Source organism: Neobacillus sp. FW104-15D2, assembly GCF_058790155.1.
In genome coordinates this window covers 115344-173014 of sequence record NZ_JBYTCJ010000002.1, presented here as the reverse complement: position 1 = coordinate 173014, position 57671 = coordinate 115344, and the positions used below count along the sequence as shown (strand labels likewise).

Sequence of the window (57671 nt, the reverse complement as noted above, 5' to 3'; positions counted from 1 at the left end):
GAACTTCTATTACGCACACATACATCTCCTGTCCAGGCGCGCACAATGGAGAAGCATCAGGGAAAAGGCCCTGTAAAGATTATCTGTCCAGGAAAAGTTTACCGCAGAGATAATGATGATGCGACCCATTCCCATCAATTTATGCAAATTGAAGGTTTGGTTATTGATGAGAATATCCGGATGAGTGACCTGAAAGGGACACTCGAAGTATTTGCAAAAAAAATCTTTGGTGAAGACAGAGAAATCCGCTTAAGACCAAGCTTTTTTCCTTTCACTGAACCATCTGTAGAGATGGATATTTCCTGTAAAATTTGCGGCGGAAAAGGCTGCAGTGTCTGTAAAGGAACAGGCTGGATTGAAATTTTGGGAGCAGGTATGGTTCATCCTAATGTACTTGAAATGGCTGGATTCGATTCGAAAAAGTATACCGGTTTTGCATTTGGAATGGGACCTGAGCGAATTGCCATGCTGAAATATGGCATTGACGATATCCGCCATTTTTACACTAATGATGTCCGGTTCTTAACACAGTTTTCAAGGCATGAGTAATAACCCAATAATCCGGTTGATATAGGAGGAACAAAAATGTTCGTATCATATAAATGGCTGCAGGACTATGTTGATCTATCCGGCATAACACCTGAAGAGCTGGCTGAAAAAATTACTAAGAGCGGAATTGAAGTTGAAGGTGTCGAAACCCTGAATGAAGGAATTAAGGGTGTTGTTATCGGTTATGTAGTCGAGCGTGAACAGCATCCTAATGCAGATAAATTAAACAAATGTCTTGTAGATGTCGGAGATGAGGCACCTATCCAGATCATTTGCGGGGCTCCCAATGTTGCACAAGGCCAAAAAGTTGCTGTTGCCAAGGTTGGAGCGGTACTGCCCGGTAATTTCAAAATCAAACGTGCAAAGCTTCGCGGTGAAGAATCAAATGGAATGATTTGTTCTCTTCAGGAGCTTGGCATGGAGGGGAAAATTGTTCCGAAAGAGTATGCAGAAGGCATCTTTGTTTTTCCGGGAGATGCAGAAGTAGGAACAGACGCTATCGAGGCTTTAAACCGTGATGACTCAGTCCTGGAACTTGGCCTGACTCCAAACCGTTCAGATTGCCTAAGCATGCTTGGGGTTGCTTATGAAGTGGCAGCTATTTTAGGTAGAGAAGTAAAATTACCTGATGTTAGTCTTGAATCTTCTTCAGATATGGCTTCTGACTATATTGATATTAAGGTTGAGGCCAAGGATGGCAATCCGCTATATGTAGCAAAGGTAATCCGAAATGTAAAAATTGCTCCATCTCCATTATGGATGCAAACGCGTTTAATGGCAGCAGGTATTCGACCGCATAATAATGTTGTTGATATTACCAACTACATTTTGCTGGAATATGGCCAGCCGCTTCATGCCTTTGACTATGACCGCCTTGGTTCAAAGGAAATCGTCGTTCGAAGAGCAACTAAAGGCGAAACAATGGTTACTCTTGATGATGTAAAAAGAACATTGTCTGCAGACCACCTAGTTATTACTAATGGCAAGGAGCCGGTTGCTTTAGCTGGGGTTATGGGTGGAGCAAACTCAGAAGTTTCCTCTGAAACAACCACTGTCTTGCTTGAATCAGCTTATTTTAGCGGAGCAGCAGTAAGAAAGGCTTCAAAGGATCATGGATTAAGAAGTGAAGCTAGTGCCCGTTTTGAAAAAGGCGTTGATCCAAATCGTGTAAGAGTTTCCGGAGACCGCGCAGCCTATTTGATGGCAAAGTATGCAGATGGGGAAGTGCTAGGAGGATCTGTAGAGGTGGATACCTTAACAGTGGAACCTGCAGTTATTTCCATAACTCTTGAAAAAATCAATCGTGTGCTGGGAACTGAATTGTCTATGACCGTGGTTGAAGATATATTTGCAAGGCTTCAATTTGATACCAATACAGAAGAAGATACTATTACAGTTACGGTACCAACAAGACGCGGTGACATTAGAATTGAAGAGGATTTAATCGAAGAAGTGGCCCGTTTATATGGCTATGATAATATTCCAAAAACACTGCCGGAAGGTTCCTCTACACCTGGGCATTTAACAGGGTATCAGCAAAAACGCCGTGTTGTCCGGCATTTCCTTGAAGGAGCAGGGCTTTACCAGGCCATTACCTACTCATTAACAAGTGAAGAAAGAGTAGCTCAATTTGCAATAGAAAATGGAGATGCTATCAGCCTTGCGATGCCGATGAGCGAAGACAGAAGCATGCTTCGTCTAAGCATTGTGCCACAATTGCTGGAAGTATTAAAATACAATAGCGCCCGCCAGAACGAAAGTTTCGGTGTATATGAAACCGGTGCAGTATTCCTTGCCAATAAGGGTGACGAGCTGCCAGAGGAAAGAGAACATCTTGCAGCAGCCATAACAGGTGTTTGGCATAGCCATTCCTGGCAGGGAGAGAAGAAGCCTGTGGACTTCTATGTCCTAAAAGGTATTCTTGAAGGTTTATTTAATAAGCTTGGAGTTTCAAGCCAAATCAACTATGTCCAGTCAAAAATGGATGGTTTGCATCCAGGCCGTACGGCTGAGATCCTTCTCAATGGTGCTAAGATTGGCTTTGTTGGCCAGGTTCATCCAACCATGCAAAAGAATTTTGACCTAAAGGATACTTTTGTATTTGAACTTTCCTTAAAAGCGGTCCTTGAAGCAAGTACGGAACCGCTTCACTACAATGCGATTCCACGTTTCCCGTCCATTACAAGAGATATCGCTCTTGTAGCGGAAAAAGAAACTGCCTCAGGCCAATTAAAAGAAATTATTGCCGAGGCAGGCGGAAAGTTGCTTAAAGACGTACAGGTATTTGACTTATACGAAGGGGATCGCATGGAAGCAGGTAAGAAATCCATTGCCTTTTCACTGAAATATGAGGACCCTGAAAAAACTTTGACCGATGAAGAAGTAACAAAGGTTCATGAGAAGGTTTTAGAGGCGCTTAAAGAAAAAGCCGGAGCGGTTTTAAGAGGCTAAGTAAAGGAAAAGGGAGACCTGCCAAAACGGTGAGGTCTCCCTTTTTCTTATTTGCTTTCTACTAGAGAATCAGATTGAACAGCCTGTGATTCAATTAACTCGTCAATGCTTGCCCGGATGTTTCTTTTCCCTGACAGATTTTCGATAAGCTCTTTTACATCAAGCCCTGAAGATGCTTTTAATGATTCCTGCATGGTTGACATTAAATTAGTTGCATAAGAGGTTATTTTATTTGCGCCCCCTGATGCGGAGTCACTGCCGGTATCAACTACTGTTATTTTATCAATATTGGATAGCGGACTTGCAATTTCTTTTGCATACTGTGGAAGCATTTTAAGAACCATATCTAAAACTGCAGCCTGGCCGAATTGCTCAAAAGCTTCGGCAATTTTACGTTTTGCTTCTGCCTCTGCAAGCCCCTTCATTCTAATTACTTCTGCTTCTGTCTCACCCTGTGCACGCTGAGCATCGGCTTTTGCAACTCCGTCTACTCGGACACGTTCGGCATCAGCTTTAGCCATTGCTTCAACCCGGTACTTTTCTGCATCCGCTTCTGCCATTAGTTTCGCTTTGCTTGCAGCAGCAGCCTGTTCTACAGAGTAGCGGTCCGCATCGGCTTTTTTCTTAACCTCAGAATCATACTGTCTTTCGCGTCTCAATATTTCCTTTTCTTCCAATTCAATTTGCTTTTGGCGCTCAACAATTTTAACCTGCATTTCCTGCTCGGTTACCTCTTGTTTGGCACGTGCAGTCTCCAGATCATATGCCTGGTCGGCTCGCGCTTTTGCTATATCCTGTTCACGGCGATATTCTGCTACTTTTAATAGATTCGTTTTTTCTGCCTCAGCAATTTCAGTTGCTCTTTCTAATTCCGAACGTTTCGCATCCTTTGCTGCTTCGGCACGCTTAATTCTGGTTTCTTTATCTGCTTCTGCAGTTGCGATATCGGCATCACGTTTAACCTGGGCAATTCGTGGTTTTCCCAGTGATTCCAGATAGCCGTTTTTGTCTCGGACATCCTTGATTGTAAAGGAGACAATCATTAGTCCCATTTTAGCCAGATCTTGAGATGCTACACGCTGGACCTCCTGGGAAAACTTTTCACGGTTTTTATAAATCTCTTCAACGGTCATTGATCCCAGAATAGAACGGAGGTGGCCCTCTAAAACCTCACGGGCCTCACTTTCTCGGTCTTCCTTTGTTTTTCCTAAAAATTGTTCAGCGGCTGTCGCGATTTCTCCGATGGATCCGCCGATTTTTATAATTGCAGTGCCATCCGCCATAACAGGAACACCCTGTTCTGTATAAACCTCATGTGTATTGACATCCAGCTTGCTAGAGAGGAGGCTTAAAGGCTTTGCCTGTTGGAAAATAGGCAGGATAAAAGCACCACCGCCGCGGATAATTTTAATTTTATTTCCGGATTCATCTATATGAACATTTTTACTGCCTAAATAACTGCCAGTTACAATCAAAGCCTCATCAGGACCTGCGGTATGATACTTTTTGATAAATACACCAATAAAAGCAAGTAAAATAAATGTAACAATAGCTACAACAATCCAAATAAACACTTCTTCCCCTCCTAAAATGGATGCTCATATTCTTTAACTGTTAAAAAGCCTGTTTCTGCATCTATTACTAAAACAGTTGCTCCCTCTTTAATTGTAGAATCATCAAAGCTCCGGGCAGATTTTGATATCATCCCACTCGTACTTTCCAAAACTACTTCCCCAAAGCCATTGGCCGGAATGGTAATAATTACTTTGCCGACCCGCCCATTAAGGGACTCTGCTGTATAAACAAGGGACTCTTCGGCTTTTGAAAGGGGAAGAAGAACAAAAATATTTAATATGACATCAAGAATAAAAGAAATAATAACCGCAATAACAAGTATGAGGTAGCTATTCAGACTCGTTACTTTTTCCAATATGTAGCCAGTTGCAGACATAAAGGTAATAAATGCGAGCACAATTACCGGATTTAAGAAATCCAGCCCTGCAGCAGTGCCATGTGCTGCATCCCCAAAGAAGATAAAAAGCACTGTAAGAGCACCAATAATAAAAAGGGTGTATAGATAAATAGTTTCTATGGGAGTTCCAAATAACTCCATAATCCCCCCTCCTTAAGTAAATTTAAATTCTGGAATTCATCATTGACACTTATACGCACCACAAGTTAGAAAAGTTTCAAAAATTTTACATTAATTGTAACAAAAAAAAGCATCTGTCGTCGATGCTTTTTAAAAATAGTGATCCACTTTTTCAAAGTTATCAGATGCCTTTTTTCTTATTAACGAGATTCATTGCTTTTCCTGTGTTAGCAAAATGGAGTTTGACGAATTTAGGCAGCACATCTTTACCTTTGGCCATAATCAATTTTGCAGCCGCCACATCAACTTGGGCGCCGGCGCCTTTTGGAATCGTAAATCCTGCAGAACTGCTTAACTTCTCAAAATATTGGACAAATGCATATCTGGCTAATATGGACGCAGCTGCAACAGCCAGATGGATGCCTTCTGCTTTGGTGCTGAAATAAACATTTTCCTTTGCAATTACTTTCTGCCCTTTTAAGTGCCGATAATAGGATTCAGCCTCAACAAATTGATCAATAAGGATAGCATCAGGCTTGGTAGGAGCTATTTTATCGAGAACATTTAATATTGCTTTGTTGTGAAGGATGGCCTTCATTTTTCCCTGTGACATTCCCGATTGCTGAAGCTGGTTGTACTTTTCGTTATGTAAAGGTATTAGACTATGCGGTATAATGTCTTTTATCTGCCGCGCAATTTCTATAATTTTAACATCGTTTAAGTCTTTAGAGTCTTTGACTCCTAACTCCTTTAATAATGGAATGTCCTCTTTTCTAACATAAGCGGCTACAACGGTTATCGGTCCAAAAAAATCACCGGTGCCTACTTCATCAGAACCAATAGCCGACATGGAACTGATTTGGGGAGGCAGTCCAGTGGAGCTTTTCCCTGTTTTTTTGGCAGGAGCTGACTTGGCAGAAGCATTTCCCCATTTTAAGGCTTCTGCTTCACTGCCGCCTCCCTGAAATAAAACCTTTCCTGATTTATAGGCAGTAATCACACAGGCAGGAGTTTTTGCTGAAAATAAACCTCCCTGGGGAACCTTTTCAAGAAGGTAGGGACGATAGAATTCTTTTAATTTATTTAATTCGTTTGTTTCTAATACAATAACCGCGTTAGCCAAAATAACATTCTCCTTTTGATTTTGCTTTATTTTTTCTCTGGAATATACTCGCTCCCACTTATTCGAAAGGGAGGAGAACGGCCTCTGAAACTGTTTGGCTTTTCTGCTGATATTCGTTCATGATATGATATAGATTAGGATTCTTTGAATGGAGGCATTTACGTTGTCGAACCAACATAAAAACCGGACTGCAGTAGATATATACGGACAGCAATATATCATTATTGGTGAAGAAAGCTCAAGTCATATCAGTATGGTTGCTTCGCTGGTTGATGATAAAATGCGTCAAATAGGTTCCAAGAATCCATCACTTGAAGTAAATAGGCTTGCCGTATTGACAGCGTTAAATGCCGTCAATGATTATATAAAAATTAAAGACCAATTGGAACGGCTTCAAGCTGAAATGGAAAGGGAAAAGGGCTGAAATACATGTTGGATTTAGCAATTATTATTATTTTAATTATTGGTTTTTTTGTAGGCCTTAAAAGAGGCTTAATCATGCAGCTATTTCATTTAGTAGGCTTTATAATTGCTTACATTGCAGCAAGAACTTATTATGATGACCTGGCACCAAAGCTTACACTTTGGATTCCATATCCAAGCCTGGGAGAAAACAGCACGCTTAAGCTTCTGACAGACAGCGCCGATATGGAAGCTGCTTTTTACAGGGCTATTTCTTTTGCGATTATCTTTTTTGCCGTTAAAATTCTTCTCCGAATTATTGGAGCAATGCTTGACTTTATTGCCCACCTGCCAGTATTAAAACAGTTAAACACTCTTGGAGGAGGCATTCTTGGTTTTATAGAGATTTATTTTGTCCTTTTTATATTATTATATATAGCTGCCTTAATTCCAATAGAAGTTCTTCAGGGACCACTTGACAGGTCTTTCCTGGCGGATGCGATTGTGAATCATACACCGGTTCTCTCCGACCAGCTGAAAAAGCTTTGGATTGCCTATGTCGGAGCTCCAACTTCTCTGTGACAGAGAAGTTTTTCTTCGTTTAAGAAATTATAAATTATTACCTTGTGGATAACTTTAACTTATTCCTGTCGGAGGCCCACAGGACAAGGAAAGCTTCGGAAGCATCTGCATCGCACGATGAAAAAGCTTTAGCCTTTCGAGGAAGCGGGTCAGAAAGGCGTTGCCAAAGGAAGTGGCGATTTTAGCCTTTCATCATCTGATCAGGGCGCTTGCGCCTTTTGTTCGCTAATCAGAATTTATATCCCTAAATTCTGAACGCATAAGTAAAACTAGGGCATCCGCCAATGGGACTTGGCGAATGCCAAGTTTTTCTAACGGTTTGAATGATTTATATTGGAGAGTCCAAATTAAAATTTTAAGGGCGGTGTTATAAATGGAAATAAACAAAAAAGATGTTATTCACCTTTTGGAAGCAATTGCTATTTATTTGGAACTAAAGGGTGAAAATCCTTTTAAAATATCAGCCTTTCGTAAAGCTGCCGGTGCTTTGGAGGCGGATAACCGGAGTTTAACAGAAATTGAAGACTTTACTGCTATTTCCGGAATTGGTAAGGGAACGGCAGCAGTTATAGAAGAGTATATGATTGATGGCGAATCAAATGTACTGAAGGAGCTTCAGGAGGAGGTGCCCAATGGGCTGATTCCTCTCCTTGACCTGCCCGGTCTGGGCGGTAAGAAAATTGCCAAGCTTTATCAAGAGCTTGGGATTGAAGATATTGCCGACCTTGAAGAAGCCTGCCGTGCGGGAAAGGTACATTCCCTGCCAGGCTTCGGGAAGAAAACAGAAGATAAAATCCTTCTTGCTATTGAGAATTTTGGGACCAGGCCGGAAAGGCTTCCTATTGCCTACATGCTGCCAATTGCAGAGAGTATAGAGAAAAGCCTTTCAGAGATTCCTGAAATCATTCGTTTTTCACGAGCTGGAAGTTTGAGACGTATGAGAGAAACAATAAAGGATCTGGATTTTATTATTGCAACAGAAAGTCCGGAGGCTGTTAAGGACAAGCTCCTTGCTTTTTCCAAAATTAAAGAAGTAATTGGGGCCGGAGATACAAAGGTATCTTTAACTTTTGCCCTGGACTATGATATTTCGGTTGATTTTAGGCTGGTTGAGCCTAATGAATTTGCTACAGCGCTTCATCATTTTACTGGTTCTAAGGAACATAATGTAAGAATGAGGCAGCTGGCAAAGGAACGCGGTGAAAAAATCAGCGAATATGGAGTAGAAAATAACGAAACCGGTGAGATTCTCACATTTTCATCTGAAGAAGAATTTTATCATCATTTTGGACTTCCTTTTATTCCTCCTGAAATTAGAGAGGATGGGACCGAAGTGGAAGAGTTCCGTCCAGCTGAAAAACTTATTTCTATTGATGATATAAAAGGCGATCTTCATATGCATTCAACGTGGAGCGATGGAGCCCATTCCATCGAAGAAATGGTTGAGGCCTGCAGGGAAAGAGGATATCAATATCTGGCTATTACAGACCATTCGCAATTTTTAAGGGTTGCAAACGGCCTAACCCCTGAAAGGCTGCTTCAGCAAAGGGAAGAAATTAAAAAACTTAACGAAAAGTACGATGATATTATCATACTGTCTGGGATAGAAATGGATATCCTTCCCGATGGCTCGCTTGATTATGAAAATGAGCTGCTTGAGGGGCTGGATATTGTTATCGCCTCCATCCATTCTTCCTTTTCGCAACCAAGAGAAAAAATAATGCAAAGATTAAAAAATGCATTAACCAATATTCATGTTGATATCATTGCCCACCCTACTGGAAGGCTAATTGGCAGGCGGGAAGGGTACGATGTTGATATGGACATGCTGATTCAATTGGCAAGGGAAACAAATACAGTTCTTGAATTAAACGCAAATCCTCACAGACTTGATCTTTCATATGAAAATTTAAGGAAAGCCCAGGATGCTGGCGTGAAAATTGTTATTAATACAGATGCACATAAAATGGATACACTGGAACATATGGAAATAGGGGCTGGGGCAGCAAGAAAAGGGTGGATCAAAACATCAAATGTAATTAATGCACTTGAAAAAAATGATCTTCTTGACTTCCTTCATAACCGTCACGCTCGAACTGACTAAGAATAATAGGAGGATTATCTCCATGCAGCGGAATGCTTTAAAGGTATTAGAATATGCAAAGATAAAAGAACAGCTGATGGGCCATGCATCATCATCATTGGGAAGAGATGAAATTAAGAATCTGGTACCATCAGCGGATTTCGATAAAGTAGTTCGCCTTCAGGAAGAAACAGATGAGGCGGCAATGGTATTAAGATTAAAAGGAAATGTTCCCTTATCCGGAATTTTTGATATACGTGCCCATATTAAAAGGGCTGTAATTGGCGGTGTTTTAAGCCCCTCAGAACTTGTCCAGATCTCCAGTACCATTCATGCCAGCAGGCAAATAAAGCGGTTTATTGAGGATTTGGCTGAAGAGGATATCAAGGTTCCAATTCTCTCTGAAAAAGCAGAAAGAATCATCCCATTGGCAAAACTAGAAGAATCAATTAAAAATTCAATTGATGAGAGCGGAGATGTTCTTGACAGTGCCAGTGAACTTTTGAGGTCACTAAGAAGCCAAATCAGAGCAAACCAGGCCCGTGTAAGAGAAAGACTCGAGGGAATGATCAGATCCTCCAGTGCACAAAAGATGCTATCGGATGCGATCATTACCATTCGTAATGACCGGTTTGTTATTCCAGTAAAGCAGGAGTACAGAGGGCATTATGGCGGTATTATTCATGATCAAAGTTCTTCAGGGCAGACTTTGTTTATAGAGCCACAGGCTATTGTTCAGCTTAATAATGCCCTTCAGGACATACGGGTAAAGGAACAGCTTGAAATCGAACGGATTTTAGCTGATCTTTCTGCCCAAACCGCTGAATTTGAAGGAGAGCTCAGCATTATTGTTGAAGTTATGGGAAGCCTTGATTTTATCTTTGCAAAAGCAAGGTATAGCAGGCAGATAAAGGGATCAAAACCTCTAATGAATAATGAAGGCCGGATTTCTTTATATAAGGCACGCCATCCGCTCATTCCCATAAATGAAGTGGTAGCCAATGATATCCTTCTTGGCAGAGACTTTACAATCATTGTTATTACAGGTCCAAATACAGGCGGTAAAACCGTTACTTTGAAAACAGTTGGATTGTGTACTCTTATGGCGCAATCTGGCCTGCAAATACCTGCACTTGATGGGTCTGAATTGGCTGTATTTGATTCTGTGTATGCAGACATTGGTGATGAACAATCGATTGAACAAAGCTTAAGTACATTCTCATCTCATATGGTTAATATCGTGGATATTTTAAAAAAGGCAGATTTCAATAGCCTGATTCTGTTTGATGAACTTGGTGCAGGAACTGACCCGCAGGAAGGGGCTGCCCTGGCCATTTCCATTCTTGATGAAGTAAATAAACGTGGAGCCCGAGTTATTGCAACTACTCACTATCCTGAGTTGAAAGCATATGGCTATGACCGTAAAGGTGTTATGAATGCAAGTGTGGAATTTGATGTAGAGACACTTAGTCCAACTTATAAGCTCTTACTTGGTGTTCCAGGCCGAAGTAATGCGTTCGAGATATCAAAAAGGCTTGGTCTTGATGAACAGGTTATCAATGTGGCCCGTTCCCATGTGAGTGCAGATACCAATCAGATTGATAAAATGATTGCTTCCCTTGAGGAAAGCAGACGGCAGGCTGAACGTGATCGTGAAGAAGCAAATGACTTTTTAAAGCAGGCTGAGAGACTTCATAACGATATGCAAAAACAGATGGCTGACTATTATAATCATAAGGATAATCTATTTGATAAGGCTGCTTCTCAGGCAGAAGATATTGTAGAGCAAGCCAAAGAAGAGGCGGAAAAAATTATTCGCGATCTTCGAAAAATGAGGCTTGAGAAGAATGCGGATATAAAGGAACATGAATTAATTGATGCAAAAAAACGCTTGGCAGAAGCTGCTCCTGACGTCAAGAGATCAGGCCGGCAGACGGCTCAAAAGGACCAAAAAAGGACCTTTAAGCCCGGGGATGAAGTTAAAGTTCTTACTTTTGATCAAAAGGGAACTCTTCTTGATAAAACATCAGGTCATGCATGGAATGTCCAAATTGGTATTTTAAAGATGAAAGTTGAAGAAAAGGATTTGGAGTATTTATCAACTCCAAAACAAACCGAAAAACGTGCTGTTACTACCATAAAGGGGAAAGACTTCCATGTCAGCCTAGAACTCGATCTCCGTGGTGAGCGATATGAAAATGCCTTAATGAGGGTAGAAAAATACTTGGATGACGCCCTATTGGCCGGATATCCCAGAGTATCGATTATACACGGTAAAGGAACAGGGGCATTAAGGCAAGGTGTTCAGGAATACCTGAAAAACCACCGTTCCGTCAAAAAAATCCGCTTCGGTGATGCGGGAGAGGGAGGAACAGGCGTAACCATTGCAGAGTTTAAATAAAGTCCGGGGAGAATGGGATATGGACCGATTTTGGGAGAATAAATATACACTGACAGCAGCTAATTACAGTGTGGTCATTTTATGTTTAATTGTCTTTATGGCTGTTTTTGAACTGGTAACAAAATATAAAAATTGGGAAGAAATAAAAAATGGAAATATGGCGGTTGCTATGGCAACAGGCGGAAAGATATTTGGCATCATAAATATTTTTCGTCATTCAATCGCTCAGCATAATTCTCTAATGAACATGATTAGTTGGGGGATTTATGGATTTATCCTTTTGCTGGCTGGCTACTTTATTTATGAATTCCTAACACCCAAGTTCAATATCGACCATGAAATTAAAAATGACAACCGAGCTGTTGGATTTATATCAATGGTTATCTCAATAGGCCTTTCCTATGTCATTGGTGCAGGGATTAAATAAGGAGAGATTGGAATTGGAGAAGCTGGCAAAAATCCTACTGGTACTGTGCGGCTTATTTTTGCTAATCGGGCTGGGTTATATGTTGTTTTTTGCAAAATAGTAAAAAATTAGGGCTGTCCTTTTGGGCGGCCATTTTTTATTTATTTAGAATTTATTTTGAACGAAATCAATTATAGCTCTGTTCTCACTAAAGGCTTGGCTATCGCTAAGTTTTCTAAATTATTTTGTCGAATTTCAAAAGGTGTTCTATTTGTTTAAAAAAAATGATTATATTATAATAGGCGGAAGTAATTAGAATTTTATAACAATTCAAAAAGGAGGGTTTACATGATTGAAACAAGACCATGGATTAAAAACTATCCAGACGAAATCCCTTCCAGCCTGGAGTATTCATCCCAGCCTGTTCAGGCTTATTTGAAAAAGGCTGTCGAGGAGTTTCCTAACAAAATAGCCATTCATTTTATGGGAAAGGATTTATCCTATACAAAGCTGTATGAATCAGCAAAAAAGTTCGCAGGGTATCTTCAGGAAATTGGAATCACTAAAGGTGACAGGGTAGCTATTATGCTTCCTAATTCACCACAATCTGTTATCAGTTACTTCGGTATTTTAATGGCAGGAGGAGTAGTGGTTCAGACAAACCCGCTATATATGGAGAGGGAACTGGAATACCAAATGATTGATTCAGGATCAAAAGCCATTGTTTGCATGGATATCCTTTATCCACGGGTATCCAAAGTTATGTCCAAAACCGATTTAAAAGACATCATTGTAACCGCTCTCAAGGACTATTTGCCGTTTCCCAAAAATCTTGTTTATCCATTTATTCAGAAAAAACAGTATGGCATAGTGGTTAATGTCAAGCATGAAGGAAACTCTCACTTGCTGACAGAAATCCTAAAGCAGCCTGCCAGAGATGTGAAAGAGCATGAGTATGATTTTGAAGAGGATCTAGCTCTATTGCAATATACGGGCGGAACAACAGGGTTCCCAAAAGGAGTCATGCTAACCCATAAAAATTTGATTGCCAATGCATCTATGTGCCAGGCATGGATGTACAAGTGCAAACGCGGTGAAGAAACAGTACTTGGACTGCTGCCATTCTTCCATGTTTATGGAATGACAACTGTTATGATTCTATCAGTAATGCAAGCCTATAAAATGGTGCTCCTGCCTAAATTCGATGCGGCGGCCACTCTTAAAACGATTCAAAAACAAAAACCTACGCTTTTTCCAGGAGCTCCCACCATTTACATTGGGCTCTTGAATCATCCAGATATTAAAAAGTATGATCTGTCATCAATCGATTCGTGCATAAGCGGGTCCGCACCACTTCCTGTAGAGGTACAGCAAAAATTTGAAGAAGTAACTGGAGGAAAGTTAGTAGAAGGCTACGGTTTAACTGAGTCCTCACCTGTTACACATTCCAATTTTCTCTGGGACCGTCCCAGAATAAAAGGAAGTATTGGAGTCCCATGGCCTGATACTAATGCGGCTATTTTTTCAATGGAAACTGGTGAAAGGCTCTCAGCTGGCGAAATTGGAGAAATTGCTATTAAAGGGCCACAGGTGATGAAGGGCTATTGGAACAGGCCTGAGGATACAGCACAGACTTTAAGGGATGGCTGGCTGTTAACTGGAGATCTTGGCTACATGGATGAAGATGGTTACTTTTACGTAGTAGACAGAAAGAAAGATATGATAATAGCTGGAGGCTATAATATATATCCGAGAGAAATTGAAGAAGTATTATATGAGCATCCTGATGTACAGGAAGTTGTCGCTGCAGGGATTCCGGATCCATACCGGGGTGAAACCGTTAAGGCATATGTTGTATTAAAAGAAGGGACAAAAATTACAGAAGAAGAACTAAACAAATTTGTCCGCCAGCATCTTGCTGCATATAAAGTGCCACGTATTTATGAGTTCAGACAGGAACTTCCCAAAACTGCAGTTGGAAAAATCCTGAGGAGAGCACTTGTAGAAGAAGAAAAGAAAAAAATAGAGGATCAAGGCCAAAAACATGCTTAATTTTTGAGCCGGAAAGGGGCTCTTTATTTTTGAAAAATAAGGCTTGTCCGCTTGAAGCTTTTTAGTAAAAAATATAATATAAAAATAGAACTGTATTTCTTGACAGAAAAGCGGTATCTAACTATTATTAAAATATGAATGACTATTCATTCACTTTTCATTGATAGTTATACCGTTTTTTATATACTTCATGTTTTACAAGCTCCATTTTGTATTTCCATGAAAGCTATTAATGCTTCAAAGGGAAATACGGCTTTGAGGGAGGGGATAAATTGAAAAAAAACAAACCGAAATATAAGCAGATTATCGATGCTGCTGTTATAGTAATAGCTGAAAATGGCTATCATCAGGCTCAGGTATCAAAAATAGCCAAACAGGCGGGCGTCGCTGATGGAACCATTTATTTGTATTTTAAGAATAAAGAAGATATTTTAATCTCTCTCTTCGAAGAAAAAATGGGCAGCCTTATTGAAAATTTAAATGAAATGATGGCAGGAAAAGAAAGCGCAGCAGAGAAGTTATTAATGATGATTGAGACGCACTTTAACCTGCTGTCAAGTGACCGCCATCTTGCCATAGTAACTCAATTAGAGTTAAGACAATCCAATAAGGAACTTCGTTTAAGGATAAATGATGTACTTAAAGGGTATTTAAAGTTGATTGATAAAATTCTAAATGAGGGCAAAGAAAGCGGAGAGTTTTCCCAGCAGCTGGATGTCAGACTTGCAAGGCAAATGATCTTCGGTACGATGGATGAAACAGTGACATCCTGGGTGATGAATGATCAAAAATACGACTTGCAGGCCCTTTATAAGCCGGTACATCAGCTGCTCATCAGCGGGTTGCGCGGATCATAAATATTGTTTCTTTAGCCATAGGAGGGATTGATATGGAATACTTAAAATGGTCGGCTGCAGACAGAATCGCTACCATAACGATTCAGCGGCCTCCTGCCAATGCCCTTTCATCAGGCCTTTTGAGGGAATTATCCTCGTTGCTTGATGAAATTGAAACAAATGAAGAAGTCAGGGCAATTATTGTTCATGGCGAAGGGCGTTTCTTTTCGGCAGGTGCAGACATTAAGGAGTTTACATCTATTCAAACAGGTGAAGATTTTTCGAAGCTTGCGAAATATGGCCAGGATTTATTCGACAGGATGGAAAGGTTCCCAAAACCAATTATTGCAGCTATTCACGGTGCAGCACTGGGGGGTGGCCTGGAAATTGCTATGGCCTGCCATTTTAGGCTTGTCAGTGAAACAGCAAAATTGGGCCTTCCGGAATTACAGCTTGGCCTTGTTCCCGGATTTGCCGGATCTCAGAGACTGCCGAAATTTGTAGGAACTGCCAGGGCTGCTGAAATGCTTTTTACTTCTGATCCGATAACCGGGTTGGAGGCTGTGCAATTTGGCTTGGCGAATCATGCCTATCCTGAAGAGCAAGTTTTGGAAAATGCATATAAGATTGCTAAGAAGATTGCCAAAAAGAGTCCTATGGCATTAAAGGCTGCCATTGAATTGCTTAATTTCTCGAAGACTGAGGAATTTTACAATGGAGTAAACAAAGAAGCTGAACTTTTTGGACAAGTATTTTTGTCTGAAGATGGACAGGAAGGCATTCGGGCTTTTATGGAAAAGAGAGAGCCTGAATTTAAAGGGAAATGATATAGCGGGAATAGTTAGTTCCCGCTTCTCAAAGCAAAAAAATTTTTTAAATAAAATTTTTTTAATCTTTAGAACAGAAAAAATGTTTGAATTCTTAGGAGGGAAACTATGAATATTTATGTTTTGCTAAAAAGAACATTTGACACTGAAGAAAAAATTACTATTTCCGGCGGTAAAATCAATGAGGATGGTGCCGAGTTTATCATTAATCCTTACGACGAGTATGCAGTTGAAGAGGCAATCCAAGTAAGAGATGCACAGGGCGGAGAAGTTACTGTCGTTTCTGTAGGAAACGAAGAAACCGAAAAGCAGCTTCGCACTGCACTGGCTATGGGTGCTGATAAAGCCGTTCTCATTAACACTGAAGATGATGTAGAAAATGGTGATCAATATACAACTGCTAAAATCCTGGCTGAATACTTAAAGGATAAAGATGCAGATCTCATTATCGGAGGAAATGTAGCTATTGACGGAGGGTCTGGTCAAGTTGGTCCTCGTGTAGCTGAAATGCTGGGCATTTCATACGTAACCACTATTACAAATCTTGAAATTAACGGTACTACTGCAACTGTTACCCGCGATGTTGAGGGAGATTCCGAAGTTATTGAAACAACGCTACCTTTACTGGTTACGGCACAACAGGGATTAAATGAGCCAAGATATCCATCCCTGCCGGGCATCATGAAAGCAAAAAAGAAGCCGCTTGATGAGCTAGAGCTAGATGATCTGGATTTGGAAGAAGACGATGTTGAAGCAAAAACAAAAACAATTGAAATCTATCTTCCTCCAAAGAAAGAGGCTGGTAAAGTGCTTCAGGGTGAACTTACCGATCAGGTAAAGGAACTTGTTAAACTGCTCCACACCGAAGCAAAAGTAATTTAATCCTTAAGACAACAATTCAAGCAGGAGGTAATAGAATGGCTAGAAAAGTATTAGTTTTAGGTGAAGTACGAGACGGCGCATTGCGTAATGTATCTTTTGAGGCAGTTGCTGCAGGTAAAACAGTTGCTGAAGGCGGAGAAGTTGTAGCTGTTTTGGCTGGGGAGTCTGTAAGCGCTTTAGCAAATGAAATGGTTGCAGCCGGTGCAGACCGAGTGCTGACAATAGAAAACGATAAATTAAAACAATATACTCCGGACGGTTATTCGCAGGCCATCTTGGCTGCAGTGGAACAGGAACAGCCTGAAGGATTAATTTTTGGTCATACAGCTCTTGGAAAAGACCTTGCACCAAAAATTGCAGCAAAACTTTCATCTGGATTAATCTCCGATGCTACTGATGTGGAAGCAGCAGGAGGAAACATTGTATTTACACGTCCTATTTATTCCGGTAAAGCATTTGAAAAGAAAATTGTAACAGATGGATTGGTTTTTGCAACGATTCGTCCAAATAACATTGCACCGCTTGAAAAGGATGATAGCAGATCAGGAGAAGTAACAAGCCTTTCAGTTGATGTAAAGGATCTTAGATCTGTTATTAAGGAAGTTGTCCGCAAAGCAACGGAAGGTGTTGATCTTTCAGAAGCAAAAGTTATTATTGCGGGTGGACGAGGCGTAAAGAGCGAAGAAGGCTTTGAGCCATTAAAGGAACTTGCAAATGTCTTAGGCGGAGCAGTCGGAGCATCACGTGGAGCCTGTGACGCAGATTATTGTGATTATTCACTTCAAATTGGCCAGACAGGTAAAGTAGTAACACCCGACCTTTACATTGCATGTGGAATTTCAGGAGCTATCCAGCACCTAGCGGGTATGTCCAATTCTAAGGTCATTGTCGCTATTAATAAGGATCCTGAAGCCAACATCTTCAAGGTTGCAGATTATGGAATCGTTGGAGACCTTTTTGAAGTAGTGCCAATGCTTACAGAAGAATTTAAAAAGCTTAAGGTACATTCATAATAATTCCCTCCTCATAAATCATAGTTCCAGGGTAAAACCGGCCGGCAATGCCGGCCGGTTTCCTTTGTTTAATGAATAGTTTTATTGAAAAAGGGTAAAAATACATCAGAAACAAATTATTAGCATGATTTGTAAATCGATGATATACTTTCCGTAGTATTTGAGTATTAAATTTAGGAGGAAATTCCAATGGCAATTTCACACGTTACAGACCAAACTTTTTCAGCTGAAACTGGATCAGGCTTAGTGCTTGTTGACTTCTGGGCTCCATGGTGCGGACCTTGCAAAATGATAGCTCCAGTTCTAGAAGAACTTGACTCAGAAATGGGCGATAAAGTAAAAATCACTAAACTTGATGTAGATGATAACCAGGAAACAGCTGCTAAATTCGGCGTTATGAGCATCCCAACATTGTTGGTATTGAAAGACGGAGAAGTAGTAGATAAAGTTGTTGGCTTTCAGCCAAAAGATGCTCTTGCAAGTGTTCTGCAAAAGCACATCTAATATATAGATAGTTAACTCTCAGCCTACAGCTGGGGGTTTTTATTTTGCAAAACTTTTACAAATAGTCTCTGTTAAACTGGACTGGTAGATTTTCGCTCACATCGCTCTCTTTCCGCGGGCGAACCGGGAGCCTCCTCGGCGCTTTGCGCCTGCGAGGTCTCCCTCCTGGCCAGCTTTTCCCGAGAATTTGCATTATGGAATCGGCCCACGCGCAAAGGAAATGCGCACCATTTTCGCGGAGTCTCGCGCCTTCCACTTAAATCAACATAGTAATCAACCATATGCTTTAACACATCCTACAAATAAAAGTAGTAATGTGCATTTCTCCTTGCTTGTTCACTCAAATGACATTGACATTCATTCTCAATGAATATATAATTTTTATTGTAATTGAAAACGATTTTCATTTATAAAACATAATAGATAGTCAATACATAAGGAGGAAACTATGAAACTTAAATTTATTACGGCTTTATTAATATTACTTGCAGCATATATAGCCCTCCCAACAAATAGCTATGCTGCAAGTGCAACAGAAGATATGACCAAGGCAAACATAATTATTAACGAAACGATTGCGTCAGTTGACAAAGGTGATTTGGAAAAAGCTTCTGAACAATTTAAGAAGTTTAATTCAACATGGCTTTCAATTGAGGATGGCATTAAAAAGAAATCTTCTCATGCTTATCGTGAAATTGAAGATAAAATGGGTATGGTATCATTTTCATTTGCACAGCAGCCTACAGATCAGATGAAGGTAAAAAATGCTCTTCTTGAATTGAAAGAAACCAATGAAAAGTTTACAGATGGAAAGTTTACGGATGGCCCGGATAAAAATAACAATAATACTGGCAAAACAGGGAATGTTTCTGAACTGGTTACCTTGCTAAACCGATCTTTATCCAAAATTGATGATAATGATATTGAAGGTGCCAGAAATGATATAGAGAAGTTTCGTAAATCCTGGTTAAACGTTGAAGGAGTTGTCCTTACACAGTCTTCAAAGGTCTATAGTGATGCAGAAAGAGATATGGTTTCTTCCTATGCCATGCTTTCATCAAAGCCGGCAGATATAAAAGATGCCAAAAAGACAATTGAAGGTATGAGAGATTACCTTTCACCTCTTGTTGCAAAAACAAGCTACAACATGATGGATGCGATAACGATTCTTTTGCGTGAAGGATTAGAAGCTCTGCTTGTTATTGTCGCTTTACTTGGATTCTTAAAAAAATCGGGGCATGAAAATAAGGGGAAATGGATTTGGTTAGGGGTGGGATCTGGACTGGGAATAAGTATTATTCTTGGGGCAATTGTTAACTTATTATTCTCTGCAGGTACATTTGGCAGCAACAATTTCCTTATTGCTGGATGGACTGGTGTTTTTGCTGCAGCTATGCTTCTTTATATGAGCTATTGGCTCCACAGCAAATCAAGTATTTCAGAATGGCAGAGATACATTAGAACCCAAAGCACTAATGCCTTAAATAAGGGAAGCCTCCTTTCACTGGCCCTCTTATCGTTCCTGGCTGTTTTCCGTGAAGGAACAGAAACTGTCTTATTCTTTATTGGGATGGCGTCATCTATTAAACTGACATCTTTACTCTTAGGCATTGCAATTGGTTTAGCTATTCTAGCTGTGTTATCTTATCTAATCCTAAAAGTAGGCTTAAAAATTCCTATGAGGCCGTTCTTCCTGGTATCAAGTATATTAATGTTCTATTTGTGCTTCAAATTTGCAGGGATGGGTATCCATGGCCTGCAGCTTGCAGGACTCTTGCCAGCTACCCAAGCACCAATACCAACTATCGACTTTTTTGCTTTATATTCAACCTGGGAAAGTTTCATCCCACAATTGCTTCTCCTGATTATTGCGGTTATCGCAGCAATTATAAATAAAAGAAAAGATAACAAAATGAAGGTGCAATCTGGAGGAAATTTAAATGAAATCGCCTAAACTTATCTTACCAATCATACTTTCTTTATCATTCTCACTTGCGGCCTGTGGCGGGGGAAATGAAGACGAAAAGGCTGAAAAAACAAATAGCGGTACTTCAATCAGCGAAGGAGCAAAAGAAATGCAAAAAACCATAGCCGAGTTGAAAACACAGCTAAACGATAAAGATTCTGCTAAGGTGAAAAAGAGTGGGGAAGAACTTGAAGAATCCTGGGAAAAGTTCGAAGATAACGTAAAGGATAAAGACAAAGAATTGTATGAAAAAGTAGAAACTCCACTTCATACCATTGAGGCGGGGGCCAAATCTGAACCGCTAGATGTAAACACCCTTTCCGCAGCAGCAGATGAACTTAATAATACCTTGACAGAAGTTAAAAACTTAAAATAATAAAGATGAAGAGCAGAGCTAATCTTTGCTCTTCTTTTGCCGTTTAGTATCAGATATTTAAATACCCTGCAAAAAGCAGTCAGAGGCTAAAGACGGAAACGGCCATATGCTTATCTAATTATTGTTTGTAAAGTGTTTCTCATGATATAACATATATAAATGGGAGGTAGCAAGAATGAATGAGATCATAAAGCAAAAACTCACATTGCTGCCGGATCAGCCTGGCTGCTATTTGATGAAAGACCGTCAGGGTACTATCATCTATGTGGGAAAGGCAAAAGTTCTGAAAAACCGTGTCCGCTCTTACTTCACAGGCTCTCATGATGGAAAAACCCTCAGGCTTGTAAATGAAATTGAGGACTTTGAATACATTGTTACGTCGTCGGATATAGAGGCGCTTATTCTTGAATTAAATTTAATTAAGAAGCATGATCCTAAATATAACATCATGCTTAAGGACGATAAAACTTATCCTTTTATAAAACTTACAGCGGAAAGACATCCAAAGCTGATTATCACAAGGAAGGTTAAAAAGGATAAAGGAAAATACTTTGGTCCCTATCCAAATGTTCAGGCAGCCAATGAAACCAAAAAGCTGCTGGATAGAATCTATCCTCTTCGAAAATGTTCCACCCTCCCGGACCGAGTCTGCCTGTATTATCATTTGGGACAATGTCTTGCTCCGTGTGTAAAGGATATTGCAGCAGAACAATACAAACAAATTACCGATGATATTACTCGTTTTCTTAATGGTGGTTATAAAGAGATTAAGAATGAACTTACAGAAAAAATGACCCTTGCAGCAGAGAGTTTAGATTTTGAAAGGGCTAAGGAATACCGGGATAAAATTGCTCATATAGAAACAACCATGGAAAAGCAGAAAATGACTACAACTGACTTTACCGACCGGGATGTATTTGGCTATGCGGTTGATAAAGGATGGATGTGTGTTCAGGTGTTTTTTGTCCGTCAGGGAAAATTAATCGAACGGGATGTCTCCTTGTTCCCAATATACAACGAGCCTGAAGAAGAAATCTTAACCTATCTTGGCCAGTTTTATGAAAAAGCAAACCATATCAAGCCAAAGGAAATTCTAATTCCAGACGAAATGGATACTGCACTTGCCGAACAGCTATTGGAAGTTAAAGTTCTAAAGCCGCAAAGAGGGCAAAAAAAAGAGCTTGTAAAACTTGCCATTAAAAATTCCCGAATTGCTTTAAATGAGAAGTTCTCGCTTATTGAAAGGGATGAAGAGCGTTCCATTAAAGCAGTTGAGAACCTTGGAAGCCTTCTTGGCATCTATACGCCTCACCGGATTGAGGCTTTTGATAACTCTAATATTCAGGGAACTGATCCTGTTTCAGCACTGGTTGTTTTTCAGGATGGAAAAGCAAATAAAAGAGAGTATCGCAAATATAAGATTAAATCCGTAAAGGGTCCGGATGATTATGAATCAATGAGGGAAGTTGTTAGAAGAAGATACACAAGAGTTCTAAAAGAATCACTTCCCCTTCCTGATTTAATTATCATTGACGGAGGAAAAGGGCACGTTGAAGCTGTTAGAGATGTATTGGAAAATGAGTTGGGTCTGGATATTCCTCTTTCAGGATTGGTAAAAGATGTGAAACACAGAACCTCCCAGCTTCTATACGGAAATCCTTTAGAAATTATTCCATTAGGAAGAAACAGCCAGGAATTTTATTTGCTGCAAAGAATTCAGGATGAAGTTCACCGGTTCGCTATCACTTTCCACCGGGAGACCCGGGGGAAAACAGCTTTTCATTCTCTCCTTGATGATATCCAGGGCATTGGAGAAAAGAGGAAAAAGTTATTGCTTAAACATTTTGGATCGGTTAAGAAGATGAAGGAAGCAGGACTTGAAGAACTTTTGGAAGCTGGAATTCCGCTAAACGTAGCAGAAGAGCTGCAAAAAAAACTTCAGGAATAAGCATTGTCAGGAAATTATAGTTATGCTATAATTTAAAAAACTTTATATTACTATCACTTTATAGTATTAAAGTGTAGGTAGAGGTGCGGGAATCAAGAGTAATGGCCTGGAGAAGAGTGAGCTTCCGGGAAGGGCCGTGAAAGGGATTATCCGCCGAAGCAGTGAAGGACTCATCACCTTCTTTGCTGGTCCTGTATTGAATAAATGCCGGATTGTCAGGGTACAAACCCTGGAGAGCTATCTCACATTGTACGCGTATGTTTTTTATTCGTGTTCAAAGCAATGAGATAATCTCTCATTGCTTTTTTGTTTTTTTAGCTAATCAGAATTTATATCCATAAATTCTGAACGCATAAGAAAAACTAGGGTATCCGCCAAAAAGGACTTGGCGAATGCCGAGTTTTTCTAATGGGGAAAACTGAAATAAATCAGCTCTGAAAAACCGGAAAGAAGGGGAAAAAAGTGGGATTAATTGTTCAAAAATTTGGAGGGACTTCTGTTGGCAGTGCGGAAAGAATCTTGAATGTGGCAGAGAGAGTCAAGGAGGAAAAGCTAAGAGGCAATGACGTTGTTGTTGTTGTTTCAGCTATGGGTAAAACAACCGATCATCTGGTTAGTCTTGCAAAGGAGTTATCCGCCCAGCCGGATAAGCGGGAAATGGATATGCTTTTAACAACAGGCGAACAGATTACAATCTCCCTGCTGGCTATGGCTTTAAAAAGCCAGGGGACCGATTCTGTATCTTTTACAGGCTGGCAAGCGGGTATACATACAGAACCTGTACATGGTAATGCACGTATATTAAAAATTGAAACGGATTCAATTAAAAAGCAGCTCTCTGAAGGGAAAGTTGTTATAGTTGCAGGTTTCCAGGGGATTACCGATTCCGGAGAAATAACCACTCTTGGACGCGGCGGGTCAGATACAACAGCAGTAGCACTTGCAGCAGCTTTAAAAGCAGATAAATGCGATATTTATACTGATGTTACGGGAGTATATACAACAGACCCTAGATATGTAAAGGATGCTCGAAAACTCCTGGCAGTTTCCTATGATGAAATGCTGGAGCTTGCCAATTTGGGTGCAGGGGTTCTTCATCCAAGAGCGGTTGAATTTGCCAAGAATTATAGCGTGCCTCTCGAGGTTCGTTCAAGCATGGAGAAAGTATCAGGCACAATTATTGAGGAGGAACCAAAGATGGAGGAAAATTTAGTTGTCCGCGGAATTGCTTTTGAGGATGAAATAACAAGAGTGACAATATTTGGATTGCATAATTATTTGACTGGATTATCAACAATCTTTACTACCCTTGCAAAAAACCATATAAATGTTGATATTATCATTCAGAGTACCACTGAATCCAATGAAACCAATCTTTCTTTCTCAATTAAGACAGAGGATCTCGAGAATACATTAAAGGTTCTTGAGGAAAACAGGGCCGTTCTTGAGTATGACCAGGTAGAATGGGAAATGAAGCTCGCAAAGGTATCTATTGTCGGTTCCGGCATGGTTTCCAATCCAGGCGTTGCAGCAGAAATGTTCAAGGTTCTTGCTGATAACGGAATTTATGTGAAAATGGTAAGTACATCAGAAATTAAAGTATCCGCTGTTGTTGCAGAAACAAGTATGCTTAAAGCGGTTGAAGTGCTTCATAACGCATTTGATTTAGCTAAGGAATACCAGGCTGTAAAAAGATAAAAAAATCATTTGGCTTATTTTTATGAAAGACCAAAATTAAAAGCTTTCACCCATGATTTTCGGTGAAAGCTTTTTGTTAATGTATTTGGATGACAGCAAAACTAGTTGCTTCGTTTTCCTTTTATAGGGTGTCTTTATGATCCCACTTTACAGTAAATTTTACCTTTGAGTCCTTTTTTAAAGGGTGCTCAAATGCTTCAGTAACTGCATTTTTTAAGAATTCAATTTGCTGAGCAAGGAAGCCCGCCTCAAGCTGAAAAAAGTGTTCGGACTTGGATTTTACTCGTGAAACCATTAACGGGCTTGCCAATTCAAATTCCATTTCATTTTTATCCTCAACTTTTAGCTCGAGAGATCCCCAGAAGGCTCGTATAAAAAAGTCGTTAATTTCTAAAAGGCTTTTAAGCGGGTGCTTTCTGGCCAGATGTTTGCCAGCCCAATATAAGATTTCCGGGGTGTCCTTGCCTAATAACGCTGGCAGAAGGTCTCCGCGCAAAAGTTCATATCCAAACAAGTCCGGATTCTCAGTTTGATTAGATGCTTCAAGTTCAGCAGATGTATGTTCTTTCAAAGCTCTCCCCTCTTTCTATTAGTCTATTATATACAATTTGTATTGGATTTAAGCATTTTTTTTGGAATAAAGTAAATTCAGCCTATTAAAATATTGTTATTTTAGTATACCCATTCTTTTGGTATAATTTTTTAAAATTGAAAAATTGCATACGAAATTTTTTCATTATTCGGCAATATCTTCAAAAAGTCTTTATATATAAGGGCGAACAGGCTTCAATTTCATGCTTGTTTAAACAATTTTGTCACTATCAATATATTTAAAAAATTTTTTAAATATAAGACTTTTATGTATACGTTTTCTTGACGGTACAAAATGATGGGAGTAAAATGAACATGTTCACAGTATTGTTACAAAGGGGTATTTACTTTGTCAGGTGATGATAGTTTTAATTCTTAGAAAGAGAGAAAACTTGATTCATCTCTATAATTTAAGGGGGGTAATGTATGGCTGGTAATCGAGAGTTTTTTTATCGAAGATTGCATTCATTGCTCGGGGTAATTCCTGTAGGGATTTTCCTGATGCAGCACTTGGTAGTCAATCATTATGCAACAGGAGGAGCAGCTTCGTTTAATAAGGCTGCCAATTTTATGGGCAATCTGCCGTTCCGCATTTTGCTAGAAACGGTTATTATTTTCTTGCCTTTGCTTTTCCACGCAATCTATGGCCTTTATATTGCTTTTACAGCTAATAACAATGTTGGCAGATATGGCTATTTCCGAAACTGGATGTTTATGCTTCAGCGTGTTTCAGGGGTTATTACTTTAATTTTTGTTGCGTGGCATGTATGGGAGACCAGAATTGCAGCAGCTTTTGGAACGGAAGTAAACTTTCAGATGATGGAGAACATCCTTTCTTCTCCATTTATGTTCTGGTTCTATGTAGTTGGAATTCTTTCTACAGTATTCCACTTCGCCAATGGATTATGGTCATTCCTTGTTAGCTGGGGTATTACAATTACACCAAGATCACAGCGAATTACTACATATGTTACCATCATTTTATTTGTTGCGCTTTCTTATGTAGGAATTAGTGCACTTGTTTCTTTCATTTAATAGACTTCGCAATTTTTTATATGTAATAGGATTGCAGTATTTAGGGGAGTGAATCACTATGGCTAAAGGAAAGGTGATTATTGTCGGCGGCGGTTTGGCCGGCTTAATGGCAACGATTAAGGTTGCAGAATCTGGAACACCGGTAGAGCTATTCTCACTTGTTCCTGTTAAACGATCTCACTCTGTTTGTGCCCAGGGCGGTATAAATGGAGCGGTAAATACAAAAGGTGAAGGGGATTCTCCTTGGATCCACTTTGACGATACAATCTATGGCGGAGACTTTTTGGCTAATCAGCCTCCGGTAAAAGCAATGTGTGAAGCTGCACCGGGCATTATTCATTTATTTGACCGTATGGGTGTTATGTTTAACCGTACACCTGAAGGATTACTTGACTTCCGACGCTTTGGTGGAACACAGCATCACCGTACTGCTTTTGCTGGTGCAACTACTGGTCAGCAGCTCCTTTATGCATTGGATGAACAGGTACGCCGCTTTGAAGTTGCGGGCTTGGTTACAAAGTATGAAGGCTGGGAGTTTTTAGGGGCAGTCCTTGACGATGAGGGAGCTTGCCGCGGAGTCACAGTTCAAAACTTGAAATCGATGGAGATAAAAGCTTTCTCTGCTGATGCTGTTATCATGGCTTCAGGCGGACCTGGAATTATCTTCGGTAAATCTACCAACTCCGTTATTAATACAGGTTCTGCTGCTTCAATCCTTTATCAGCAGGGTGCATATTATGCAAATGGTGAGTTTATTCAGATTCACCCAACAGCTATTCCAGGGGATGATAAGCTAAGATTGATGAGTGAATCAGCACGTGGTGAAGGCGGTCGGGTTTGGACTTATAAGGACGGTAAGCCTTGGTATTTCCTTGAGGAAAAATACCCTGCATATGGAAACCTTGTTCCAAGGGATATTGCAACACGTGAAATTTTCCATGTTTGCGTAGACATGAAACTTGGTGTTAATGGTGAAAACACTGTGTTCCTTGATCTTTCCCATAAGGATCCAAAGGAATTGGATATTAAGCTTGGCGGTATTATTGAGATTTATGAGAAGTTCATGGGTGAAGACCCACGTAAGCTTCCAATGAAAATTTTCCCTGCTGTCCACTATTCAATGGGCGGACTTTGGGTTGATTATGATCAAATGACTAACATTCCTGGATTATTTGCAGCGGGAGAGTGCGATTTTTCCCAGCACGGTGCTAACCGTCTTGGAGCAAACTCACTTCTTTCTGCCGTATACGGCGGGATGATTGCAGGACCAAATGCTGTTAAATACGTTAATGGATTGAAAAAGGGATCAGATTCCCTATCTTCTTCATTATATGACCAGCATGTGAGAGAACACGAAGATAAATGGAACGGCATTATGTCATTGAACGGAACGGAAAATGCATATGTCCTTCATAAGGAACTTGGAGAATGGATGACTGACAACGTAACGGTTGTCCGCTATAACGACAAGCTTCAAAAGACAGACGAAAAGCTCCAAGAGCTTCTGGAACGTTACCAAAATATTAATATTAACGATACCGCTAAATGGAGCAACCAGGGAGCTGCCTTTACAAGACAGCTTCAAAACATGCTGCAGCTTGCACGTGTTATTACAATTGGTGCCCTAAATCGAAATGAAAGCCGCGGAGCGCATTACAAGCCAGATTTCCCAGAAAGAAATGACGAGGATTTCTTAAAAACAACTATGGCAAAGTTCGTGGATGCTAAATCTGCACCTGCGTTCCACTACGAGGATGTAGATATTTCCTTAATTAAGCCGCGTAAACGCGACTATTCAAAATCAAAGGAGGAGTAGAAGCGTCATGGCTGAAAATAAAACAATAAAGTTTATTATTTCTAGACAGGAAACCCCGGATTCTGCTCCTTATACGGAAGAATTCGATATTGAATATCGTCCCAATATGAACGTGATTTCTGCCCTAATGGAAATTCGCAGAAATCCTGTAAATGCAAAGGGAGAAAAAACAAGTCCAATTACTTGGGAAATGAACTGCCTTGAGGAAGTTTGCGGTGCGTGTTCCATGGTTATTAACGGTAAGCCGCGCCAATCCTGTTCAGCCCTTGTTGACCAGCTTGAGCAGCCTATCCGGCTTGAACCAATGCGTACATTCCCTGTTGTCCGTGACTTACAGGTTGACCGCAGCAGAATGTTTGATTCACTCAAAAAGGTAAAGGCTTGGATTCCGATCGATGGAACTTACGATTTGGGACCGGGACCACGTATGGCAGAGAAGAAACGCCAGTGGGCTTATGAACTTTCAAAATGTATGACATGTGGTGTATGTTTGGAAGCTTGTCCAAATGTTAACAGCAAATCAGACTTTATTGGACCAGCTCCATTGTCTCAAGTGCGCTTATTTAATGCTCATCCAACAGGTGAGCTAAATAAGGCAGAACGTTTGGAAGCAATCATGGGAGACGGAGGAATCACTAATTGTGGTAACTCTCAAAACTGCGTTCAATCTTGCCCTAAAGGTATTCCTTTGACTACTTCAATTGCAGCTCTTAACAGAGATACTACCTTCCAGGGATTCCGTAACTTCTTTGGAAGCGATAGTATATAACTTTAAAAAGCTCCTTTCCGCTGGGAAGGGGTTTTTTTCTGCCTTTTGAACAACAGAGCCCACCTTATTTGTTATAATATGAAAAAGATATTGGCTCTTGAAAGAGGAAAAAAGATGAAATTAAAAACTTTTCTGCCATGGTTAATCGTGGTTATCGGTATAGGTGTCCTTGGCACTGGAATATGGCAGCTTACTGATTCAGGAATTAAAGAGGCCAGCACCCTTAAAAAAGCAAAAAAGGTGGTTGCAAGCCAAAATGCTAATACAAAAACACCTGCCATTCAGAAAAAGAAGTTCACTCCTATTTCTGGTGATGCAATAGGTATCCTTACCTTGCCCAAATTAAAGTCAGAATTAGCGGTAGTAGAAGGAACAAATGGAGATGACCTCAAAAAGGGTGTTGGTCACTATAAAGGATCATTTTATCCAGGGGGTCACGGACAAATTGTCTTATCAGGTCACCGGGATACCGTTTTTCAAAGGCTGGGAGAACTCAAAATTGGTGATAACCTAGAGGTAAAAATGCCCTATGGAAGTTATAACTATCAAATTATTAAGACGAAGATTGTAAAAGCAGAGGATAGAAGCATCATCACCCTGCAAAACAAAGAGGAAGAATTAATTATTACTACATGCTATCCATTCAGATATGTCGGAAATGCACCAAAACGTTATATCATCTATGCGAAAGCAATTTAAGGGAGGACTAAAGTCCTTCCTTTTTTGTCGAAACTTCCAAAATCCTTTGTCAAAAACACTACTATTTTCGCAGATGAATTTGTTTGTATAATATATTTTTGCGTGGTACGCTTTAAATGTGAAAACGTTTGCAATTCTCTTTTGTGCAAACGTTTTCGCAAAAAATACTATTTTAAGAGGAGGAAAGGTATGAAACGCTTATCCAGTGTGTTTTTAGCGTTTATACTGCTTTTTAGTACGTTTGTGGCACCGATTGCACAAAAGGCAACGGCTGCAGACAAGACGTATGACAAAGTTGTGCTGCGAGGAGATGCAGCATCGCTCGATTGGAGTTCAGACAACAACCCGCTTACATACAACCAAACAAAGGGCGTATGGGAGAGTCAGCCTATTAATCTCCCAGGGGGAAAACAAGTAGAATATAAGTTTGTTACGGATGGAAATTGGATGGGAGGAGAAAATCTCCGATTTACCCCGCCCCAAACAGGAGATTATATCTTCGTTTTCCATCCAGATCAGGAAAGAACAGTAGATGTAAATCTTGATTTCTCAAAATTTACTGGAAAACTAACACTAAAAGTTAAGTTGCCTTCTAATACGCCAGATTGGGCTACACCAACCGTCGGTACCTCTTTGAACGGTTTTAATTATACGGTTACGCCTCTTACAAAACAGACAGATGATACCTGGGCAGTAACCCTGGCGGGAAATGCCGGGGATACATTAAATTACCTCTATTCTTTAGGGGATGAGAAGTTTAAGGAACAGGCTTCTTCAAATCGCCAAGCGGCTTTCACAGCAGAAGGTACTGTATACAACGATGCAGTTACAAGCTGGAGTGCTATGCCAGTTGCAAAGGATGTAAATAATAATTACGCCTATTCACCAAAAATTCCAACAAGCAATGACGACGTAACAGTTACTGTAACTGTTAAACATTATAATTCGGTAAATGCCGGTGCGATTTACTATACAACTGACGGTACTTTTCCAAAGGGAAGCAGGGGAACTGCAGAAGTTGGTAAAGCAGTTCCGCTGGTAAAGGAAAAGGATGCAGGAACCACAGCAGATGGACTAATAACAACTATCTATAAAGGAGTTATTTCTAAACAGCCAGACGGCACCGATGTTAAATATATTACGGATGTTTGGAATACAGGTGGAACAGGTTCACAATTCGCAGATTCCAATGGCCTACAAACAGAACAGGCAACGCCTTTTGGCTATTATGTCGATCACTTTAAGTCTCCTAATTGGGCAAAAGACGCAGTCATTTATCAGGTATTTGTAGACCGCTTTAACAATGGAGATACTTCCAATGACGACCCTGCATCCGCTGGTCTTTCTAATGATGAGAAGTTGAAAGGCTGGATGGGTGGAGATCTCCAGGGTGTTATTAACAAATTGGACTATATTAAAGGCCTTGGAGTTAATACCATTTGGATTTCTCCAGTATATGAAGGACCATATTCACATGGATACCATCCAACCAATTTTAAAGGTATCAACCCTCGCTTTGGGGACGAGCAAACAATGAAGCAATTGCTTGCCCAGGCTCATGACATGGGTATGAAGGTGGTATATGACTTTGTTGCAAACCATTCATCCTCTCAGCATCCATTTTTTGAATCGGCAAAAGCTCAAGGAGAGGGCAGTCCTTATTACAACTGGTACACATTCACAGATTGGCCCAACCAGTATAAAACCTTTTCAGGAGTTTCTGAGCTGCCTGAATTAAACAATGATAATCCAGAAGTAAGAAATTATATGATTAATGATGTTGTTCCATTTTGGTTAACCGATTTGGGCTTTGATGGATTCCGCCTGGATTATGCAAAAGGTCCTAGCTACAGCTACTGGGCAGACTTCCGCCATAAGGTTAAGCAGATTAATCCAAATGCCTATATCTTTGGGGAAGTTTGGGACACAAGGGAAAAGATTAATTCTTATGCTGGTGAACTCGATGGTGCTTTAGACTTTGGCATGAATGATGCACTAACTAATGCATTTGCCAATGATCAGTCAATGGAGGATTTAAGCAAGACAGTTAAAGAAAATATTGCCACATATCCATCACAGTATGTTGTTTCTTCTTTCCTTGACAGCCATGATAAACCTCGCTTTATATATAAAGCAGGTGTAACAAAGATGGAGCTGGCAGTTGGAACTCAATTTACACTTCCTGGCTCACCTATTATCTATTATGGCGATGAAGTCGGACTTTCAATGAGTAAGGACCCAGATTCAGTTTCAGATTGGAAAGATCGTTATTATCGTGAAATGATGCCTTGGGATCCTGATAAGCAAAACTTGGATCTGCAAAGCTACTATAAGAAAATGATCAAGCTTCGCAATGATATTAGTGCGTTGCGTACGGGTTCATTTAAATCCTTAACTGCAACTCAAAATGTATTTGCATACGAGAGAGCAGACGAAAATGGTCAATACCTTGTAGTAGTGAACAAAGGTGCATCTGACCAACAAATTGATGTGAACAAGTTATACAATCAATTAAAAATTAGCAATGTGACGTTAAAAGACCAGATTGGAACAGCAGAATATACAAATGATACTAATGGAGATTTAAAGTTTAATAGCAAAGCAAATTCATTCTCCATTTATAAAGTAGAAGGATCACTCCAATACAATGATGTTCCACTTGATAGAAACAAGGTTTACGACAATGTAGTTGTAAGAGGCTCTGATCCACTAGCTTGGGGTGGGGCAGACAAACCACTAACTTATGACTCTGCAGATAAAGTCTGGAAGAGTCAGCCGATTGCTCTTGAAGCCGGGAAAAAGGTTGACTTCAAATATGTAATGGATGGCAATTGGCAAGAAGACCCTAATTTATCATTTATACCACCAACCAGTGAAAATTATGTCTTTGTTTTTGATGCACTTAACCCAAGAATTGTAAAGGTCGATCCTGCTCAGCAGAAAATTACAACAAAGATAAAAATCCATTACCAGCCGAAAGCAGGAGATACGAAGGATTGGAGCCTTTGGGTATGGCCTGATGGAATGAGCGGCAAGGTAATGAATTTTACCGGCTCAGATAGCTTTGGTAAAGTGGCCGATCTTACAGTTGATGGGGATTGGAATAAAATAGGTTTTATCGTCCGGACCGATAGCTGGGAAAAGGATGGCGGAGACCGTTTTATTGATAACATCTGGTATGGACAGAATGAAGTATGGATTAAAGCCGGAGATGACAAGGTTTATACTACTCCACCGGATGGTGAATACCGAGACATTCCAACCTATAATCATTTAGAAGTTAAATTCAATTACTACCGATATGATCTGAATTATAATAATTGGGATTTATGGGTATGGACTGACAAGTCTGATGGCCAGGCTGTAAAACTGGATAAAACAACCTCATTTGGCAAACAGGGGACTGTTGTACTTGATAACCTTAATGGTGCTACGAAGGTTGGTTTTATAGTGAGAAAAGATGACTGGTCTGCAAAAGATCCTGATGAAAATCGATTTATTACTAATTTCACATCCGATGGAAAAGCCGAAGTGTGGCTGGCCCAAGGCCAAAAGCGGATTTATGATAATCCTGCCAAAATAGACCGCTCACCACGTATTACAAAGGCTGCAATTGATGAACTAAACAAAATTACCTTTGAAACCAACTTCCCATTTGCGCTTGAGGAAGGTAAAAATCCAGGTATCGTTATTGACGGCGCAGAAATTGATAAGGTCGAAGCGGCTGGAACAGTTACTGATGGTTTGACTAACAAGGTTGTCGTTTATACAAAAGATGAACTTGATTTGTCTAAGACGTATACCATCAGCAAGGAAGGGTTTGGACAGACAACTGTTCAAATGGGTAAAGTTATTGGCAGCAAATCCTTTGAAGACCGTTTTTATTATGATGGAAAAGATCTTGGAAATACCTATACAAAGGAAAAAACAAGCTTCCGCCTTTGGGCACCAACAGCAAGTGAAGCTAAACTTGTAACCTATGATAAATGGGATTCAACTGCAGGTACTGAAATCACAATGACTCGTTCTGAAAAGGGTACCTGGACTGCGGAATTGCCTGGTGATAAAAAGGGCTTGTTGTATACCTACAAGGTGAAAATTGGTGACTCCTGGAACGAAGCAGTTGATCCTTATGTCCGAGCAACATCTGTAAACGGGGACAAAGGCGCTGTTATTAATCTAAAAGAAACAACCCCTAAAGATTGGAAAACAACTAAGCCAGTATTTAAAAATCGTGAGGATGCAATAATTTATGAGACACATATTCGCGATTTAACCATTGATCCAAAAAGCGGCGTAAGCAGTGCTCATCGTGGAAAGTTCCTTGGTGTGGCTGAAACAGGAACAAGAGGCCCTAATGGTGTAAAAACAGGACTAGACCATATTAAGGATCTTGGTGTTACACATGTTCAGTTTATTCCTATGTATGACTATAACACCGCAAGTGTAGATGAAACTAAGCTGGATCAGCCTCAATATAACTGGGGATACGATCCTAAAAACTATAATGTTCCGGAAGGTTCATATTCAACTGATCCTTATACACCTACGGTAAGAATTAACGAAATGAAGCAAATGATTCAAAAACTTCATGATAATAATCTTCGAGTTGTAATGGACGTTGTTTATAATCACATGTTCAGTGCACAGGAATCAAACTTTAATAAGCTTGTACCGGGTTATTATTTCCGTTACAACGAAGACGGCTCCCTAAGTAATGGAACTGGTGTAGGAAATGATACTGCCTCCGAGCATAAAATGATGAGGAAGTTTATTGTGGACTCTGTTACTTATTGGGCAAAGGAATACAATATCGATGGTTTCCGCTTCGATTTAATGGGGATTCACGACATCGATACAATGAATGCCGTCAGAAAAGCACTTGATAATATCGATCCATCTATTATTGTTATTGGAGAAGGCTGGGATTTGGGAACAGCTCTAGATCCGGCCTTGAAGGCAAATCAAAAGAATGCTGCAAAAATGCCGGGAATTGCTCATTTTAACGATGATATTCGCGATGGTTTAAAAGGAAGCGTTTTTGATGGAAATGATAAAGGCTTTGTAAATGGAAAAACTGGCATGGAGCTTCGAGTTAAGAAGGGGGTTGTTGGGGGAATTGATTACAATGACCAGATTAAGACCTTCTCACAAGATCCTGAACAGACTGTATCATATGTAGAAGCCCATGATAACCTTACACTCTGGGATAAGTTAGCTATAACAAATAAAGGTGATAGCGAGGAGGTACGCAAGCAAATGCATAAGCTTGCTACATCTATTGTTTTGACCTCTCAGGGACTTTCTTTCATCCATGCAGGCCAGGAATTCATGCGCACAAAAGGCGGAAATGAGAACAGTTATAATGCGGGAGATGCAGTCAATATGCTTGATTGGACTCGCCGAAGCCAGTTTAACGCAGAGGTAGAGTATTTTAAAGGATTAGTTAAGGTTAGAAAAAGCCACTCTGCTTTCCGAATGACAAATGCGAATGACATTAAGCAGCATCTTAAATTTATTGATGCTCCTGCAAATGCCGTTGCTTATGTCCTTGATGGAAATGCGAATGGAGATAAGGCAGAAAAAATTGTCGTAGCCTATAACGCCAACAGAACCCCAGTTGAAATTCAACTTCCACGCAAAGGGAAGTGGGATATTCTTGTTAATGGAGTTAAGGCAAGCGATGAAGCTTTAGATAAATTGAATGGTGATAAGGTAAAAGTACCAGCATTAAGCACGTACGTTCTTACCTTCCACGACAAAAAAGCTGAAGACGAGGATTGATTTTACTGATAATTTAACTTAACTTCATTCCACAAGGAGGGTGCCCCCCGAAAAAATTAGGGCACCCTTTTTGCATGTGATTTTACTGGAGCCATTATCCATAAAAATCAAATGTGAGAAAATCAGGCCCCCCGTCTCGAGGACAAAACGTAAGGAGATTTGAAGAGATTTGTTCCTTTAATTTTCGTCTCGTGGACAAGTTTGTAGGGAACCCGATCAAGATTTGTCATCGAAAAGCCCGTTTTAAGGATAAATCTAGGGGTAATTTAATAATATTTCTAATCTAATTTCTTTAAAAATTCTACAAAAATAATATATAATAGAAAAATGAATAGTGATTCAGTTTATAGGAGGTGGAATTATTAGTGGCAAAAATGGATTACATCGAAGAAATTGATTCATGGGAGAAAGAGTTTTCTTTTTATCATCCTGTAAAAGTACGGTTTTCCGAAACAGACATGTTTGGGCATTTAAACAATACAGTTCCTTTTTCTTACTTTGAGGAAGCAAGGATTAATTATTTTCAGAGTCTGGGTTTTATGCAGGATTGGGTAAAGCCAGAAAGTGAAAACATTCCTGTTGTTGCGGATTTGCAATGCGATTATGTAAAACAAGTGTTTTATGACCAAAGTTTAAGAATATTTGTAAAAGCCAATAAAATTGGAACCTCTTCTGTGGATCTTCATTATATGAGTAAGAGGGATAATGGAGACATTTGCTTTACAGGCAGAGGGACTGTTGTGCAAATGTCGAAAAAAACCGGCAAGGGAGCTCCCTGGACGGAAGAGATGAAGAAGTTGTTCTTGAAACAAAGTTCGGTAAACGCCTAGAGCCTTTCATATTTTATTAGTTTTCGTTCTCCTTCAAGGAAATTCAGTCACTCCGGCTAATGCAATTACATATGATATGGTGACTAAATATATACCCATCCCACGGTTCATAACTGGCGAAGGCAAGGAGGGTTACAATACTTGAAGGAAAATGAATTTTCGCATAAGCCATTACTCACCAAACGGGAAAGAGAAGTATTCGAACTGTTGGTTCAAGACAAAACAACAAAAGAAATCGCTGGTGAATTATTTATAAGCGAGAAAACGGTTCGAAATCATATTTCGAATGCAATGCAAAAGCTTGGGGTTAAGGGGCGTTCACAAGCTGTTGTAGAGCTCCTCCGTATGGGAGAGCTGGAATTGTAATCTAGACCGGCCTAATTACTAGGCCGGTCCTGATTTTTTAGCTAATCAGAATTTATATCCCTAAATTCTGAACGCATAAGAAAAACTAGGTCATCCGCCAAAGGGACTTGGCGGATGCCAAGTTTTTCTAAGATGACTAGATTGCGGTTTACCAGATAAATGACAGGTGTACTTTAAAAACAGGTACTAAATTTGACTGCATTACCACCCTTTCAATAAGAAATAAGTGTATCCTCTTGAATTTTCCATCGAAAAAGTAGAAAATAAGAGAATAGGAAAGCCGTAAATCCTATCATGCAGACGGTCATTCATCAGGTTAGGAATGCTTCCCAAATTGCATTAGGTGAATAGGAGTGTATAATAATGAAAGCCGAAGATACTATTAAAAAGGACAGGCCAATTGTAGCTGATATTGAGAAGGACTTACGCTACATAGCTGGTATAATCAAGCAAAAGGGAAGAGAGCTATTAAGCAACTACACCATTACACCGCCTCAATTTGTAGCGCTTCAATGGCTTTTTGAAGACGGGGACATGACGATAGGCGACCTTTCCAATAAGATGTACCTTGCATGCAGCACAACAACCGATCTTGTTGATAGGATGGAAAAAAATAAGCTCGTTATGCGTGTTAAGGATCCAAATGACAGACGCGTTGTCCGGATACATTTGCTTGAAGAAGGAGAACGTATTATAGAAGAGGTAATCAATAAGCGACAAAGATACCTAGAGGCTGTTTTGATAAATTTCTCTGACGAAGAAATTCAGGTGCTACAGGGTAATTTAACAAAGCTGCATTTAGAAATGCGTAAAGAATGAGGAGAGAAGCTTGAAACAGGCAATAGGAGTAATGGATTCGGGTGTCGGCGGCCTTACGGTAGCCAGAGAAATCATGAGGCAGCTTCCAAATGAGAAAATCATTTATCTAGGTGATACAGCCCGATGCCCTTATGGTCCAAGGTCCAAATACGAAGTAAAAAAATTCACCTGGCAATTGACCAGATTTCTCTTGAAAAGAAACATAAAAATGCTGGTCATTGCCTGCAATACAGCAACTGCAGCTGTATTGGAAGATATTCAGCAAGAACTATCGATTCCTGTAATTGGTGTTATTTTCCCTGGTGCCCGCGCCGCTATTAAAACAACAAATAATTATAGGGTAGGGATTATTGGAACCATAGGAACAGTAAAAAGCGGAGCGTATGAAAGAGCCTTAAAAGCGTTAAACAGCAGGCTGCATGTTGAAAGTCTTGCGTGTCCAAAGTTCGTCCCTCTTGTGGAAAGCGGTGAGTATAGCGGAAGTATCGCTGAAAAGATTGTTTCCGAGGCGCTGCAGCCTTTATTAAATCAAAGGCTAGATACTCTCATTCTGGGATGTACCCACTATCCATTGCTTGAACCCTTAATTAAAAAGATAATGGGTCCGGAAGTGAGTGTCATTAGCTCAGGGGATGAAACAGCAAGAGAAATCAGCACTATCCTTCAATATAAAGGTTTGTTAACTGAGAATGATGAGGAACCTGTACATGAATTTTACACTACAGGCTCCAGGGCAATCTTTTCACAAATCGCTTCACAATGGCTTCGTGAGAAGATTGATCATGTGGAAATGATAAAGCTTGAACATTAACTCCCCGAGCGGGAGTTTTTTTGTTTTTAGTACTCAAGGGCGTTATTCTTTAAGCTGGTCCATTAACCCATTGAAGAACTTTTTTCTGTAGCCTGAACACGGTCTGCCCTTCCTATTCTTTTTCTGCCCCGGCCAGCTTTTGTCCATCGTTAACCGGCTGAATAAATTTTTTTGTAGTTCGAACGCGTTTTGTCCCTCAAAAATGGGCTATCCCTAAAATATTTTAAAAGATTGTCCATAAATATTCTCTTTAAGGGTCTAAAATCTGAGCAGGCTCGTATACATGTAGTACAAACTGTCTCAGGAGGGATTTAAATGTCCAAAAATAAAACAACAACGATTGTTTCAGCTGTCCTTGTTTCGTCTGTCCTTTTGTCAGGCTGTGGGCTGTTTAATACGGAAATCCAGAAAAAAATTGATCCGCCCAAAAGTGTGACCTATACAAGCGGAAAAACCAGCAGCGTTGCATCAGGAAAGAAGGAGAATGCAGAGGGTGCAGTTAAAACAGAGCTATATTTAATTGACAAAAATGGATATGTGGTTCCCCAGACCTTAACCCTGCCGAAGACAGCCTCAGTCGCCAAACAGGCACTGGAATACCTGGTAGATAGCGGTCCGGTTTCGGAAATCCTTCCTAACGGATTCAGGGCAGTGCTGCCAGCTGATACTGAGTTTACTATTGATATTAAAGAAGGCATTGCAAGCGTAGACTTTTCAAAGGAATTTAAGAATTATAAAGCTGAGGATGAAATGAAAATCCTTCAATCGGTAACTTGGACCCTGACCCAGTTTGACTCTATTAAAAAAGTTAAACTAAAAATGGCGGGCCATGAGCTGAAAGAAATGCCGGTAAATGGCACACCTATTAGTGAAAGTCTTTCAAGAGCCAGTGGTATCAACCTTGATACTGCAGATGTACTTGATATTACAAATACAAGGCCTGTTACTGTTTACTATATTGGCGGCAAAGAGGGAGCTTATTATTATGTTCCTGTCACTAAGCGTGTAAGCAATACTGAAAAGGACAATATTACAGCCATTGTTGAGGAATTGGTAAAAGGGCCGAATCAAAAGTCGGATTTAGTTTCCGACTTCCTGCCAACAGTTAAATTGAAAGAAGCACCTAAAGTAGAGAATGGAAAGGTAACATTGAATTTCAATAACTCTATATACGGCAGCTTTGACAAAAAGATCATTTCACAGCATTTACTAGACTCGCTGGTCCTTTCCTTAACAGAGCAAAAGGGAATTGAAAGCGTGGCAGTAACGGTAAATGGCAAAACAGAACTAGTAAACGAAGATGGAAAGAAATTAACTGCTCCTGTTACCCGTCCTGAAAAAGTAAATACGGGTAGTTTTTAAAAAAAATTTTTTGTTATACTATATAGAGACAATGGAAGAGGTTGGCTGAAGGCCTGCCTCTTCTTTATTTAGCTGTTCAGAATTTTACCCATAAATTCTGAACGCAATAAGTAAAACTGCGGTATCAGCCAAAGGGACTTGGCGAATGCCAAGTTTTTCTAAGCGGGAAGGCCAACGTGAGGTTGTTCCTAAGAAAAGGAGGAAAAAAATTTGCGTTTTGATGGAAGAGAAAAACTACAATTAAGACCTGTACATATAGAAACAAATTATTTGATCCATCCGGAAGGTTCTGTTCTAATTTCAGTAGGAAATACTAAGGTCATTTGCACTGCCAGCATAGAAGATCGTGTTCCCCCATTTTTGAGGGGCGGAGGAAAAGGGTGGATTACGGCAGAGTATTCCATGCTTCCAAGGGCGACAGGACAAAGAAATATAAGAGAGTCTTCGAAAGGAAAGGTATCAGGAAGAACAATGGAAATCCAGCGTTTAATTGGACGTGCCTTGAGAGCAGTTGTCGATCTGGAGGCATTGGGTGAAAAGACAATTTGGATTGATTGTGATGTCATTCAGGCAGACGGAGGCACACGTACAGCTTCTATTACCGGGGCATATACAGCAATGGCTTTAGCTTTAAATGGCCTCCTTGAAAAAGGGGCAATATCCAGATTTCCTGTGAAAGACTACTTGGCAGCAACTAGTGTAGGTATACTTGAAAATCAAGAAGTTGTATTAGATCTTAATTATCATGAAGACTCTCAGGCACAGGTTGATATGAATATTGTCATGACTGGAAGCGGAGAATTTGTTGAGCTTCAGGGGACTGGTGAGGAATCGACTTTTTCCTATAGTCAGCTTCAGGAACTATTAGCAGCTGCACAGACAGGTATAGCAAATCTTTTTGATATTCAAAAAATGGCTCTTGGTTTGGAAATTTCTAATAAAATAGAAGACAAAAGAAAAAATAACGAGGAGAAATAATCGTGAATGAAGTTATAATTGCAACCAAAAATCCGGGTAAAGCAAAAGAATTTGAACACCTTTTTGCCTCTAAAAATATTTCAGTACGTACTCTTCTTGATTATCCTGAGATTGGTGACATAGACGAAACAGGTGAAACATTCGAGGAGAATGCAGTAATAAAAGCGGAAACGATATCAGAACAACTCAACAAAATGGTAATAGGGGATGATTCCGGACTTATGGTTGACGCTTTGGATGGCAGGCCTGGGATTTATTCAGCACGTTATGCAGGAGAGCCGAAAGACGATCAGGCTAATATAGATAAGGTTCTGGACGAGCTATCTAATGTTGCTGAAGAGAACCGCAGTGCCCGATTTTATTGTGCTTTAGCTATTGCCATTCCTGGAAAGGAGACAATCACAGTTTCGGGTACCTGCGAGGGGGAAATCCTGAATGAACGGCGTGGTATAAATGGGTTCGGTTATGATCCGGTGTTCTTTGTTCCTGAATTAGGTAAATCAATGGCGGAGTTGCCTTCTGAGGAGAAAAACAGAATCAGCCATAGGGCAAATGCTATACAGGAATTAAGCGGGATTCTTGAATCAATAATTGAAAGAGCTGATTTGTCATGAGCAAGGTTCTGATAGTTAGTGACAGCCATGGTTTAACAGAGGAACTTCAGCTAATTAAGGACAGGCACGAAAATGAAGTTGATTTAATGGTTCATTGTGGGGATTCTGAGCTTATGAAGGAAGATCCTTCTATTCAGGGTTACCTAACAGTCCGAGGGAACTGTGATTATGAAGCTGGATTTCCTAACGAAACGACGGCAGAAGCTGGTGGGAAAAAAATCTTTATTACCCATGGCCATCATTATTCTGTTAAATCAACTTTAATGAATCTTCACTACCGAGCCAAAGAAGTGGGTGCCGATGTGGTGTGCTTTGGGCATTCTCATCTTTTAGGTGCCGAAGAAGTGGATGGGATTCTCTTTCTAAACCCAGGCAGTCTTCGTCTACCAAGACGCAGACTGGAAAAAACATATGTAATTCTTGATTTTCAGGAAAAAGATATTGTTTTAAAGGTTTTTGACCTTGAAAATGGTGAGCTTAAAGAGCTTTCAAAAAAATTCACACTTTCAAAGTAGCTCAAAAGGGTATATATTAAAAGCAGGGGAGTAATTTCCCCCCTTGCTTATAAAAAAAATGTGAAAATGAGTATTGACTTTTAAATGCTAGCCTAATATAATAAATATTGTCTTTAATAAATGTCCCAGTAGCTCAGCTGGATAGAGCAACGCCCTTCTAAGGCGTGGGTCGGGAGTTCGAATCTCTCCTGGGACGCCACTTTTACACTACATAACCATTCAGCTTGCCGACAACGGCAAGCTTTTTTTATGTCCATAATAAAAAGATTATCTACAAAAGCCCACTGCTTTTGTTTTTTCCCCTTTTAAATGCTAAACTAGTTTTCAACAATAACCATAAGGACGGTAACTGACAATGAAAAAACAGGATCGAATAAAGCAGGCAGACAATGTTGTCTTCTTTCCCGACCTGGAAAAGAGGCTTACTGAAAAAGGGATAGATAGCCTCCAGCAGAAAAAATATAGAGATGCCATTCGTTATCTTGAGGAAGCGAAAGAACTTGATCCGGAAAATAGCGATATTTTATTCGGATTGGTTATATCCTATTTTGAAGCGGGTTCCTATCAAAATGCTAGAGAACTTGCAAAAGAGATGTTGTTTAAAGGGATAGGCGACTATATGCAAATGGTTGATTTGTATTTAACCATTCTGATCCAGCTTCATGAATACGACGAAATTGTTTCTGTTATTGAAGCTCTTTTAGATGAAAAAGAGGTTCCGCGGGAAAAACAAGATCATTTTTTAACATTGCTTCAATTTAGTAAAAGAATGGCCGAAAACCATATTACTGTTCCAAGTGATGAAGAACTGCTAATGATGGAAGAAAAAAGTGAGCAGCTGCAGGAACTGAATCTATTTTCTTTGCAGGATCCGAAAGAACAGCTTCTCCTGATTTCAAAGCTTTCCAACCAAAACATAAGACCCTTTATGAAAGATATAAAAGCATACTTAATTGCTGAAAATGGTCATCCTTTTTTAAAGACCATTTTAATCAATATTTTAAAAGAACAGGAATACGAGAAAGAGGTAGAGGTAACAAAATTTGGAATGAAAGAGACTTGGGTTCCTGCTTCGCTCCCTGATATGTATTCGCAGGAAGAAATGGTCACTATTATCTCCCTTCTTGGAAATGAAATCGAACATGATGATCCTGTTTTATTTGAAAATATGAAGAGCCTTATTGAACGTTATTTCTTCATTGCTTATCCTTTTTTACTAGAGCCAGGAAGCCCTGAGGCCTGGGCTGCCGCGTTCCATTTAACGGCCCTTGAATACCATGGGATGGATGTGGAAAGGCTTGAAATTCGAGGCAGGTACAATGCCTCCATTGAAGATATAAACCTCGCAGTAAGCAAAATCAAAGAATTTGAAGAAATTTCTTATCCGATAATATAGCCTTCGCTGTTGAAAGAAAATAAACCTATGTTATAATGTAGTGGTTGTAATGTGAGTAAACGGGCATTACATGGTGCGTGGATATTGACTTGAAGGACAAGACGTATTCATAACAGATTCGTACAAATGGAAATGAGAATAGATGTTGGAGGGAAAACGGTATGTCAGCAAAATGGGAAAAGTTAGAAGGAAACCGCGGTGTCCTTACAGTTGAAGTAAGTGCGGAAAAGGTAAACGAGGGTCTCGACGCTGCGTTTAAAAAAGTAGTAAAGCAAATTAATGTTCCTGGTTTCCGTAAAGGAAAAATGCCTCGACCAATGTTTGAAAAGCGTTTTGGTATTGAATCTCTTTACCAGGATGCAATTGATATTATTCTACCAGAAGCATATTCTGAGGCTATTAATGAAACTGGCATTGAGCCAATTGACCGCCCAGAAATTGATGTCGAACAAATCGAAAAAGGTAAAGAGCTTGTTTTCAAAGCGACTATTCAGGTTAAGCCAGAAGTTGCTCTTGGTGAGTACAAAGGTCTTGAAGTAGAAGAATTCGATACAAACGTTACCGACGAAGAAGTGGAAGCAGAATTAAAATCTCTTCAAGAGCGCCACGCTGAATTGGTTGTTAAAGAAGAAGGACCAGCAGAAAATGGTGATTCAGTTATTATCGACTTTGAGGGCTTTGTTGATGGTGAAGCTTTTGAAGGCGGAAAAGCTGAGAACTATTCTCTAGAATTGGGATCAGGTTCTTTTATACCAGGTTTTGAAGAGCAATTGGTTGGTGTTTCTGCAGGCGAGTCAAAAGAGGTTGAAGTTTCTTTCCCTGAAGAATACCACGCTGCTGAATTAGCTGGAAAACCTGCAGTATTTAAAGTAACTCTTCACGAAATCAAAACAAAAGAACTTCCTGAAATTGATGATGAATTTGCTAAAGATGCAGACGACGAAGTTGAAACTTTGGACGAACTTAAAGCAAAAATCAGAACACGCCTTGAGGACAGCAAGAAGCATGAAGCTGAGCACCAAGTTCGTGACAGTGTCGTAGAAAAAGCTGGAGCAAACGCTCAAATCGAAGTTCCAGAAGTAATGGTTGAAAACGAAGTAAACCGTATGCTTCAGGAATTCGAACAACGTCTTCAAATGCAGGGAATGAACCTTGAGCTTTACTTCCAGTTCTCTGGGCAGGATGAAAATGCACTTCGTGAGCAAATGAAGGAAGAAGCAGAAGGTCGCGTTCGCAACAACCTGACACTAGAAGCTATTGCAAAAGCTGAAAACCTTGAAGTATCTGAAGAAGAGGTAAATGCTGAACTTCAAAAAATGGCTGAAATGTATAATATGACTGTTCCTAACATTGTGAGCGCTCTTGGCGGCCTAGAAGGCGTTACAACTGATCTTCAATTAAGAAAAGCTGTTGATTTCCTTGTAGAAAATAAGAAAACTGTTACAAAATAATGTAGATTACTGGCAGGGCACGATATTATTCGTGCCTTGTTTTATACTTTTTCTCCATTACATATTATAATAAGAATAGGCACAGTTTTAGGACTGGAAAAAATACATAACAAAAGGAAAAATTTTTAAAAATCGTGACTTGCGACTTAATAGCCAAAAATATGGATAAGCTGAATGAGTACATAACTTTTCGAATAGGATATCTCAAAACGGATAATAAGAGTTCATAAAGAAAACTCGGCGATAGCCGGCCCTTAGATGATAGCAGAGCTGTATTTCCATTTATGACGCTCAAATTGGCACATCCCTGTGCCTTTTGCTTACTAGGACTTCCTCGGGAAATCAGGTATTTTTCCGTCATGCGTTCAGAATTTAATGTATATAAATTCTGATTAGCTAAAAAAGAAATATGCTTTGAGAGTTTTCATTTCCAGTCCTTTGCCTAAATATGTTACAATGCAATACATAACGCTGAATTTTTAGAAAAAATCTCTTACTTCTATCCGTTTTGCTGGTGATCCGCAACTTTAAATATTGCTTAGACGTTTCCAAGGGGTGAAAGTATTGTTTAAATTTAATGATGAAAAAGGGCAATTAAAATGTTCATTCTGTGGCAAAACACAGGATCAAGTACGTAAATTAGTTGCCGGTCCAGGTGTTTATATATGTGACGAATGTATCGAACTCTGTACTGAAATAGTGGAAGAAGAACTAGGAACAGAGGAAGAAGTTGAATTTAAGGATGTTCCTAAACCAAAGGAAATCCGCGAAATTCTTGATGAATACGTTATCGGTCAGGAGCAGGCAAAAAAGTCGTTGTCTGTTGCCGTATATAATCACTACAAACGAATCAATTCCAACAGTAAAATTGATGATGTTGAATTATCCAAGAGTAACATTTGTATGATCGGACCAACTGGAAGCGGTAAAACACTTCTTGCCCAGACTCTTGCAAGAATTCTAAATGTACCGTTTGCAATTGCTGATGCTACTTCATTAACAGAGGCCGGCTATGTGGGTGAAGATGTTGAAAACATCTTATTGAAGCTAATTCAGTCTGCTGATTATGATGTAGAAAAAGCTGAAAAGGGTATTATTTATATTGATGAAATTGATAAAATTGCCCGCAAGTCTGAAAATCCTTCTATTACAAGAGATGTGTCCGGCGAAGGTGTTCAGCAGGCATTGCTTAAAATTCTTGAAGGTACAGTGGCCAGCGTTCCGCCGCAAGGAGGAAGAAAGCATCCACATCAGGAATTTATCCAAATTGATACTACAAATATTCTCTTTATTTGTGGCGGTGCCTTCGATGGCATCGAGCCAATTATAAAGCGCCGTTTAGGCCAGAAAATTATTGGTTTTGGTTCCGATACAAAGCAGCTGGATATTAGTCAAAAAGAACTTCTTTCTAAGGTTTTACCTGAAGACTTATTAAGATTTGGTCTGATTCCAGAATTCATCGGCCGTCTGCCGGTTATTGCAAGTCTCGAACAACTTGATGAAGATGCATTAATCGAAATTCTCACAAAGCCGAAAAACGCATTAGTTAAGCAATATCAGAAAATGCTTGAGCTAGATGACGTTGAATTGCAATTTGAAGAAGGTGCATTAAACGAAATCGCGAAGAAGGCTATTGAACGGAAGACCGGTGCCCGTGGACTACGTTCCATTATTGAAGGCATTATGCTTGATGTCATGTTTGACCTTCCGTCCCGCGACGATATCACAAAATGCATTATCACAAAAGAAACCGTTGTCGAAAACAGCATTCCAAAACTAGTTCTTGAAGATGGAACGGTTGTGGAAGAAGAAAGAAAAACTTCAGCTTAAAGAAAACCTATGCAGTACTGTGCCTTTTGGCAAGTTCGCAAAGAAGTTAGGCCTGGCAGAATGCCGGGCCTTTTTTAGCTAATCAGAATTTATATCCCTAAATTCTGAACGCATAAGTAAAACTAGGGCATCCGCCAAAGGGACTTGGCGAATGCCAAGTTTTTCTAACGCTTTTCTGAGTATGTTAAATGTTTCTGCCATTTTCTTGTTTATTCCAACTTCTGAAAGGAAATACTATCAAGTAATCAGAGTTATTTTTTTCAGGAGGGAATAGGATGAGTTGGACGGGGATTGCCTTATTTATACAGCTCTTCTTTGGCATTGTTATCGGGCTGTATTTTTGGAATTTATTAAGAGGCCAAAGAACACAAAAGATTTCCATTGATAAAGAATCGCGAAAAGAGATGGAGCAGCTGAAAAAAATGCGGTCCATTTCCTTGACAGAACCGTTGTCTGAAAAAGTAAGGCCTACCAGTTTTAATGATATAGTTGGACAAAGTGATGGCATAAAGGCACTGAAAGCTGCACTTTGCGGTCCTAACCCACAGCATGTCATTGTTTATGGACCGCCGGGAGTAGGAAAAACAGCTGCTGCGCGTCTTGTACTCGAAGAGGCGAAAAAAAATTCTAAATCTCCATTTAAAACTGCATCTGTTTTTGTTGAATTGGATGCTACAACCGCACGATTTGATGAAAGAGGAATTGCCGATCCATTAATAGGTTCTGTGCATGACCCCATTTATCAAGGTGCTGGTGCAATGGGACAGGCTGGAATACCACAGCCAAAGCAGGGAGCAGTAACCAATGCTCATGGCGGGGTTCTATTCATAGATGAAATTGGCGAACTTCATCCTATCCAAATGAACAAACTTTTAAAGGTACTGGAAGATCGAAAAGTGTATCTTGAGAGTGCATACTATCATGAAGAAAATGCTCAAATCCCGACACACATCCATGATATTTTTAAAAATGGCCTGCCTGCAGATTTTAGATTAATAGGGGCCACAACAAGGACACCGAATGAAATTCCGCCAGCTATTCGTTCTCGCTGTATGGAAGTCTTTTTCCGGGAATTATCTCAGGAAGAGATATCAGTTGTTGCTAAAAAGGCTGCAGATAAAATAGAGATGAAAATTTCAGAAAAAGGGTTAAATACTCTTTCAAACTATGCCAGAAATGGCCGTGAAGCAGTGAATATGGTTCAAACTGCAGCGGGTTTGGCTATTACAGAAGAAAAAAATTATATAAAAGATGAAGATATTGAATGGGTGATCCATTCAAGTCAATTAACACCTAGAATGGAAAGAAACATTAACGATATTCCATGCATTGGTCTGGTAAACGGCCTGGCCGTTTATGGTCCGAATTCAGGTGCACTTCTTGAAATTGAAGTAACAGTCATTCCGGTTCGGGATAATAAGGGTACAATCAACATTACAGGTATTGTAGATGAAGAAAGCATAGGCGGACAGGGAAAATCAATACGACGTAAAAGCATGGCCCGCGGTTCTATCGAAAATGTAATTACAGTCCTGCGGTCCATGGGTGTGCCGGCTGATGAATTTGATATACATGTTAATTTCCCTGGAGGGGTTCCAATTGATGGACCTTCCGCAGGAATTGCTATGGCAACTGGGATTTACTCTGCAATATATAAAATACCAGTGGATAATAGCGTAGCCATGACCGGTGAAATTAGCATTCATGGAAACGTAAAACCAATTGGCGGTGTTTATCCTAAAGTTAAGGCAGCTAAAAAAGCCGGTGCAAAAACAGTTATCATACCTGCTGAAAACATGCAGTCCATTTTAAATGAGATAACGGATATAAATATTGTCCCAGTATCAAATTTGTCAGAGGTTTTTGATATAGCACTTAATACGGATAAGGGGAAAATTATACCTGCTCCAATCGAGTTATCCAAAAAAGAAACCATTTAAAAATAAACTTCGGCTTTCCTCTTTTAACACTGGCGAGCCGGAGTTTCTCTTTTTGCGGAAAGTTAGTTTGACTAATCACAGGCAAGGCATAAAGAATGCTTTTTTTAGGATACTAATAATATCTATCAGCGGGCACTATTATTAGACACACTATTTTAAATAAGATAGAATTGTACAAAGAATCATCCTGCTTTAGAATTGGAATGGAAGTAATTTGAATTGCATTTGGAGGTGCAATATTTATGACGAAAGAGAAAGAAATGATCGTCCCCCTCCTGCCTCTTCGGGGCTTGCTAGTTTATCCGACAATGGTCCTTCATTTGGATGTTGGGCGTGAAAAATCTGTGCAGGCGCTTGAGAAAGCAATGGTAGATGACCATATGATCTTTTTGACTACACAAAAAGACATAACAATAGATGATCCATCAGAAGATGATTTGTATAAATTGGGGACCCTTACAAAGGTTAAGCAAATGCTTAAATTACCAAATGGTACTATCCGTGTTCTGGTAGAAGGGCTTAACAGAGCGGAGATTGTCTCTTTTTATGATGAAGGGGACCACTTTGCTGTCAGTCTCAAAACCTTTGAGGAGAGCCCGGAAAAAGATGTAGAAGATCAAGCATTAATGAGAACTATGCTGGATTATTTCGAGCAATACATAAAGATGTCGAAAAAGATTTCTGCTGAAACTTATTCATCGGTTGCAGATATAGAAGAGCCAGGCCGTATGGCTGACATCATCTCTTCTCATCTGCCCTTAAAGCTGAAGGAAAAGCAGGAGATTTTGGAGACTATAGATGCCAAAGAGAGAATGAACCGGGTAATTGATATTATTCATAATGAAAAAGAAGTTCTAAACCTGGAGAAAAAGATTGGTCAGAGAGTAAAGCGCTCTATGGAGCGTACGCAAAAGGAATATTATTTGCGCGAACAAATGAAAGCCATTCAGAAAGAACTGGGTGACAAAGAAGGCAAGACCGGTGAAATTGCTGATCTTACTGAAAAGATTGAGCTTGCCGGAATGCCTGAAAATGTAAAAAACACCGCTTTGAAAGAGCTGGACAGATATGAAAAGGTTCCAACAAGTTCAGCTGAAAGTGCAGTTATTCGAAATTATATCGAGTGGCTTGTATCCCTTCCATGGTCAAAGAAAACCGAGGACGATCTCGACATTTTACGCGCTGAGAAAATACTAAATGAGGATCATTATGGCCTTGAAAAGGTAAAGGAGCGTGTTCTTGAATATTTGGCAGTTCAAAAGCTGACTAATTCATTGAGAGGGCCCATTCTCTGCCTTGCGGGACCCCCCGGAGTTGGTAAAACAAGTCTGGCCAAATCAATTGCAGCTTCCCTTAACCGCAATTTTGTTCGGGTATCTCTTGGAGGAGTCAGAGATGAATCAGAAATAAGAGGACATAGAAGGACCTACGTTGGAGCAATGCCTGGACGTATAATCCAGGGAATGAAAAAGGCAGGTACTATTAACCCTGTGTTCCTTCTTGATGAAATAGATAAAATGTCCAATGATTTTCGTGGAGATCCTTCATCAGCGATGCTGGAGGTATTGGACCCGGAACAGAACTTTAACTTTAGTGACCATTATATAGAAGAACCTTATGATTTATCTAAGGTTATGTTCATAGCAACAGCAAACAATTTATCGACTATCCCTGGTCCTCTTTTAGACAGGATGGAAATTATCACAATTGCCGGCTACACGGAAATTGAGAAGGTCCATATTACACGCGATCATCTTTTACCAAAACAAATTAAGGAAAATGGTCTTTCCAAGGGAACCTTGCAGGTTCGTGATGATGCCATTCTTAAAGTGGTCCGCTACTATACCCGGGAAGCTGGGGTTAGAAGTCTTGAAAGACAAATGGCGACCATTTGCCGCAAAACGGCAAGAATTGTTGTTTCAGGAGAAAAGAAACGCGTTGTCGTAACGGAAAAAAATGTAGAAGAATTTTTGGGAAAAACAAAGTTCAGATATGGGCAGGCAGAACTCGAAGATCAGGTTGGAGTTGCCACAGGTCTTGCTTATACAACTGTAGGCGGAGATACACTCCAAATCGAGGTGTCTTTGTCACCGGGTAAAGGAAAGCTAGTTTTAACCGGTAAATTGGGAGATGTCATGAAGGAGTCAGCCCAGGCAGCATTCAGCTATATTCGCTCGAAAGCGGAAGAGCTGGGAATTGATCCTAACTTCCATGAAAAATTTGATATACACATACATGTTCCTGAAGGTGCCGTACCTAAAGATGGGCCTTCCGCCGGTATTACAATGGCAACAGCCCTTGTATCAGCTCTTTCAGGAAGAGCAATTCGCCGTGAAGTGGGAATGACAGGTGAAATTACGCTAAGAGGAAGAGTGCTTCCAATTGGCGGTTTAAAGGAAAAATCATTAAGTGCTCATCGTGCCGGTTTGACGAAGATTATTATTCCTAAGGACAATGAAAAGGATATTGATGATATTCCTGAAACAGTCCGAAATGAGCTGGAATTTGTTCTTGTATCTCATGTGGATGAGGTGCTGAAGCACGCGCTTACGGAAGGTGCAACTCAATGAAGGTAACAAGTTCGGAAATAGTTATAAGCGCAGTAAAGCCCGATCAGTATCCTGAAGGGGATATGCCAGAATTCGCATTGGCTGGAAGGTCCAATGTGGGAAAGTCCTCTTTTATTAATAAGATGCTGAATCGGAGGGGGCTGGCTCGGATTTCTTCCAAGCCTGGTAAGACTCAAACTTTAAATTTTTATATCATTAATGAAATTCTGCATTTTGTTGATGTTCCGGGATATGGATATGCCAAGGTTTCCAAATCAGAACGCGAGGCCTGGGGGAAGATGATTGAAACCTATTTAACAAAGAGGGAACAATTAAGGGCTGTTGTCCTGCTGATCGACCTTCGCCATCCTCCAACCCGTGATGATGTTACGATGTATGATTTTTTAAAGCATTATGAAATACCATGTGTTGTTATTGCGACTAAAGCAGACAAAATTCCCAAAGGTAAATGGCAAAAACATTTGAAAATTGTCAAAGAAACATTAGATTTGGATCCTAACGATCATCTTATTCATTTCTCATCTGAAACAGGTGAAGGAAAAGACAAGGCTTGGGGAATACTTGAAAGCTTTATGTAGGTTCGTAAAAAACGTCCGGACAATTTGTCCGGACGTTTATTTTTTCTTTATAAAAAGGAGAGAACCTCCAATAATTATGAGAACTGCCGGCCAGAATTTCCATGCTATAGAAACTCCATTTTGCAAGAGGCCAAAATAGGCTGCAATTTTATCATAGAATAATAGAAGGACTGAGAGAATTAGAAATAATATAGCCTGAAAGAGTCCTGTACCTGTTTTCTGATACCTTAAAAGAAAACCGAGAGCAATTATAAAAATAAAAGTTCCTATATGGTCAGGCCAGAAGGTCACTCGGTGAACAAGGTGAAAATGTAATCCAAAACCTGCCAGAATAACTCCTGGGAGAATAGCCTCGTAATCCTTTGCAAGATAACCTTGTCCTAAAAAGCCGATTCCTACGATGAGCAAAAGTGTCGGCCATGTATAAAACTGTTGAAATAATGTAATGCCGGATTGCTGCATAAAAAAGTATGCGCCAAAGCCTATTAAAATAATTCCAGGGAAAATTCTCTGATTTTTCATAAATACACCACTTCCAGAAAGGTTCACTTGAATCATTGCTTGTTTTTTGGTACTGTACTTAGGGAAGTATTTTGTCGACTTATCTGATGAATATTCTATTCATTTTAATATATTAACACACAGTTTCGTTTTCTGTTCACATTTTTTGGGCAAAATGCAATTATACACATGATATAATCAGACTAGTTAGGAATGAACATTTATTTGGGGGTGTCATTATTAAATGCATATTTTAGTGGTGGGTATTAACTATAAAACGGCCCCTGTAGAAATCCGTGAAAGGCTGACATTTAATCAGGCCGATCTTGGAAAAGCGACTGTTAATCTTAATGCGAAAAAGAGCATTCTTGAGAATGTTATTGTTTCTACCTGTAATCGTACGGAGATTTATGCAGTAGTTGATCAGCTGCATACAGGCCGTTACTATATAAAAGAATTTTTATCTGAATGGTTTAACATAGATCAGGACGAATTTTCGCCATTTCTTTTCATTTATGAGGAGGATGGGGCTGTCGAGCATTTATTTAAAGTAGCCTGCGGCTTAAATTCAATGGTTCTTGGGGAAACTCAGATCCTTGGCCAGGTCCGAGACAGCTTTTTGCTTTCTCAGAACGAAAAAACGACAGGAACCGTTTTTAACCACTTATTTAAACAGGCTATTACTCTTGCCAAGCGCGCTCACTCTGAAACAGATATCGGAGCTAATGCTGTTTCAGTCAGCTATGCGGCTGTTGAGCTTGCGAAAAAGATATTCGGTTCTCTTGAAAATAAGCATGTACTTATTTTTGGAGCAGGAAAAATGGGTGAACTTGCTGCTCAAAACCTCCATGGCAGCGGAGTAAGGAAGGTTACGGTTATCAACCGTACTTTTGAAAAAGCTGTAAGTCTTGCTGAAAAATTTGACGGCCAGGCGAGAACTTTGGAAGAACTCCAGGGAGCCTTGGCGGAAGCTGATATTCTAATTAGTTCAACAGGTTCAAAAGACCTTGTTATTACTAAAGATATGATGGCAAACGTAGAAAAGATGCGTAAAGGTAAGCCTCTTTTCATGGTTGACATTGCTGTCCCAAGAGATCTTGACCCAAATATTGCGGAGCTTGAAAACATCTTTTTATATGATATAGATGATTTGGAAGGCATTGTGGAAGCAAACCTTCAGGAGAGAAAGAAAGCTGCCCAAGAAATTATGTTAATGGCAGAAAAAGAAATTGTTGAATTTAAACAATGGATTGGAACACTAGGTGTTGTACCTGTTATTACAGCATTAAGGGAAAAAGCACTTGCTATTCAATCAGATACTATGGAAAGTATCGAACGTAAAATTCCAAATCTCTCCGACCGTGATCGGAAGGTTTTAAATAAGCATACCAAGAGCATTATTAACCAGCTTTTAAAAGATCCAATTCTCCAGGCGAAGGAATTGGCTGCGCGTCCGGACGCCGAGAACGCACTCGACTTATTCGTGAAAATATTTAATATTGAGGATCTTGTTGAAGAGCAGGCAAATACGAAAGCAGCCGAAACTGAAAAAGTTATCGTTCGAGCATCTCAGGCTTCCTTTCAGTCATAAGAGAGGTTAATCCGATGTATGACATTCAAATGACCCGCCTGCATGAGCTGACAGTAGTAATTTATGCCTTCAGTGTGCTGTTATATTTCTTTGATTTTATTCACCATAACCGGAAGGCAAACCGCATTGCCTTCTGGTTACTTGCATTTGTATGGGTTTTACAAACCGTATTTTTATTTTTTTATATGATGAAAACCGGAAGATTCCCGGTACTTACAATATTTGAAGGTCTTTACTTTTATGCCTGGGTCCTTGTTACCTTATCGCTGGGGATTAACCGCTTGTTAAGGGTTGACTTTATCGTCTTTTTTACTAATATACTAGGTTTTATAGTAATGGTTATTCATACTTTTGCTCCTGTTCAATACCAGTCGCATGTTATGGGTGAAAAGCTTGTCTCCGAACTGCTTCTGATTCATATTACAATGGCGATTCTTTCTTACGGTGCATTTTCGTTGTCCTCTGTGTTTTCTCTGCTTTATTTGATTCAGTATGATTTATTGAAGAGGAAAAAGTGGGGTAAGAGACTTATGCGCCTTGCAGACCTTAGCAAATTAGAGCAATTATCCTATATATTAGCCGTAATTGGTGTTCCCATGCTCATGCTTAGTCTTATTTTAGGGCTTCAATGGGCGATTCTTAAGGTTCCGGGAATGCCATGGTATGATATCAAAATAATAGGGTCTTTTATCGTTTTAACCGCTTACAGCATCTATCTTTATCTTAGAATTGCAAGGAATCTATCAGGAAAGTCAATTGCACTTTGGAACATTGGGTCTTTTCTAGTTGTATTAATTAACTTTTTCCTGCTTGGCAAATTATCTTCATTCCACTTTTGGTATTCGTAAACTTAGGAGGCAGTCATGAGAAAAATTATCGTCGGTTCCAGACGCAGTAAACTTGCTTTAACACAGACAAATTGGGTTATTGATCAGTTGAAAAAGCTTGGTGCTCCATTTGAATTTGAAGTAAAAGAAATTGTAACCAAAGGTGACCGCATCCTCGATGTGACGTTATCAAAAGTTGGCGGAAAAGGTTTATTTGTAAAGGAAATTGAACAGGCAATGTTAAATAAAGAAATTGATATGGCTGTTCATAGTATGAAGGATATGCCGGCTGTATTGCCAGAAGGCCTTACTATAGGATGCGTTCCTTTCCGTGAGGATCATCGTGATGCTTTGATTTCAAAAGGCCACTTACCTTTGAAGGACCTTAAGGAAGGTGCCATTATCGGAACTAGCAGTCTTCGCAGAAGTTCTCAGCTTCTTCTTAAGAGGCCTGACCTTGAAATTAAATGGATACGCGGAAATGTTGATACCCGCTTAAGCAAACTCCAGGATGAGGAGTACGACGCCATTATTCTTGCTGCTGCCGGCCTGTCACGCCTTGGCTGGACTTCTGACGTGGTTACTGAGTTCCTGGATGCTGAAACCTGCATTCCAGCTGTTGGTCAAGGGGCACTTTCGATTGAATGCCGTACAGATGATCAGGAGCTTCTTGATCTTTTTGAGAAATTTACATGTAAAAAGACAGAAAGAGCAGTAAGGGCTGAACGTGTATACTTAAATAAAATGGAGGGCGGCTGCCAGGTTCCAATTGCAGGATTCGCCCAAGTAGATGATAACGATGAAATCGTCATGACTGCTCTTGTTGCATCACCTGACGGCAAAGAGGTATACAAAGAAACTGTCCGTGGCACAGTTCCTGAAGAAGTTGGTGCAAAGGCTGCCGACTTATTGATAGAAAAAGGTGCGAAGAAACTTATTGAAAAGGTTAAACGGGAGCTTGATGGTGAATGATAAAACCATCGCCATTGCTTGATAAAAAAGTACTCGTACCAAGAGGAAAAAAGCAGGCGAAATCTTTTTCACAGCTAGTGGAGACATTCGGAGGGATTCCAATTGAAATCCCTCTTATTGCTTTTCGCCCAATACAGCCCAATGATGAGCTTGCAGCTGTCTTTAATAACTTAAAATCTTATAGCTGGATTATTTTCACCAGCAACACTACTGTGGATACATTTTTTTCGTTTCTTGCTAAAGATGAGATTAGCCACCTTCCCAAAATAGCAGTTATAGGCGAGAGAACACAAAAGGTATTGAAGGAAAAAGGAGTGGAAGTATCTTTCCTTCCTTCTGAATATGTTGCAGAAACCTTTGCAAAAGAATTTGTCTCTATTGTTAAAAAGGGTGAGAAAATTTTTATTCCGAAAGGTAATTTAGCTAGAGATGTCATTGCTGAGGAATTGAGAAGGTTTGGGGCTGTCGTCGAGGAGGCTATCGTTTATGAAACCTATCTTCCTGAAGAGAGCAGGTTAACATTAGCTGAATTGCTAAAACGGAATGAGTTGGACATCCTGATGTTTACCAGCCCGTCTACCGTGGACCATTTTATGTCGGTGGTGGAGGAAAACCATCTCCGGGATCAAATAAAAGAGTGTATGGTAGCTTGTATTGGGCCAGTTACGAAGGAAAAACTAAAGTCATACGGATTATTAGTCCATGCTTCTCCGAAGGTGTATACTGTAGAGGCAATGATTAACAGCATGGCTGAATATATTAATTAAATAATTTTTGGGGGTAGAAAATATGGAACTCCAATTTTCACGTCACCGCCGTTTGCGGAGCAGTGCAAGCATGCGCTCATTAATAAGAGAAAACCACCTCAGGACTGAAGACTTTATTTATCCTCTTTTTATTTTAGAAGGAGAGAAAACAAGAAATGAAGTAGCTTCAATGCCAGGGGTTTATCAAATATCTATGGATTATTTGCAGGAGGAAATGGATGAAATCGTTTCTCTTGGCATAAGGTCTGTTATTTTATTCGGCGTTCCTACCGAAAAAGATGAATGTGGTGGGGGGGCATTCCATGATCATGGTATTGTACAGGAGGCTACCCGTTTCATCAAGGAACGTTTCCCAGAAATAATTGTAGTGGCAGATACCTGCCTTTGCGAATACACAAGCCACGGTCACTGCGGTGTAGTTCAAGGTGACCGTGTTTTAAATGACGAGTCACTTGACTTGCTTGCAAAGACTGCGGTCAGCCAGGCAAAAGCTGGTGCAGATATTATTGCTCCTTCCAACATGATGGATGGTTTCGTTGCTGCCATCAGAGCAGGACTTGATGAAGCAGGCTTTGAGGAAGTCCCTATCATGTCTTACGCAGTTAAATACTCTTCTGCATTCTACGGACCCTTCCGTGATGCTGCAGACAGTACACCTCAATTCGGTGACCGAAAAACCTATCAGATGGATCCTGCAAATCGAATGGAAGCTTTCAGAGAAGCTGAATCGGATGTAGCAGAAGGCGCGGACTTCCTGATTGTTAAACCAGGAATGCCATATTTGGATATTGTTCGTGATATGAAAAACAATTTCAATCTCCCTGTTGTTACTTATAATGTTAGTGGGGAATATTCCATGGTAAAGGCTGCTGCACAAAACGGCTGGATCGATGAGAAAAAAATTGTTATGGAAATGCTCGTTGGCATGAAACGTGCAGGTGCTGATCTAATTATTACTTATCATGCAAAGGATGCAGCCCGCTGGTTAAAAGAAGAATAGGTAGTTTAAATAGGAAAGGAAAACTTTCCTATTACATAATAGGGCATAAGTGCAATCCCAGTGCCCTGCTATAAGGACATAAGGATTTCTAATGAAGAGAGGGAAAGCAATGCGCTCATATGCTAAATCTATTGAAGCCTTTAAGGAAGCAAAGAAATTAATGCCGGGCGGAGTGAACAGCCCTGTACGGGCGTTTAAATCAGTAAATATGGATCCTATTTTTATGGAACGCGGCAAGGGATCAAAAATATATGACATTGATGGAAATGAATATATTGATTATGTTTTATCATGGGGCCCGCTTATTCTTGGCCATACAAATGATAAAGTAGTGGAAGCACTCAAAAAGGTTGCGGAACTGGGTACAAGTTTTGGCGCCCCAACCTTAATGGAGAATGAGCTGGCAAAGCTCGTATCAGATCGTGTACCTTCCATTGAAATAATTCGCATGGTTTCCTCCGGTACAGAAGCGACAATGAGTGCACTGCGTCTTGCACGTGGCTATACGGGCAGAAACAAGATTTTAAAGTTTGAAGGCTGCTACCATGGACATGGTGATTCTCTGCTCATTAAGGCTGGTTCTGGAGTCGCAACACTAGGTCTTCCAGACAGCCCCGGTGTTCCTGAAGGGGTAGCTAAAAATACAATTACTGTCCCTTATAATGATCTTGATGGCGTACGCTATGCATTTGAACAGTTTGGTGAGGATATTGCAGGAGTTATTGTTGAGCCCGTTGCTGGAAATATGGGGGTAGTTCCTCCGCTTCCAGGGTTCCTACAAGGGCTTCGCGATGTTACCACTCAATACGGCGCCTTGCTTATCTTCGATGAAGTAATGACAGGATTTCGTGTTGGCTATAATTGTGCACAAGGCTATTTTGGTATTACTCCTGATATTACATGCCTCGGTAAAGTAATCGGGGGAGGCCTTCCTGTTGGAGCATACGGCGGAAAAGCAGAAATTATGGAACAGATTGCTCCTAGCGGTCCGATCTACCAGGCGGGTACACTATCCGGTAATCCATTAGCGATGACTGCTGGGTATGAAACTTTAAGCCAGCTGACTCC

Annotated in this window: 47 protein-coding genes, 1 tRNA gene, 1 pseudogene and 1 riboswitch (2 of these 50 cut by a window edge); of the genes and pseudogenes, 44 read left to right on the top strand and 5 right to left on the bottom strand. The window is 40.0% G+C overall.

All coding sequences use genetic code 11. The features are described from left to right. Both pheS and pheT read left to right on the top strand, forming a co-directional pair. A protein-coding gene (pheS, locus tag AC3WR0_RS02585; protein WP_027320217.1) for a phenylalanine--tRNA ligase subunit alpha crosses the window boundary here: on the top strand, window positions 1-549 show its 3' portion. Its footprint begins 489 nt before the window's first position; only the last 549 of its 1038 coding nucleotides appear in the window; the start codon falls outside the window, past its left edge; the stop codon is at window positions 547-549. A 36-nt stretch (window positions 550-585) separates the two neighbouring features. Beyond that, window positions 586-3000, top strand: coding sequence for a phenylalanine--tRNA ligase subunit beta (gene pheT / locus AC3WR0_RS02580; protein WP_492550845.1), 2415 nt, complete (start codon window positions 586-588; stop codon window positions 2998-3000). 47 nt (window positions 3001-3047) lie between these two features. On the opposite strand, the gene floT is transcribed toward pheT, so the two are convergent. The 3 genes from floT to rnhC form a co-directional block, all read right to left on the bottom strand. Continuing rightward, complete coding sequence (floT, locus tag AC3WR0_RS02575) at window positions 3048-4574, bottom strand: flotillin lipid rafts scaffold protein FloT (RefSeq protein ID WP_492550844.1); 1527 nt, start codon at window positions 4572-4574, stop codon at window positions 3048-3050. Between the two features lie 11 nt (window positions 4575-4585). Next, window positions 4586-5113: an NfeD family membrane protein gene (locus tag AC3WR0_RS02570; RefSeq protein ID WP_492550843.1), complete on the bottom strand. Its 528-nt coding sequence runs from the start codon at window positions 5111-5113 to the stop codon at window positions 4586-4588. A 160-nt stretch (window positions 5114-5273) separates the two neighbouring features. Continuing rightward, window positions 5274-6215, bottom strand: coding sequence for a ribonuclease HIII (gene rnhC, locus AC3WR0_RS02565; protein ID WP_492550842.1), 942 nt, complete (start codon window positions 6213-6215; stop codon window positions 5274-5276). A gap of 163 nt (window positions 6216-6378) precedes the next feature. Between rnhC and zapA the strand changes: the two genes are divergently transcribed. The 15 genes from zapA to AC3WR0_RS02490 all read left to right on the top strand — a co-directional run bounded on the left by zapA (window position 6379) and on the right by AC3WR0_RS02490 (window position 24191). After that, window positions 6379-6639, top strand: a complete 261-nt coding sequence (gene zapA, locus AC3WR0_RS02560) for a cell division protein ZapA (RefSeq protein WP_492550841.1) — start codon at window positions 6379-6381, stop codon at window positions 6637-6639. A gap of 5 nt (window positions 6640-6644) precedes the next feature. Next, on the top strand, window positions 6645-7199 hold the full coding sequence (locus AC3WR0_RS02555) for a CvpA family protein (RefSeq protein WP_492550840.1): 555 nt from the start codon (window positions 6645-6647) through the stop codon (window positions 7197-7199). 373 nt (window positions 7200-7572) lie between these two features. Next, window positions 7573-9303, top strand: a complete 1731-nt coding sequence (polX, locus tag AC3WR0_RS02550; protein ID WP_492550839.1) for a DNA polymerase/3'-5' exonuclease PolX — start codon at window positions 7573-7575, stop codon at window positions 9301-9303. A 22-nt stretch (window positions 9304-9325) separates the two neighbouring features. Next, window positions 9326-11683, top strand: coding sequence for an endonuclease MutS2 (locus AC3WR0_RS02545; protein WP_492550838.1), 2358 nt, complete (start codon window positions 9326-9328; stop codon window positions 11681-11683). 19 nt (window positions 11684-11702) lie between these two features. Then, window positions 11703-12110: a DUF350 domain-containing protein gene (locus AC3WR0_RS02540; RefSeq protein ID WP_027320208.1), complete on the top strand. Its 408-nt coding sequence runs from the start codon at window positions 11703-11705 to the stop codon at window positions 12108-12110. Window positions 12111-12437: 327 nt separating this feature from the next. After that, entirely contained in the window at window positions 12438-14141 is a 1704-nt protein-coding gene (locus AC3WR0_RS02535) for an AMP-binding protein (protein ID WP_492550837.1), read from the top strand. A 272-nt stretch (window positions 14142-14413) separates the two neighbouring features. Beyond that, window positions 14414-14998, top strand: a complete 585-nt coding sequence (gene fadR, locus AC3WR0_RS02530) for a fatty acid metabolism transcriptional regulator FadR (RefSeq protein ID WP_492550836.1) — start codon at window positions 14414-14416, stop codon at window positions 14996-14998. Window positions 14999-15030: 32 nt separating this feature from the next. Further along, window positions 15031-15804 carry an enoyl-CoA hydratase gene (locus AC3WR0_RS02525; protein ID WP_492550835.1) on the top strand — a complete coding sequence of 258 codons (774 nt, stop codon included), beginning with the start codon at window positions 15031-15033 and terminating at the stop codon, window positions 15802-15804. A 108-nt stretch (window positions 15805-15912) separates the two neighbouring features. After that, window positions 15913-16686 carry an electron transfer flavoprotein subunit beta/FixA family protein gene (locus AC3WR0_RS02520; protein WP_492550834.1) on the top strand — a complete coding sequence of 258 codons (774 nt, stop codon included), beginning with the start codon at window positions 15913-15915 and terminating at the stop codon, window positions 16684-16686. A gap of 35 nt (window positions 16687-16721) precedes the next feature. Beyond that, window positions 16722-17699: an electron transfer flavoprotein subunit alpha/FixB family protein gene (locus AC3WR0_RS02515; RefSeq protein WP_492550833.1), complete on the top strand. Its 978-nt coding sequence runs from the start codon at window positions 16722-16724 to the stop codon at window positions 17697-17699. 189 nt (window positions 17700-17888) lie between these two features. After that, window positions 17889-18203 (top strand): thioredoxin, encoded by a 315-nt coding sequence (gene trxA / locus AC3WR0_RS02510; RefSeq protein WP_027320203.1) that lies wholly within the window; start codon window positions 17889-17891, stop codon window positions 18201-18203. Between the two features lie 448 nt (window positions 18204-18651). Further along, the gene (locus AC3WR0_RS02505) at window positions 18652-20157 is read left to right on the top strand and encodes an FTR1 family iron permease (protein ID WP_492550832.1); all 1506 of its coding nucleotides are present in this window, start codon (window positions 18652-18654) and stop codon (window positions 20155-20157) included. Further along, complete coding sequence (locus tag AC3WR0_RS02500) at window positions 20144-20545, top strand: hypothetical protein (RefSeq protein ID WP_492550831.1); 402 nt, start codon at window positions 20144-20146, stop codon at window positions 20543-20545. The genes AC3WR0_RS02505 and AC3WR0_RS02500 overlap by 14 nt, the downstream gene beginning before the upstream one ends. Window positions 20546-20720: 175 nt before the next feature. Then, window positions 20721-22493: an excinuclease ABC subunit UvrC gene (gene uvrC / locus AC3WR0_RS02495; protein ID WP_492550830.1), complete on the top strand. Its 1773-nt coding sequence runs from the start codon at window positions 20721-20723 to the stop codon at window positions 22491-22493. Between the two features lie 70 nt (window positions 22494-22563). Beyond that, window positions 22564-22741: riboswitch (Lysine riboswitch) on the top strand. Between the two features lie 214 nt (window positions 22742-22955). Further along, window positions 22956-24191 carry an aspartate kinase gene (locus AC3WR0_RS02490; RefSeq protein ID WP_027320199.1) on the top strand — a complete coding sequence of 412 codons (1236 nt, stop codon included), beginning with the start codon at window positions 22956-22958 and terminating at the stop codon, window positions 24189-24191. A 121-nt stretch (window positions 24192-24312) separates the two neighbouring features. Here the strand turns inward: AC3WR0_RS02490 and AC3WR0_RS02485 are convergent, their stop codons facing one another. After that, the gene (locus tag AC3WR0_RS02485; protein ID WP_492550829.1) at window positions 24313-24762 is read right to left on the bottom strand and encodes a YslB family protein; all 450 of its coding nucleotides are present in this window, start codon (window positions 24760-24762) and stop codon (window positions 24313-24315) included. 446 nt (window positions 24763-25208) lie between these two features. Between AC3WR0_RS02485 and AC3WR0_RS02480 the strand changes: the two genes are divergently transcribed. From AC3WR0_RS02480 to yihA, 21 genes and pseudogenes are all read left to right on the top strand, one after another. Next, window positions 25209-25817, top strand: coding sequence for a succinate dehydrogenase cytochrome b558 subunit (locus AC3WR0_RS02480; RefSeq protein WP_492550828.1), 609 nt, complete (start codon window positions 25209-25211; stop codon window positions 25815-25817). A 58-nt stretch (window positions 25818-25875) separates the two neighbouring features. Then, window positions 25876-27633, top strand: coding sequence for a succinate dehydrogenase flavoprotein subunit (gene sdhA, locus AC3WR0_RS02475; protein ID WP_492550827.1), 1758 nt, complete (start codon window positions 25876-25878; stop codon window positions 27631-27633). A gap of 7 nt (window positions 27634-27640) precedes the next feature. Beyond that, a complete protein-coding gene (sdhB, locus tag AC3WR0_RS02470; protein WP_492550826.1) occupies window positions 27641-28402 on the top strand; it encodes a succinate dehydrogenase iron-sulfur subunit in 762 nt (253 codons plus the stop codon). Window positions 28403-28516: 114 nt separating this feature from the next. Further along, a complete protein-coding gene (gene srtD, locus AC3WR0_RS02465) occupies window positions 28517-29101 on the top strand; it encodes a class D sortase, LPxTATN-specific (protein WP_492550825.1) in 585 nt (194 codons plus the stop codon). A gap of 189 nt (window positions 29102-29290) precedes the next feature. Further along, a pseudogene (locus AC3WR0_RS02460) lies at window positions 29291-31393 on the top strand (alpha-amylase family glycosyl hydrolase); the annotation flags it as partial. A gap of 621 nt (window positions 31394-32014) precedes the next feature. After that, on the top strand, window positions 32015-34885 hold the full coding sequence (gene pulA, locus AC3WR0_RS02455) for a type I pullulanase (protein WP_492550978.1): 2871 nt from the start codon (window positions 32015-32017) through the stop codon (window positions 34883-34885). Between the two features lie 365 nt (window positions 34886-35250). Then, window positions 35251-35715: an acyl-CoA thioesterase gene (locus AC3WR0_RS02450; RefSeq protein WP_492550824.1), complete on the top strand. Its 465-nt coding sequence runs from the start codon at window positions 35251-35253 to the stop codon at window positions 35713-35715. Between the two features lie 141 nt (window positions 35716-35856). Then, window positions 35857-36081: a spore germination transcription factor GerE gene (gene gerE / locus AC3WR0_RS02445; RefSeq protein WP_027320192.1), complete on the top strand. Its 225-nt coding sequence runs from the start codon at window positions 35857-35859 to the stop codon at window positions 36079-36081. Window positions 36082-36444: 363 nt separating this feature from the next. Continuing rightward, a complete protein-coding gene (locus tag AC3WR0_RS02440) occupies window positions 36445-36900 on the top strand; it encodes a MarR family transcriptional regulator (RefSeq protein WP_027320191.1) in 456 nt (151 codons plus the stop codon). Window positions 36901-36910: 10 nt separating this feature from the next. Next, window positions 36911-37711 (top strand): glutamate racemase, encoded by an 801-nt coding sequence (racE, locus tag AC3WR0_RS02435; protein WP_492550823.1) that lies wholly within the window; start codon window positions 36911-36913, stop codon window positions 37709-37711. 315 nt (window positions 37712-38026) lie between these two features. Then, window positions 38027-39073 carry a GerMN domain-containing protein gene (locus tag AC3WR0_RS02430; RefSeq protein WP_492550822.1) on the top strand — a complete coding sequence of 349 codons (1047 nt, stop codon included), beginning with the start codon at window positions 38027-38029 and terminating at the stop codon, window positions 39071-39073. 210 nt (window positions 39074-39283) lie between these two features. After that, a complete protein-coding gene (gene rph / locus AC3WR0_RS02425) occupies window positions 39284-40051 on the top strand; it encodes a ribonuclease PH (protein ID WP_492550821.1) in 768 nt (255 codons plus the stop codon). Window positions 40052-40053: 2 nt separating this feature from the next. After that, entirely contained in the window at window positions 40054-40665 is a 612-nt protein-coding gene (locus AC3WR0_RS02420) for an XTP/dITP diphosphatase (RefSeq protein ID WP_492550820.1), read from the top strand. Next, the gene (locus AC3WR0_RS02415) at window positions 40662-41180 is read left to right on the top strand and encodes a metallophosphoesterase (protein ID WP_492550819.1); all 519 of its coding nucleotides are present in this window, start codon (window positions 40662-40664) and stop codon (window positions 41178-41180) included. The genes AC3WR0_RS02420 and AC3WR0_RS02415 overlap by 4 nt, the downstream gene beginning before the upstream one ends. 122 nt (window positions 41181-41302) lie before the next feature. Then, window positions 41303-41379: transfer RNA gene (locus AC3WR0_RS02410), tRNA-Arg, on the top strand. Between the two features lie 156 nt (window positions 41380-41535). Beyond that, complete coding sequence (locus tag AC3WR0_RS02405; RefSeq protein WP_492550818.1) at window positions 41536-42576, top strand: tetratricopeptide repeat protein; 1041 nt, start codon at window positions 41536-41538, stop codon at window positions 42574-42576. Between the two features lie 161 nt (window positions 42577-42737). Further along, window positions 42738-44027, top strand: a complete 1290-nt coding sequence (gene tig, locus AC3WR0_RS02400) for a trigger factor (RefSeq protein ID WP_492550817.1) — start codon at window positions 42738-42740, stop codon at window positions 44025-44027. A 564-nt stretch (window positions 44028-44591) separates the two neighbouring features. Further along, entirely contained in the window at window positions 44592-45857 is a 1266-nt protein-coding gene (clpX, locus tag AC3WR0_RS02395) for an ATP-dependent protease ATP-binding subunit ClpX (RefSeq protein WP_027320183.1), read from the top strand. A gap of 275 nt (window positions 45858-46132) precedes the next feature. Continuing rightward, entirely contained in the window at window positions 46133-47797 is a 1665-nt protein-coding gene (gene lonB / locus AC3WR0_RS02390) for an ATP-dependent protease LonB (protein WP_027320182.1), read from the top strand. Window positions 47798-48039: 242 nt separating this feature from the next. Continuing rightward, a complete protein-coding gene (gene lon / locus AC3WR0_RS02385; RefSeq protein ID WP_492550816.1) occupies window positions 48040-50367 on the top strand; it encodes an endopeptidase La in 2328 nt (775 codons plus the stop codon). After that, complete coding sequence (yihA, locus tag AC3WR0_RS02380) at window positions 50364-50945, top strand: ribosome biogenesis GTP-binding protein YihA/YsxC (protein ID WP_492550815.1); 582 nt, start codon at window positions 50364-50366, stop codon at window positions 50943-50945. Before lon ends, yihA begins: the two co-directional genes overlap by 4 nt. Window positions 50946-50981: 36 nt before the next feature. On the opposite strand, the gene AC3WR0_RS02375 is transcribed toward yihA, so the two are convergent. Next, window positions 50982-51467: a LiaI-LiaF-like domain-containing protein gene (locus tag AC3WR0_RS02375; RefSeq protein WP_492550814.1), complete on the bottom strand. Its 486-nt coding sequence runs from the start codon at window positions 51465-51467 to the stop codon at window positions 50982-50984. 223 nt (window positions 51468-51690) lie between these two features. Between AC3WR0_RS02375 and hemA the strand changes: the two genes are divergently transcribed. From hemA to hemL, 6 genes are all read left to right on the top strand, one after another. Next, entirely contained in the window at window positions 51691-53037 is a 1347-nt protein-coding gene (hemA, locus tag AC3WR0_RS02370; protein WP_492550813.1) for a glutamyl-tRNA reductase, read from the top strand. A 14-nt stretch (window positions 53038-53051) separates the two neighbouring features. Beyond that, window positions 53052-53885 (top strand): cytochrome C assembly family protein, encoded by an 834-nt coding sequence (locus tag AC3WR0_RS02365; RefSeq protein ID WP_492550812.1) that lies wholly within the window; start codon window positions 53052-53054, stop codon window positions 53883-53885. 15 nt (window positions 53886-53900) lie between these two features. Further along, window positions 53901-54836 carry a hydroxymethylbilane synthase gene (hemC, locus tag AC3WR0_RS02360; protein WP_492550811.1) on the top strand — a complete coding sequence of 312 codons (936 nt, stop codon included), beginning with the start codon at window positions 53901-53903 and terminating at the stop codon, window positions 54834-54836. Beyond that, window positions 54833-55603 (top strand): uroporphyrinogen-III synthase, encoded by a 771-nt coding sequence (locus AC3WR0_RS02355; protein ID WP_492550810.1) that lies wholly within the window; start codon window positions 54833-54835, stop codon window positions 55601-55603. The genes hemC and AC3WR0_RS02355 overlap by 4 nt, the downstream gene beginning before the upstream one ends. Window positions 55604-55625: 22 nt before the next feature. After that, complete coding sequence (gene hemB / locus AC3WR0_RS02350) at window positions 55626-56603, top strand: porphobilinogen synthase (RefSeq protein WP_492550809.1); 978 nt, start codon at window positions 55626-55628, stop codon at window positions 56601-56603. Between the two features lie 109 nt (window positions 56604-56712). Further along, window positions 56713-57671: the 5' portion of a glutamate-1-semialdehyde 2,1-aminomutase gene (gene hemL, locus AC3WR0_RS02345; protein WP_492550808.1), read on the top strand. The gene runs 328 nt beyond the window's last position; 959 of the gene's 1287 nt are visible here — the first part of the coding sequence; it begins with the start codon at window positions 56713-56715; its stop codon lies beyond the right edge, outside the window.

Excerpts from the sequence above, each read along its gene's own strand:
- AC3WR0_RS02535 (WP_492550837.1), top strand. The coding sequence starts at position 12,438 with ATGATTGAAACAAGACCATGGATTAAAAACTATCCAGACGAAATCCCT.
- pheT (WP_492550845.1), top strand. The coding sequence starts at position 586 with ATGTTCGTATCATATAAATGGCTGCAGGACTATGTTGATCTATCCGGC.
- AC3WR0_RS02375 (WP_492550814.1), bottom strand. The coding sequence starts at position 51,467 with ATGAAAAATCAGAGAATTTTCCCTGGAATTATTTTAATAGGCTTTGGC.
- AC3WR0_RS02520 (WP_492550834.1), top strand. The coding sequence starts at position 15,913 with ATGAATATTTATGTTTTGCTAAAAAGAACATTTGACACTGAAGAAAAA.
- hemB (WP_492550809.1), top strand. The coding sequence starts at position 55,626 with ATGGAACTCCAATTTTCACGTCACCGCCGTTTGCGGAGCAGTGCAAGC.
- AC3WR0_RS02570 (WP_492550843.1), bottom strand. The coding sequence starts at position 5,113 with ATGGAGTTATTTGGAACTCCCATAGAAACTATTTATCTATACACCCTT.
- AC3WR0_RS02430 (WP_492550822.1), top strand. The coding sequence starts at position 38,027 with ATGTCCAAAAATAAAACAACAACGATTGTTTCAGCTGTCCTTGTTTCG.
- AC3WR0_RS02355 (WP_492550810.1), top strand. The coding sequence starts at position 54,833 with ATGATAAAACCATCGCCATTGCTTGATAAAAAAGTACTCGTACCAAGA.
- AC3WR0_RS02365 (WP_492550812.1), top strand. The coding sequence starts at position 53,052 with ATGTATGACATTCAAATGACCCGCCTGCATGAGCTGACAGTAGTAATT.
- AC3WR0_RS02500 (WP_492550831.1), top strand. The coding sequence starts at position 20,144 with ATGAAATCGCCTAAACTTATCTTACCAATCATACTTTCTTTATCATTC.
- polX (WP_492550839.1), top strand. The coding sequence starts at position 7,573 with ATGGAAATAAACAAAAAAGATGTTATTCACCTTTTGGAAGCAATTGCT.
- AC3WR0_RS02440 (WP_027320191.1), top strand. The coding sequence starts at position 36,445 with ATGAAAGCCGAAGATACTATTAAAAAGGACAGGCCAATTGTAGCTGAT.
- AC3WR0_RS02525 (WP_492550835.1), top strand. The coding sequence starts at position 15,031 with ATGGAATACTTAAAATGGTCGGCTGCAGACAGAATCGCTACCATAACG.
- sdhA (WP_492550827.1), top strand. The coding sequence starts at position 25,876 with ATGGCTAAAGGAAAGGTGATTATTGTCGGCGGCGGTTTGGCCGGCTTA.
- sdhB (WP_492550826.1), top strand. The coding sequence starts at position 27,641 with ATGGCTGAAAATAAAACAATAAAGTTTATTATTTCTAGACAGGAAACC.
- lonB (WP_027320182.1), top strand. The coding sequence starts at position 46,133 with ATGAGTTGGACGGGGATTGCCTTATTTATACAGCTCTTCTTTGGCATT.
- srtD (WP_492550825.1), top strand. The coding sequence starts at position 28,517 with ATGAAATTAAAAACTTTTCTGCCATGGTTAATCGTGGTTATCGGTATA.
- AC3WR0_RS02545 (WP_492550838.1), top strand. The coding sequence starts at position 9,326 with ATGCAGCGGAATGCTTTAAAGGTATTAGAATATGCAAAGATAAAAGAA.
- tig (WP_492550817.1), top strand. The coding sequence starts at position 42,738 with ATGTCAGCAAAATGGGAAAAGTTAGAAGGAAACCGCGGTGTCCTTACA.
- hemA (WP_492550813.1), top strand. The coding sequence starts at position 51,691 with ATGCATATTTTAGTGGTGGGTATTAACTATAAAACGGCCCCTGTAGAA.
- AC3WR0_RS02515 (WP_492550833.1), top strand. The coding sequence starts at position 16,722 with ATGGCTAGAAAAGTATTAGTTTTAGGTGAAGTACGAGACGGCGCATTG.
- AC3WR0_RS02540 (WP_027320208.1), top strand. The coding sequence starts at position 11,703 with ATGGACCGATTTTGGGAGAATAAATATACACTGACAGCAGCTAATTAC.
- trxA (WP_027320203.1), top strand. The coding sequence starts at position 17,889 with ATGGCAATTTCACACGTTACAGACCAAACTTTTTCAGCTGAAACTGGA.
- AC3WR0_RS02505 (WP_492550832.1), top strand. The coding sequence starts at position 18,652 with ATGAAACTTAAATTTATTACGGCTTTATTAATATTACTTGCAGCATAT.
- AC3WR0_RS02555 (WP_492550840.1), top strand. The coding sequence starts at position 6,645 with ATGTTGGATTTAGCAATTATTATTATTTTAATTATTGGTTTTTTTGTA.
- AC3WR0_RS02405 (WP_492550818.1), top strand. The coding sequence starts at position 41,536 with ATGAAAAAACAGGATCGAATAAAGCAGGCAGACAATGTTGTCTTCTTT.
- yihA (WP_492550815.1), top strand. The coding sequence starts at position 50,364 with ATGAAGGTAACAAGTTCGGAAATAGTTATAAGCGCAGTAAAGCCCGAT.
- lon (WP_492550816.1), top strand. The coding sequence starts at position 48,040 with ATGACGAAAGAGAAAGAAATGATCGTCCCCCTCCTGCCTCTTCGGGGC.
- uvrC (WP_492550830.1), top strand. The coding sequence starts at position 20,721 with ATGAATGAGATCATAAAGCAAAAACTCACATTGCTGCCGGATCAGCCT.
- AC3WR0_RS02415 (WP_492550819.1), top strand. The coding sequence starts at position 40,662 with ATGAGCAAGGTTCTGATAGTTAGTGACAGCCATGGTTTAACAGAGGAA.
- AC3WR0_RS02480 (WP_492550828.1), top strand. The coding sequence starts at position 25,209 with ATGGCTGGTAATCGAGAGTTTTTTTATCGAAGATTGCATTCATTGCTC.
- hemC (WP_492550811.1), top strand. The coding sequence starts at position 53,901 with ATGAGAAAAATTATCGTCGGTTCCAGACGCAGTAAACTTGCTTTAACA.